Raw genomic sequence first — 57,671 nt, 5'->3', positions numbered from 1 at the left:
TATCACCAGCAGGAAACTGAGGCCCAATGGCGCTCTGGAGGTAGTGCGGCCGGCATAGGCCCCCCGCGGAAGACTTTCTGCCTACAGCGGGAGCAGGGGCGAGGCGGTCGGAGCAATGTCTGGTTGGTGCCCTCGGTGAGATTCGAACTCACACTGGACGGGTTTTGAATCCGTTTCCTCTGCCAGTTGGGATACGAGGGCTCGTAACCACGGCCTACCACCATAGAGGATGGCGATCGTCACACCGACGTCACAACCCCGCGGTCGAGGATTACGGCGGGCCACGAGAGAATGGCGTCATGACCGGCTCAACGACCGACGTCGATACCCAAGCCTCGCACCGGGTGCTGATCGCCGAGGATGAGGCTCTCATCCGGCTCGACTTGGCCGAAATGCTCCGCGAAGAGGGCTACGAAATCGTCGGCGAGGCCGGCGACGGCCAGGAAGCCGTCGAGCTGGCCGAGCAGCTCGCCCCCGACCTGGTGATCATGGACGTCAAGATGCCGCGCCGCGACGGCATCGACGCCGCGTCGGAGATCGCCCGCAAACGCATCGCACCGATTGTGGTGCTGACCGCGTTCAGTCAGCGCGACCTCGTCGAACGGGCGCGGGATGCGGGAGCGATGGCCTACCTGGTGAAACCATTCACCATCTCCGACTTGATCCCGGCGATTGAACTGGCGCTGAGTCGGTTCAGCGAGGTCAGGGCGCTGGAGCGGGAAGTCGCGACGCTGTCTGAGCGGCTGGAGACCCGCAAGCTCGTCGAACGGGCCAAAGGCCTGTTACAGGCCAACCAGGGCATGACCGAGCCGCAAGCTTTCAAGTGGATCCAGCGCGCCGCGATGGACCGGCGGACCACGATGAAGCACGTCGCCGAAGTCGTCCTGGAAACCCTCGACACTCCCGACGAGACGCAGACGTCGGGGTAGAGCTCGAATCGCTTGATACCGCATGCGATATCAAGTTGGGAACGGCACTAATCCTTCGCCCATGCGACCGAAGTGGCTGCCGAGGCTATTGGGTTTCGCCGGCGCTTACCTGGCCACGATCACCGACGAGCCGTGCCCGAACAGGCCCTGATTCGCGGTGATACCGGCCTTCGCGCCCTCGACCTGACGGCCGGTGGCCTGGCCGCGCAGCTGCCAGCTGAGCTCGCAGACCTGTGCGATCGCCTGCGCGGGAATCGCTTCGCCGAAGGAGGCCAGCCCGCCCGACGGGTTGACCGGAATCTTGCCGCCGATGGCAGTGGCACCGCTGCGCAACAGCGCCTCGGCGTCACCCTTGGGGCAGAGCCCCAAGTGCTCATACCAGTCCAGCTCTAACGCGGTGGACAGGTCGTACACCTCGGCCAGGCTCAGGTCTTCTGGCCCGATGCCGGCCTCGGTGTACGCGGCGTCGATGATCTGGTCCTTGAACACCCGATCCGGCGCGGCCACCACCGCAGTGGAATCCGTTGCAATATCCGGTAATTCGGGCAGATGCTGAGGGTAGCGCGGGGTGACTGTGCTGACACCGCGGACCGAAGGCACGCCGTTCAGCGAGCCGAGGTGTTCTCGAGCGAACTTGGCACTGGCCACGATCAGCGCCGCGGCACCGTCCGAGGTGGCGCAGATGTCCAACAGCCGCAGCGGGTCGGCCACCACCGGGCTGGCCAGCACGTCTTCGACCAACGTCTCTTTGCGGAACCGGGCGTTGGGGTTCTGCAGGCCGTGGCGCGCGTTCTTGACCTTCACCTGGGCGAAATCCTCGAGGGTGGCGCCGTAGAGGTCCATCCGCCGGCGCGCCAGCAGCGCGAAGTACACCGGATTGGTGGCGCCGATCAGATGAAACCGCTGCCAATCGGGGTCGTTCTTCCGCTCGCCGCCAACCGGAGCGAAAAACCCTTTCGGCGTGGTGTCGGCGCCGATCACCAGCGCAACGTCGCAGAAGCCGGCCAGGATTTGTGCGCGGGCGCTCTGCAGGGCCTGCGAGCCGCTGGCGCACGCCGCATAGCTGGAACTGACCGGCACTCCGTTCCAGCCCAACTTCTGCGCGAACGTCGCCCCGGCGACGAAACCCGGGTAGCCGTTGCGGATGGTCTCCGCGCCGGCCACCAACTGAACTTGCCGCCAGTCCAGGCCGGCTTCGGCCAGCGCGGAACGGGCCGCGGCCACCCCGTACTCGGTGAAGTCGTTGCCCCACTTGCCCCAGGGGTGCATCCCGGCGCCGAGGATGTAGACCGGTTCCGGCGTGGTCATGCGATCCTCCATGCGTAGACGATGCGTTCGACGCCGTCGTCGTCAACGAACAGCGGCATGGTGGTCAGCTCCATCTCCAGGCCGACTTTCAGGTCGGCGGCCAGGGTGCCGTCTACCACCTTGCCCAGCACGATCAGACCCTCGTCGGCCAACTCCACCGCGGCGACGGCGAACGGCTCGAACGGATCCGGGGAAGGGTAGGGCGGTGGCGGCGCATACCGGTTTTCGGTGTAACTCCACAGCTTGCCGCGCCGCGACAGCGGCACTTGCTCGAGCTGGTCACCGTCGCAGCCGGGGTTGGGGCAGTTGGCGGCCCGCGGCGGGAAGACATAGGTGCCGCATTGCGGACATTTTGCGCCGACCAGATGCGGCACTCCGGAGTCGTCGGCGGCGAACCAGCCGTCGATCGCCGGTTCTTGACGGATAGCTGCTGGCATCGGGCCAGCGTACCGAGAACCTCGACGAAATTGAAACGTGTTGCAGTTTTCCTGTGGCGGGCGCAGCCGCTACTCGGCGTCGGACCCAGTGCATAGAGTTAGGGCGGTGAGCCCAGCGAGGACCGCAAGCAAGAAGACGGAAGCCGGCCAGGCCGCTGACGACAAGCCGACGTTGATGCTGCTGGACGGCAATTCGCTGGCGTTTCGGGCGTTCTACGCGCTGCCCGCCGAGAATTTCAAGACCCAGGGCGGGCTGACCACCAACGCGGTGTACGGGTTCACCGCCATGCTGATCAACCTGTTGCGCGACGAGTCGCCCACCCATGTGGCCGCGGCGTTCGACGTGTCGAGGCAGACCTTTCGCTCCGAGCGCTACCCAGAGTACAAGGCCAACCGGTCGTCCACCCCGGACGAGTTCCACGGCCAGATCGACGTCACCAAGGAAGTCCTTGCGGCGCTCGGTATTACGGTGCTCGCCGAGCAGGGCTTCGAAGCCGATGACTTGATCGCGACGTTGGCGACCCAGGCGGAAAAGGAAGGCTACCGGGTACTGGTGGTCACCGGGGACCGCGACGCGTTGCAGCTCGTTTCCGACGACGTGACGGTGCTTTATCCGCGTAAGGGCGTCAGCGAACTCACCCGTTTCACCCCGGCAGCGGTGGTCGAGAAGTACGGGCTGACCCCCGAGCAATATCCCGACTTCGCCGCGCTGCGGGGCGACCCGAGCGACAACCTGCCCGGCATCCCTGGGGTGGGCGAGAAGACGGCGTCGAAATGGATCAGCGAATACGGTTCGCTGCAAACGTTGGTCGACAACGCCGACTCGGTGCGCGGCAAGGTGGGTGACGCGCTGCGCGCGCACCTGGCCAGCGTGATACTCAACCGGGAACTCACCGACCTGGTCCGGGACGTCCCGCTGGCGCAGACGCCGGACACGCTGCGGATGCAGCCCTGGGACCGCGAACAGATTCACCTGCTGTTCGACCAGCTGGAATTCCGGGTGCTACGGGACCGGCTGTTCGACACGTTGGCTGCCGTCGAACCGGAGGTCGACGAGGGATTCGACGTGCGTGGGGGAGCGCTGGAGCCCGGCACGGTCGGGCAGTGGTTGGCTGAGCACGTCGCGGACGGGCGCCGATCGGGGCTGGCTGTGGTGGGCACGCATCTGCCTTATGACGGCGACGCGACGGCGCTGGCCATCGCCGCCGCCGACGGCGATGGCGGATACATCGACACCACGACCCTCACACCCGACGACGACTCGGCGTTGGCGGCGTGGCTCGCCGACCCCGAGAGGCCGAAAGCCCTGCACGAAGCCAAGTTAGCGATCCACGACCTCGCGGGGCGCGGCTGGACGCTGGACGGGGTCAGCTCCGATACCGCGCTGGCCGCCTACCTGGTCCGACCCGGGCAACGCAGCTTCACCCTGGACGATCTGTCACTGCGCTACTTGCGTCGCGAGCTACGGGCGGAAACGTCTGAGCAGCAGCAACTTTCGCTGCTTGACGATACTGAAGGGGTCGATGACCAAGCGGTGCAAACCGCGGTCCTGCGTGCTCGCGCGGTGGTCGACCTGGCTGACGCGCTGGACGCCGAATTGGCCCGGATCGACTCCACCTCACTGCTGGCCGAGATGGAGCTACCGGTGCAACGGGTGTTGGCGGGCATGGAGGCTGCGGGCATCGCCGTCGACCTCGACCAATTGACCGCCCTGCAAAGCCAATTCGGCGACCAGATTCGGGACGCCGCGGAGGCGGCGTACGCGGTGATCGGCAAGCAGATAAACCTCGGCTCGCCAAAACAGTTGCAGGTAGTGCTGTTCGACGAGCTCGAAATGCCGAAAACCAAGCGGACGAAGACCGGATACACCACCGACGCGGATGCGCTGCAGTCGCTGTTCGACAAGACCGGGCATCCGTTCCTTCAGCATCTGCTCGCGCATCGCGACGTGACCCGGCTGAAAGTCACCGTCGACGGGTTGCTGAACTCGGTGGCCGGCGACGGCCGCATCCACACGACGTTCAACCAGACGATCGCGGCGACGGGCAGGCTGTCCTCCACTGAGCCCAATCTGCAAAACATTCCGATCCGCACCGACGCGGGCCGTCAGATCCGCGACGCGTTCGTTGTCGGTAACGCAGTCGGTGACGGCTATGCGGAGTTGATGACGGCCGACTACAGCCAGATCGAGATGCGCATCATGGCGCATCTGTCCAGCGATGAAGGCCTGATCGAGGCGTTCAACACCGGGGAGGACCTGCATTCGTTCGTCGCCTCGCGCGCGTTCGGAGTGCCGATCGACGAGGTGACTGGCGAGCTGCGGCGCCGGGTCAAGGCGATGTCGTATGGATTGGCCTACGGGTTGAGCGCTTATGGCCTCGCGCAGCAGCTGAAGATTTCCACCGAAGAGGCCAAAGTCCAGATGGATCAGTACTTCGCCCGGTTCGGCGGGGTGCGCGACTACCTGATGGACGTCGTCGAACAGGCCCGAAAGGACGGCTACACCTCAACGGTGCTGGGTCGCCGCCGCTATCTGCCCGAGCTGGACAGCAGCAATCGCCAGGTGCGCGAGGCCGCCGAGCGGGCAGCGCTCAACGCGCCGATCCAGGGCAGCGCGGCCGACATCATCAAGGTGGCCATGATCGAGGTCGACAAGGCGCTCAAGACGACCGGGCTGGCGTCGCGGATGTTGCTCCAGGTCCACGACGAACTGTTGTTCGAGGTAGCCGACGGTGAGCGCGAGCGGCTTGAGTCGTTGGTGCGCGAGAAAATGGGCGGCGCATACCCCCTTGACGTGCCGCTGGAGGTCTCGGTGGGCTATGGCCGCAGCTGGGACTCCGCCGCCCATTAGCGGCCGACAACGACTTGCGCGGACCGGTGGCAAGAATTTCAGTGATTTTTTCGGGGTGATTTGACGCTCGGCCCAGATGGGGCGAGTTTGGCCAGCGTGTGCACAGTCGAGTAGCCTCGACGGAGTAGTCCGGCGACCATGCAGAGCGCAGCGCGACGCGGAAGAGCCGGGCGATCGAACAGAACCCGCTCTATCCCTACGACCCCAACCTGTCCGGAGCAACCCAACAATATGCCGAGTCCCACCGTCACCTCGCCGCAAGTAGCCGTCAACGACATAGGCTCGAGCGAGGACTTTCTCGCCGCAATAGACAAAACGATCAAGTACTTCAACGATGGCGACATCGTCGAGGGGACGATCGTCAAAGTGGACCGGGACGAGGTACTCCTCGACATCGGCTACAAGACCGAAGGGGTCATCCCCTCCCGCGAGTTGTCCATCAAGCACGACGTCGACCCCAACGAGGTGGTGACCGTCGGCGACAAGGTTGAGGCCCTGGTCCTCACCAAGGAGGACAAAGAAGGCCGGCTGATCCTCTCCAAGAAGCGCGCTCAGTATGAGCGCGCCTGGGGGACCATCGAAGAGCTCAAAGAGAAGGACGAGGCGGTCAAGGGCACCGTCATCGAGGTCGTCAAGGGTGGCTTGATCCTCGACATCGGGTTGCGCGGCTTCCTGCCCGCCTCGCTGGTCGAGATGCGCCGCGTCCGGGATCTGCAGCCCTACATCGGCAAGGAGATCGAAGCCAAGATCATCGAGCTGGACAAGAACCGCAACAACGTGGTGCTGTCCCGTCGCGCCTGGCTCGAGCAGACCCAGTCCGAGGTCCGCAGCGAGTTTCTCAACCAGCTGCAAAAGGGCGCCATCCGCAAGGGTGTGGTGTCGTCGATCGTCAACTTTGGCGCCTTCGTCGACCTCGGCGGCGTCGACGGTCTGGTGCACGTCTCCGAGCTGTCCTGGAAGCACATCGACCACCCCTCCGAGGTGGTGCAGGTGGGCGACGAGGTCACCGTCGAGGTACTTGACGTCGACATGGATCGTGAGCGGGTTTCGCTGTCGCTCAAGGCGACTCAGGAAGACCCGTGGCGTCACTTCGCCCGCACGCATGCCATTGGCCAGATCGTGCCCGGCAAGGTCACCAAGCTGGTTCCGTTCGGCGCCTTCGTCCGCGTCGAGGAGGGCATCGAGGGCCTGGTGCACATCTCCGAGCTCGCCGAGCGTCACGTCGAGGTGCCGGACCAGGTGGTCGCGGTGGGTGATGACGCGATGGTCAAGGTCATCGACATCGACCTGGAGCGTCGGCGCATTTCGCTGTCGCTCAAGCAGGCCAACGAGGACTACACCGAGGAGTTCGACCCGGCCAAGTACGGCATGGCCGACAGCTACGACGAGCAGGGCAACTACATCTTCCCGGAGGGCTTCGACCCCGAAACCAACGAATGGCTCGAGGGTTTCGACTCGCAGCGCACCGAATGGGAAGCGCGCTACGCCGAGGCCGAGCGTCGGCACAAGATGCACACCACCCAGATGGAGAAGTTCGCCGCAGCCGAGGCTGCCGCTGCCGAGCGACCGCAGGCCAACGGCTCGTCGGGCGAAGAACAGCAGAGCGGCGGCTCGCTGGCCAGCGACGCACAACTCGCCGCCCTGCGGGAGAAGCTCGCCGGTAGCGCCTAGCCCGACGACGATCGCTACCGATGCTTCGGATCGGGCTGACAGGCGGGATCGGCGCCGGTAAGTCAGCGGTAGCAACGACGTTCGCCGACTGCGGTGGTGTCGTCGTCGACGCCGACGTCATCGCCCGGCAAGTCGTGGAACCGGGCACCGAAGGGCTGGCCGCGCTGGTCGAGGCGTTCGGCAACGACATCCTTTCCGCCGACGGGGCGCTTGATCGGCCGGCGCTGGCTGCCAAGGCATTCAAAGACGACGACGCGCGTAATGCGCTCAACGGAATCGTTCACCCGTTGGTGGGCAAGCGGCGCGAGGAGATCATCGCGGCGGTGCCTCCGGATGCGGTTGTCGTTGAGGATATTCCGCTGCTGGTGGAGTCCGGAATGGCGCCCTTGTTCCCGTTGGTTGTCGTCGTGTACGCCGACGTTGAAGTGCGGATGCGTCGACTGGTGGAACAGCGCGGCATGACCGAGGCCGACGCGCGTGCCCGAATCGCCGCGCAGGCCAGCGATGATCAGCGCCGCGCCGTGGCCGACGTCTGGCTGCAGAACTTGGGCAGCCTGCAATCGCTGGCCGAACAGGCCGGTGACGTGTGGAATCACCGCATCACCCCGTTCGCGCGGAACCTGATCGCCCACCAGGTCGTCCGTCCGGTGCCCCAGCTGACACCGGCGGATCCGACCTGGCCCGATCAGGCGCGGCGGATTGCTGCGCGCATTGCGACCGCATGCGGTGCCCGCGCGCGGCGTGTAGACCACGTCGGGTCGACCGCGATCGCCGGCCTGGATGCCAAAGAAGCCATCGATATCCAAGTCACCGTTGAATCCATCACCGCGGCAGACGAAATCAGCGACTCCCTGTTGTCAGCGGGTTACCCCCGGATCGACCGCATCACCGGCGATGTGCCCAAACCGGACGCCCGTAGCACTGTCCAGTCCTACGACCACAGCGGTGATCCGGCCTTGTGGCACAAGCGGATTCATTCCAGCGCCGATCCGGGACGGCCAACCAACGTTCATGTCCGCGTTGAGGGTTGGCCCAATCAGCAGTTCGCGCTGCTGTTCGTCGACTGGCTCATCGCTGATTCCGCAGCGCGCGCCGAGTATCTGGCCGTCAAGCAAGGTGCGGCACGGGCCGCATCGGATAGCGACGACATCTCGGTTTACGTCGAGGCCAAGGAGCCCTGGTTTTCCAGCGCCTACCGGCGGGCGTGGGAGTGGGCCGACGCCGTCGGATGGCAGCCGTGATTGTCAGGTTGCGGGCAGCGGTGCCCCGCAGGGCAGCACGCCATTCATCGGGTCGGTGCTGCCTGCGGCTGGCTGGACAAACTGGTCGACCTGCGTAGCTACATTGTTGTCAACATCGATCTCGCAGTGCACCTTGGCCGCATAGGGCCACCGAATCGACACCCGCATCCCGGCTTGATGAGGATCGGCCAGCACCGCGGAGGCCTGGAATCCGTTGCCTGGCATCGAACTCAACTGCGCGGTGTTGGTTTGGCTGGTGTTGGTCACGAAGGTGGCCTGGCTGCCGGGCGCCACGCCGTCGACACGGACAATGTAGGTGATGTTGTGCAGTTCGGCCTGTGCGGTGACGGGAGTTAGCTGCGAGCCGACCGCAGCGCCTGTCAGAGCGGCGACTGCGATCCATCTGTGCCTGCTGGAGCTCATGACTGCAGAGATTACGCGAAGCGTTTTGCGCCGGCAGTTCGTTGCCGGCAACCGTTATCCCGGTCGGCACCAACGGGTCTCCCTTACGACGTCGCCTGCATCCTTATCGGTCCGCGGACCCTGGTGGCGGGGGTGGCGCAGCTTGCCGTCGCGTGTCCACTGGGGGCCTGCGGCCGGACCGTCGCTTGCGCCGTTATTCGCTTAAAGACATCCGCGAGGGTTACCCGCTTCTGCGGAGGGAAACTCTAGGGACCGCCGCGCCAATGCTCGATGCGGTGATGGTCGGGAGTGAACCCGTGGTTCACACCCCACAGCACGGCCTGAGTGCGACTGCTCACACCGAGCTTGCGATAGATCGTCCGAATGTAGGACTTCACGGTGTTTGGGCTCAGGTACGTCAGCCGCGCGACGTCTGCGTTGCTCATGCCCTGGGTGATCAGCGCCAGAATTTCCGCCTCGCGTTCGCTGAGCCCTTCACCGCGGCCGGGCCAATCCTGCCCCGGCGCGCTGCGTGCTCGCGCCCCTACCTCGCTGACGACCACTTCACCGGCATGCACGGCCTCCAAGGCCGCGACCAGCTCGCGCGCGGGCAGGGTCTTCGACAGATACCCCTGGGCCCCGTGCCGTCGCGCGCTTTGAACGAGTTCGGGGTGAAAGTTCCAGGTGTAGACCACAACTCGGCGTGCCCGGGGATTGGCCACCAGGACACCGATCTCTTCGTGATCGGATTCGGGTTGGGCGAATGAGTCGTACAGCACGATGTCGACCGCGTCCTTGACGGACATGGTGGAGTCGAGTTCCGCGATCACGACGCGATCGCGATACGGCTGCAGCATATTGGCCACACCCTTGACGACGACGTCGTAGTCATCGACGAGCGCGACCGTGATGGGTGCGCGAGGTGGTTCTGGCATGCCGGGAAGATTACCTCCCTAGGGGTGTATTGCTACCCCCCTAACGGGTGGTCGACTGGTATCGGTCCGACCGACCCGAACATCCGTCAACCATCATCTGAGGAAGGCTCAAACATGATCATTCTGGGCATCGTTCTGCTAGTCGCGGGATTTCTATTCAAGATCTCTATCCTGTGGACCCTTGGGATCCTGTTGCTCGTCGTGGGTGCAATCCTGGCAATCCTGGGCAGCACCGGACGCGCCATCGGCGGCCGTCGGCACTACTTCTGAACTACCGGACACTCGTCCACGCGACATCCCGAAGTTGTGCCACAGATCACAAAATCACGTTTGCGCGATCGCCGGACGGGTTATTAGACCTATGTCAGAAAAAGGAGCCTGTGATGCCCACTTGGGAATGGATCTTGATCGCGGCCGTCGCCGTCGTGGTGGTTGTCGCGACGATTGTCGCAATAAGCATGGTCAGCTTTCGCATAAGAACGAAGCGGCTCAAACAGCACTACGGCGGTGAGTACGAGCGCCTGGTATCCGAGACCGGAAGCGAGAAAGGCGCCGTGCGGGAACTCACTACGCGAGAACGCAAGCGAGGCAAGCTCGACATCGTTCCGTTGACGCCATCGGCACTCTCGGATTTCACCGCCCGCTGGCAAGAGGTACAGGCCGGGTTCGTGGACAACCCAGCGACCGCCGTCGGCGTCGCCGACCGTTTGGTGACTGAGGTGATGCGCCAACGAGGTTATCCCGTCGACGATTTCGATCAGCGGGCCGCGGACATCTCGGTAGACCACCCGCAGATAGTCGAGAACTATCGAGCCGCCCACGACATCAGCACCTCGCAGCAGCACGCCAACACCGAGCAGCAGCGGGAGGCGTTCGTGCACTACCGGGCCCTGTTCGAGAAGTTGCTCGAGGCCCCGACCGAAAAGACCGACAAGACAAAGACGGACAAGACAAAGACCGACAAGACCGAAGCAAAGGAGCAGGCGCATGACCACGCATGAACAAGAAGCAATGACCGAGTCCCCTGATGAGCCCGTGATCCCTAGCTCGGAAGCGCCGCGGGTGACGGACGAGAGCACGGCCGTTTCGCCCGAGCCGGCGCCCGCTGCCGAGACAGCAGCTCGCAGTGCCGACACCGCTGCCGACGCCGACGTCGCTGCACCTGCTGCCGAGGCCCCCGAGCCGGAGCCGCCGAGCGCGAAACACGAATTGTCAACCGACGAAGAGCTTTTTGCCGGCGACGATCTCGCGGAGCTGCGTGCGCGGTGGGCCGGTGTTCAGGCGGCCTTCGTCGATGATCCCAAAGACTGCGTCCACAAGGCGGACGTCCTGGTTTCCGATCTCGTCGAGCGGCTCACGACCGGATTTGCTCAGGCGCGGTCGCATCTGGAAGAGCAATGGTCTCGTGGCGAGGAGGCATCGACCGAAGACCTACGCCTGGCTCTGATGCACTACCGCGAATTCTTTGAGCGCTTGCTTGCCGTTTAGATCAGTTGCACTGCAACAGGTCGCGGCAATCAACGCCATACGAGCCGCATGCTTTCGCCGGCCAGCCAGGTGTTGAGGTCGTAGTCGTTGCGGGCCAGGCCGTCGACGGCGTGCACCGCGCGCCGCACGGCTTGCTCGGCGACCTCCGGAGCCAGCAGGCCGTACCGAACCGCGTCGAGCAGCTCGTCGACGTCGGCTAAATCCACGCCGGCGTTGGTCCGAACCTCGAGGTCTAGGTAATGGTCCTCGGAACGCCACACGGCCGGTCCGGGGGTGTATTCGCCGACGTCGAGGTAGTAGTCGTGGTCGCGTTCGTGGCCTGGATTGAAGTGAAAGACCGTCGCCCGCAAACCCAGCGACGGCAGCAACCATGACTCGAGGTAGTGGAACTGAGTACGGCCGGGCGTCGGGCGGGCCAGGTAGAGGCCCCACGGACGCACGGTGTAGTCATCCACTGCCCGCACGATGCCTTTCGGATCGGTGTTCGTGCGGGCGTTGAGGTCGAAGGTCTCGTGCTTGGGTGGATGGATGACGTCACCTGACCGGATTCAGCGGCGGAGCCGGATCTTCCAGCGCACGAAGCCGGTATAGAACACGGCCAGCGCGGCCAACATGCCCATGTCGAACAGCCAGATTTTCCGCGTGTGCTCCCAGAACCGGTCTTGGGGGAGCAACGAAGCCGGTACCAGGTGCCGTACGTCGACCGTCGACGACGCGGCGGCGTAGCCCCAGCGCGCGGGCATCAACCAGGACAGCTGGTCGAGCCCGAGTCGGCCGGTGACCGGGACCATCCCGCCGCACAGCACAAGCTGAGCCATGACCGCCACCACGAACAGCGGCATGATCTGCTCGCTGGATCGAACCAACGACGAGATGGCCAGGCCGAGGATCGCCGAGGCAACACACGTCGCGGCGACGGCCGTGAACAGCTCGACTGTGCCGTTGCCGAGCAACACGGCTCCTCGAGTGGGCGCGCCCTTACCGATCACCACGATCGCGGTGGTGATCGCCGACTGCAGGATCGCGAATCCGCAAAACACCGCGGTCTTGGCGAGCAGATAGGCCGTCGTCGACAGACCTACCGCTTGTTCGCGTTGGAAGACGGCGCGCTCTCCGACCAGGTCGCGGATCGTCAGCGCCGTGCCCATGAACGCGGCGGCCGGCAGCAACAGGGCCAAGATCTGTGCGGATTCGTCGGGCGTGCCCGCGTGCGGCCCGGGTAGGTGGAATCCGCTCGTGCCCGGAACGGTCAGCGACAGCGCACCCAGGATGAACGGCAGCAATGCCAAAAAAACGAAGTAGGCCCGGTCGGCGACGACCAGGCGGACCTGTCGGCGCGCGATCGTCGAGATTTGGCGCCGCAGGCTGGTGTGAACTGGTTTACCAAGGTCGGCGGGCTGGTCCGGCTGTGCGGGCGGCTGCGGTTGGTCTCGCTCGAGGAAGCGCCGGTTGGCCGCCTCTGGATCGGCGCCGACCTGGCCGAAGATTTTGGCCCAGTTGGTGGTGCCCATCGCCTCACCGATCTGGTCAGGCGGGCCGGAGTAGGCGGTCTTGCCGCCCGGGGCCACCAACAGCAGCTGATCGCAGGTGTCCAGGTAGGACAGCATGTGGGTCACCACAATCACCACCCGGCCCGCGTCGGCCAGTTGCCGGAGCATCATCATGACCTGGTGGTCCAACGCCGGATCCAGCCCCGACGTCGGCTCGTCAAGGATCAACAAGGACGGCCCGGTGAGCAGCTCGAGTGCCACCGACGCCCGCTTACGCTGACCGCCGGACAGCTTGTCGACCCGCGTGTCGGCGTGCTTGGTCAGGTCGAGTTCCTCGAGCACCTGGGCGACGACCTTGGCGCGGTCGGTTTTCGTAGTGTCGGGCGGCAGCCGCAGCTCAGCGGCGTAGCCCAGCGCCTGGTTCACCGTCAGCTGGCGGTGCACGACGTCGTCTTGGGGGACCATGCCGATCCTGCTGCGCAGCGACGCGTATTCGGCGTGGACGTCGTGGCCCTCGAAGGTGACCGAGCCGGAGCTCGGCGTGGTGTAGCCGGCGATCAGCCTGGCCAGCGTGCTCTTGCCGGCACCTGACCCGCCGATCACGGCGGTCAGCGTTCCGGGACGCGCGGTCAGCGAGATGTTGTCCAGCAATTGCTTGCCGTTGTCGACGACGTACTTGACGCCGCGTACCTCCAGACCGCCGGTGCGCATCGCGGCTTCGGTTTCGCTGCGGCGAACCAACATGCCACCGCTGACGACCAGGTCGACGTTCCCGATGGTGACGACGTCGCCCTCGCTCAAGATCGCGGAACCGACCCGGGTGCCGTTGACGAACGTCCCGTTGATGCTGCGATCCTGGATCTCGGTGCCCAGCGGCGTGAGTACCAACGTCGCGTGGTGGCGTGAGGCCAGTACGTCGGGTATCACGATGTCGTTGTCGCCGGCACGACCGATCGTCACCGAACCGGCGAGTTTCGCTGGCGCCACTGATCGCTGCGAGATGAACTTCACAAACCGTGTCGCCAGATTCGAAACGTCGCCGGACCGTGCGCCGACGACGGTCATCTCGGCGGGTGCCACCACTTCCCGCGGTGGCGCCGAACCGGCGTTGACCACCGTTACCTCGGCGGCCGGCGGAGCCGGCGGTCGCCGAGGTACATGCACGTCGGTCGGATGGTCGAGCGCCGGCTGTTGTGGCGGGTTGCGCGAGTACGTGGCCCGAGGCTGTCGCGGCGCAGGCGGTGGCGCGGACCTGGGCCCGCCGCGTCGCGAGCCGCCGACGGGGCCTGGTGGCTGTGCACGCGGTTGGCCGGGCGGGGGAGGCGTCGACCACGAGACGGTCGACGGCTCAGTGTCCCGCCGCGACCCCGGCGGCCGACCTGCCCTTCCGTGCTGCTGTCCGAGTTCGAAGCTCAGCTGCGGTCCGCCGGCATTGCCGATGTTGATGCTCTGGCCGTCATGAATGTCGATTACCGGCCTGCGGTAGCCGTTGACGAAGGTGCCGTTCACCGAGCCGTTGTCGATGGCCAGCCACTTTCCTTGTTCGAAACGCAGGATCAGGTGTTCGCGGGAAATCCGCGAATCGACGATACGGATGTCGGCATCCGCGTCACGTCCGATCACCACGTCATGGCCTGCGGTGAAGGTATGTTGCGACCCGTCGTGCCAGATGGTCAGCATGGGCGGGGATGGTCGACTCACCACTTCAGTATCGGCTGTCGCGTGGGCGAGCTTCCACGCGACGCACCTGTGACTTCGCTATGTTTCGTGATGGTCGGCTCTGTGAGCCGGCTTTGAGCAGGCCAGACGGCGATACCGCTGCCCGAAGTCATGATTCATAGCCGCCTCATAAGCGGCACCAATCCGGGCAACCGCATCGGCGGGCATAGTGCGAAGGGTGAGTAAACTGCCGCCACGTGCGCCCGGACCGGCATGGGCCGCCACGCCGCCGGTGGTTGACCGCTTGAAAGCGTCTGGCGTGCAAACCTTTTTGCGGGGCCATTGACCGTATCGATGCCGCCCATGGAGCAACCGGGTCCGCGCGGTGACGCGCGCAGAGAGTTTGGAGAGACGAGGGGGTGACGGTAAATGGATGAGGAGACGAACAACAGCACGGAGCGCTGGGATGTCGCAAGGCGACCGGTGAATGCCCAACAGCGTGCTCGCAACATGCTGCGGCGCGGCTATCAATCGCTTCCGCATCTGGCTGTCACCGAACTTCTCCACCGGGTGCCGCTGATCAGATCGATACCGAATCGCGGCGAAGCCGCGGGCGGCCAACAGGGCGAAGCCAGCATCGCGTCCAGCGGCATCGGGAACCGTACCGCCTTCGCCGGCTACTCCATCTTGCGCCCGCTGGGCTCCGGCGGGATGGCCGACGTCTATCTCGCCAAGCACCCGCGCCTACCGCGTCGCGATGCGCTGAAAGTCCTTGCGAAGGAGATGACAGTCGACGGCGAATTTCGTGAGCGATTCAATCGGGAAGCGGATTTGGCGGCCACGCTATTCCACCCGCATATCGTCGCGGTGCACGACCGGGGCGAGTTCGAAGGCCAACTCTGGATCGCGATGGACTACGTCGAGGGCACCGACGCAGCCCGACTGGTGAAAGAGCGTTACCGCAACGGCATGTCAGAACGCGACGTCGGCGAGATCATCGCGGCTGTCGCGGGTGCACTCGACTACGCGCATGTGCGAGGGATGCTGCACCGCGACGTGAAACCCGCCAACATCTTGCTGACCCATCCCGAGGACGACGAACGACGGGTTCTGTTGGCGGACTTCGGAGTTGCCCGTCAACTCGCCGATATCAGCGGAATCACCGAGACGAATGTCGCGGTGGGAACGGTTGCCTACGCCGCCCCGGAACAGTTGATCGGGTCGAACATCGACGGGCGGGCCGACCAGTACGCGCTGGCCGCCAGCGCATTTCACTTGCTGACCGGTGTGCCGCCGTATCGGCATGCCAACCCGGTCGCCGTGATCGGCCAGCATCTGCACGCGGCTCCGCCCAGGCTCAGCGATCATCGCCCGGATCTGGCACGCCTCGATGACGTGTTCTTCAAAGCCCTCGCGAAGGACCCGGCCGACAGGTTCGATCGGTGCCGCGATTTCGCAGCCGCATTCAATGGGAAGGTCTCCCGCCGCGGCGCCCTCAAGCGGCGCAGCGCCGCCTCGGTGAAGCGCGGTCGCAGATTCACGCTCAAGACCGGAATCGCCGTCGCGACCGCTCTCACGCTGGTCATTGCGCTGACCATCACCTGGGCCGTTTCCTTCTTCTCCTGGGACGATCAGCCGCAGTCGAACCCTGCGTCACCAGCTCGCTTCAATGCGACGTCCTCAGCATCCGCTGTGCTGCCCGGCTCAACTCCGGCCGCCGCAAAACCGGTGCTCGACGGCGCCTATCGGTTGGACTACGACCGCGCGAAGCAGACATCCAGCGGTGTGATCAACAACAACGGTGTGCAAACCAGTTGGTGGGCCTTCCTTTCCGCCTGCACGGCAACCGGGTGCGCCGCGACCGGGACCAAGTTGGACAACGCCAACCAACAAGCGGCGAAGACCACCGGCACCGGCAACACTGGCGTCCTGCATTTCGTCGACGGACACTGGCAGAGCGCTCCCCGGCAGGTGCAGACTCAGTGCCGCCAGGTACACGGAACGCAGACAGCGACACAGTCCGAAACCGTGGTTTGGTCGTTGACGCCGCAACCGGACGGCACGCTGCGCGGCGTGCAGACTCAGACCGTGCAGAGCAACGAGTGTGGCGGGCAAGGGGCGATGCTGCGGATTCCGGTCCTGGCGACACGGGTCGGTGACGTTCCCCCTGGTGTCGTCGTGGCCGATCCCGCGCAGGCTTCGGCGAACACGGCGGTGCCCGCCACGGCATCGTCTGCGCCGGTGCTCGGTGGCGTATGCAGCGACGTCGACAAGCTTTCCTACGACTCCGCGGCCAACACGCAGATCGTGTGTGAAGCCAATACCTGGGACAAGGCGCCTGCCACGACCGGCGTGCATTCCACCGGGACGTCGTGTGACGAGCCGAACGTCCCCGTCTTCGCGATGTCCAAGTCGGACGACGGGTACCTGATCCAATGCGATCCTGGGACCCTGGTGTGGACCCGTCAGCACGGATGACACCCTCGGTTTGTCGGTGGTCCGGCCTACCCTGGTGAGCATGGCTTTCGCGACCGAGCATCCGATTGTCGCTCACTCCGAATACCGCCCTGTCGAGGACATGGTGCGCGCCGGTGGGTACTTCGAGGTGGTCAGCCCGCATGACCCGGCCGGCGATCAGCCAGCGGCCATCGCCGAGCTGGAGCGGCGAATTCTGGCGGGGGAGCACGACGTGGTGCTGTTGGGTGCTACCGGCACCGGGAAGTCGGCAACTACCGCATGGCTGATCGAGCGGTTGCAGCGCCCGACTCTGGTGATGGCGCCCAACAAGACGCTAGCCGCGCAGTTGGCCAACGAGCTCCGAGAGATGTTGCCGCACAACGCTGTCGAGTACTTCGTCTCCTATTACGACTACTACCAGCCAGAGGCGTACATCGCGCAGACGGACACTTACATCGAAAAGGACAGCTCGATCAACGACGATGTGGAGCGGTTGCGGCATTCCGCGACGTCGTCGCTGTTGTCGCGCCGCGACGTCGTTGTCGTGGCTTCGGTGTCGTGCATCTACGGCCTGGGCACGCCGCAGTCCTACCTGGACCGTTCCGTCGAGCTGCAGGTGGGCAGCGAGGTGCCCCGCGACGGGCTGCTGCGGCTGCTGGTCGACGTGCAGTACGCCCGCAACGATCTGTCGTTCACTCGCGGCTCGTTTCGGGTGCGGGGCGACACCGTCGAGATCATTCCCTCTTACGAGGAATTGGCCGTCCGCATCGAATACTTCGGCGACGAGATCGAGGCGCTGTACTACCTGCACCCGCTGACCGGTGAGGTGATCCGCAAGGTCGACTCGCTGCGCATCTTCCCGGCCACCCACTACGTGGCCGGTCCCGAGCGGATGGCACACGCGATCTCCACCATCGAGGAAGAACTTGCCGAGCGGCTTGCCGAGCTGGAAGGCCAGGGCAAGCTACTGGAGGCGCAACGGCTGCGGATGCGCACCAACTACGACATCGAGATGATGCGCCAAGTCGGGTTCTGCTCCGGTATCGAGAACTACTCACGGCACATCGACGGCCGTGGGCCCGGCACGCCGCCGGCGACGCTGCTCGACTACTTCCCGGAGGACTTCCTACTGGTCATCGACGAGTCGCATGTCACCGTGCCGCAAATCGGCGGCATGTACGAGGGCGACATGTCGCGCAAGCGCAACCTGGTCGAATATGGATTCCGGTTACCGTCGGCATGCGATAACCGACCGCTGACCTGGGAAGAGTTCGCCGGCCGGATCGGGCAGACGGTCTACCTGTCGGCAACCCCGGGCCCCTATGAGCTCAGCCAATCCGGTGGGGAGTTCGTCGAGCAGGTGATCCGGCCCACCGGCCTGGTCGACCCGCAGGTCGTCGTCAAGCCCACCAAGGGTCAGATCGACGATCTGATCTCGGAGATCCGCAAACGCACCGAAGCCGACGAGCGCGTGCTGGTGACGACGCTGACCAAGAAAATGGCCGAAGACCTCACCGACTACCTGCTGGAAATGGGCATCCGGGTCCGCTACCTGCACTCTGAGGTCGATACGTTGCGCCGGGTCGAGCTGCTGCGCCAGCTGCGGCTCGGCGACTACGACGTCCTGGTCGGCATCAACCTGCTGCGGGAGGGGCTGGACCTGCCCGAAGTGTCGCTGGTCTCGATCCTCGACGCCGACAAGGAAGGCTTTCTGCGGTCGTCGCGCAGCCTGATCCAGACCATCGGCCGCGCCGCCCGCAACGTGTCCGGCGAAGTGCACATGTACGCCGACAGGATCACCGATTCGATGAAAGAGGCCATCGACGAGACCGACCGCCGGCGCGCCAAGCAGATCGCCTACAACGAGGCCCTCGGGATCGATCCGCAACCGCTGCGCAAGAAGATCGCGGACATTCTCGACCAGGTCTACCGCGAGGCCGAGGACACCGACGCGGTCGAAATCGGCGGATCCGGGCGCAATGTGTCGCGCGGCCGTCGGGCCCAGGGTGCGCCCGGCCGGGCGGTCAGCGCGGGTGTGTTCGAGGGCCGCGACACCGCCAGCATGCCGCGCGCCGAGTTGGCCGACCTGATCAAAGATCTCACCGAGCAGATGATGGCCGCGGCGCGGGACCTGCAATTCGAGCTGGCTGCCCGGTTCCGCGACGAGATCGCCGACTTGAAGAAAGAACTGCGCGGAATGGACGCCGCCGGTCTGAAGTGAGCTCATCCAATAGCACAGCATTGACCGGCAGTTGGCGCACGCTGCTCGGTCCGCGATTTCTGGGCACCTCGATGCTGCTCGCTGGCGGGGTCGCCCTGTATGCGATCAACGAGTTCCTGACGATCAGCCTGCTGCCGAACGCCATCGCCGACATCGGCGGTGAGCGTCTGTATGCATGGGTGACAACCCTGTACCTGGTCGGATCGGTGATCGCGGCCACCACGGTCAATGCGGCCGTGCTGCGACTCGGGGCGCGCTCGTCATATCTGTTGGGATTGGCTGCCTTTGGGATCGGCAGCGTGGTGTGCGCGGCGGCTCCCAACATGGAGGTGCTGCTAGCGGGCCGCACCTTGCAGGGGGCGGCGGGCGGGCTGTTGGCCGGGCTGGGCTACGCGGTGATCAGCTCCGCGCTGCCACAAGCGCTGTGGACCCGGGCTTCGGCGCTGGTATCGGCGATGTGGGGCGTCGCCACAGTGATCGGCCCGGCAGTCGGTGGCGTTTTTGCCCAGTTCGGGCTGTGGCGCTGGGCGTTCGGCGCGATGGCGATGCTGACCGCCGCGATGGCGGTGCTGGTTCCGCTGGTGCTCCCGGCCGGCCGCGGCAATCAGAGCGACGCTGCGCCGGTGCTGAAAATACCGGTGTGGTCGCTGCTGCTCTTGGGGGCTGCCGCGCTGGCGGTCAGCGTCGCGGAGGTCCCACACAACGGCGTCGCGGCCACCGGGTTGCTGGCGGCCAGCGTGCTCTTGGTCGCCGTGTTTGTGGTGGTTGATCGGCGGGTGTCGCTGGCGGTATTGCCTCCCAGCGCATTCGGTTCGGGTCCACTGAAGTGGATCTATCTGACGGAGGCGCTGCTGATGGCCGCGGCGATGGCCGACATGTATGTGCCGTTCTTTGGGCAACGCCTGGCGCATCTGAATCCGTTGGCGGCCGGCTTTTTGGGCGCGGCGCTGGCGGTCGGCTGGACTGTCAGCGAGGTCGTCAGTGCATCGCTGAGCAGCGGGCGCGTCATTGCCGCCGTGGTCGCTGCCGCACCGTTGATCATGGCCGCGGGCCTGGCGTTGGGCGCGGCTACCCAGGTCGATCACGCGTCGGCGGGCCTTGTGGCGCTGTGGGCACTGGCGCTGATGATCAGCGGGACGGGCATCGGGGCGTCCTGGCCGCACCTGTCGGCGTGGGCGATGCAATCGGTCAACGACGCGAACGAAGCTGGAACCGCTGCCGCGGCGATCAACACCGTGCAGCTGATCTCCGGAGCGTTCGGCGCTGGACTGGCCGGCGTCGTGGTCAACAGCGTCGGGGGCGGTGGGGCCATGGCCGCCCGTTGGCTGTTAGCAGTGTTCGCGGCGCTGGGCGCGGTAGGCGCGGTGGCCTCCAACCGGGCTACTCGGGGACAGCGCTGACCCGCAGTCGGCGACGCATCCGTCAGTCCGGGTCTTCCTCGGCCGGAACCACCGCGGACACGCCGTCGACGCTGGCGAGCACCTGTGCCGCGGTGATGACCTTGGACCCCGTCAGCGTCATCGTTAACCCGACCTGATCGCGTTCGTAGTCGTGCGGGTCCGCATCGAGTTCGGTGAGCTGCCACTTTCGCTGCCCGCAGACTTGCAGCAGCTGGCGCAACACACCCCGACCGCTTTCGTAGACGATGTGCAGCCGCACGGACCCCCGCAGCCGCGCATTGAGCTGTCGCTCCACCACGTTGAAGGCGAGTGCGCTGACGAAGTGCAACGCCACGACAGCGATGGCCAGCAACAGCAGGCCGGCGCCGGCCGCCATGCCGATCGCGGCCGATTCCCACACCGCTGCCGCAGTGGTAAGCCCATGCACCGCACCGCGTCGAGTGATGATGATCCCTGCGCCCAAAAAGCCGATGCCTGAGACGATTTGGGCGGCAACCCGGGACGGGTCCAGCTCAATGGTTTGTGCGGACAGAACGTCGCCGAACCCGTATTTACTGATCAACATGATCAATGCCGACGAGGTGCCGACAATGGTCTGAGTCCGCAATCCAGCGACCTTGCCCTGGATGGTGCGTTCCAGGCCGATGAGTGCGGTGAGCCCGAACGCGGCGAAAAGCTCGATGAGGTGTCGGCTGCCCTGCGCGGTGCCGCCCAACAGCGGGCCCGCAAGCCAGATCTGCATATTCGTCAAACCTAGTCGACCCACGAGGCATCGGCGACGGCCTCAGGATGCGATGCTGCGACCGCGCGGCTTCAGCGGGTCGACTTAACAACCTGGGTGCGATGGAATTGCCAACGCTCGACGATGCGAAACGCAACCAGGCTCGGCGTCACATACGCGGGCGCGCGTCTTAGCACCCGCCCCGGCGGCAGCGAATTCCCGCTTTGGTGATCCGGCAGTGTCGTGTCATGACTGGAAATCGTCCACAGCGTGGTGCATTTGTACAGCCGACCTGTCACCAGCCATACCGCCACGTGGCCGTCCCAGAGAGTGCCGCGCTCGGATCCGCGCCGACCACGGCCGATGTCGATCAATGGCCGGAAGGCCGCCGGACGAGCCGCAAGCAGCGCTCGGATCGGCCCGGGTAGCCAATCCACCGTGTTGTCGACCAACAGGCAATCCCCGGGTGCGGCATGGGTGCCGATGAGGTCAGCGACATCGCTGTAGTCCCAGCCTTCTTTGGCATAGCGCTGCCGTTGCGACAGAACATAATTCGGAAAACCCGCCACGGCCAGCAATACCAGGACCGCGGCGATCCAGCGTGGTTGACGCGCGACAGCGACGATGCAGACGGCCAGTATGAGCGCCATCGCAGGCGTGGTGAAGAACAGATATCGCGGGTAATAGAACGGATCGGTGATCGCCGAGTAAATGAGGCTGACGGCCGTGGGCACGACAATCCATGCCGCGCAGACGATCAGCAGTCGGCGGGTATCGCCATCCAGTTCCCAGCGGCCGGTCAATCGAAATGCGAGCGCGGCCAAGAGAATCATCGCCGTCAGGACCGAGAACGGCACGCTATTGTCGAAAAACTGGTGTTGCAGAACGTCGATCACGCTGTGCCAACTGAGCCGTGAGATCCAGGCGACCTGAAATCTCTGGCCATGCGCGAACACCATGAACGGCGTCATGATCGCGACCGCCGCCGCCGAGGTGGCGGCCCACCACAGCACGAGGGATTTTCGCCGTCCGAACACCGACATGACCACGGCGTAGGCCGGCACCAGCAACACCAGGTAAATGTTGAGCAGTACGGACAACAGCAGGGCAACCGCGTAGAGCAGCCACAGCCACCACCTGTTTCGGCGTATCGAGGTGACCAGCAGCAGGGTCAACCAGATGGCGGTGGCCGCCGTAAGGCCATAGGAGCGGCCTTCGACACCGGCCCAGGTCACGCGCGGCAGGATCGCGAAAACGACACCCGCGCAGACCGCGATGCTGCGTGACGAGAACTGCCTGCCGAACACCACAACGCCGGCGGCCGCGGCTCCAATCGCCAGGCAACTGGGGACCCGCGTCCAGAACTCAGTCGCCGGGAAGACCGCGAACCAGGCGTGCATCAGCAGGTAGAACAAGCCGTGCACCGCGTCGATGTGGCTCAGCAACCGCCACAGTTCAGGCAACGAACGGCTCGCCGAAGCGGAAATGGTCGCGCTCTCGTCGAACCACAGCGACGGCCGGCTCGCCCCGGCGCCGCCGATCACTGCGGCCAGCAACGCGACCGCAAGCGGGTCAAGCAGCCTGCCGCGGCGCTGCGGAGGCGAGTAGCTCGCGGCAACAGCCGTCTTGGGCTCGTCGATTATCGGCGTGATCATGATGTGTGTCACTGTAAGGGCTCCGTGGTGAATCTGATTACCCGTCCTGCCTGGTCATTATCCGGTCCGCTGAGCGGTACCAACGCCGGCGAACTGACCTGTCGCGGTCTAATTCAGGTAAATAGCCTGCGCGTCAAAGGATTTAAGCGTATTAGCTGCTCGTCGATTGGTCTTGCTGGCGGGATTGCCGCCCGGCAGCGCCTCGCGGCCGCTCGGTACGAGGCGGATCGCCGCTGCGTCCGCGTATCTCAAATCGGGCCATTGGATCAGGCAAAGGGATACTGTCTTGGGTTGGCGTAGCAACCAACACCTGGGAGGGTAAATGAGCGCCTATCGGACCGTGGTGGTAGGAACCGACGGCTCGGACTCGTCGCTGCGCGCGGTGGACCGGGCGGGCACCATCGCCGGGGCGAACGCCAAGCTGATCGTGGCGTCGGCGTACTTGCCCCAGGCTGACGATCCTCGCGCCGCCGACGCGTTGAGGGACGAAAGCTACAAGACGCACGGCGCCGCGCCGATCTACGCGATCCTGCAGGAGGCCAGGGAGCGGGCCCGCGCCGCCGGCGCCAAGAACGTCGAAGAACGCTCAATTGTCGGCGCCCCGGTTGACGCGCTGGTCGGGCTCGCAGAGGACGTCGGCGCCGATCTCCTCGTCGTCGGCAACGTCGGCCTGAGCACGATTGCCGGCCGGCTACTGGGATCGGTGCCCGCCAACGTCTCGCGCCGGGCCAAGGTCGACGTGCTGATCGTGCACACCACGACATAAGCGCTCGTCAGCCCGGTGGTCGATACCGCGAAATACGGGCCGTGGGCGCTCATCGCCGGGGGCTCGGAGGGTGTCGGCGCCGAATTCGCGCAGCTGCTCGCCGAAGCGGGTTTGAACCTGGTGCTGGTTGCCCGCAAGGCTGACCCGCTGCAGCAGACCGCCGATCGCTGCCGCCGAAACGGTGGCGAGGTCCGTACCGTGCAGGCCGACCTGAGCGACCCCGCCGCCTGCACTCGCATCGCGGCAGCGACCTCCGGGCTCGAAGTGGGCCTGTTGATCCTGGTGGCGGGCGCAAATACGCACAGTCATGAGTTCCTCGACGGTGATCTGGTCGAGTTTCGGCACGTCATCGATCTCAACCTCTCGACACCGTTAGCGCTGGTGCACCACTACGGACAGGCGATGCGCGCCAGGCGGCGAGGCGGCATCGTGTTGCTCGGGTCGCTCGCCGGCTACCTGGGGTCGGCGCGTCAGACCGTCTACGGCGGCGTCAAGGCGTTCACCAGGATTTTCGCCGAAGGACTCTGGTTGGAGCTGCGCGACCACGGAGTCGACGTGCTGGAGCTCGTCCTCGGGGTCACCAGGACACCGGCGATGGAACGGGCCGGCTTGAACTTCGATACCCCCGGGATCGTCGTGGCCGAGCCCGCCGACGTGGCACGTGAGGGGTTGGAGTGGTTGGGCCGCGGCCCGGTGCACGTCGTCAGCGGCAACGAGACGTCTGCGGCCTCGCGCAACGACCCTGACCGGGCTGGGGCCGTTCTCGCCGCTCATCGCACCATGCAGAGGCTTTTGCGCGCGGAGAGGAAGCGAGATGACGGTAGAGGAGCGACTCGCCGTGCTGGAACAACGGCTGCGCCGGGCTGAAGACGAGCTGGCCATCGCTCGCCTGATGGCGTCCTACGGACCGCTGGCAGACGCCGGAGAGGCCGATGCGGTCGCTGGGCTGTGGACAGAAGACGGCGAATACGACGTCGACGGCTGGCACATGCGCAGCCGGGCCGATATGGCCGAGATGGTGCGATCACCGGCCCACCAAGGGCTGATCGGCGGCGGTTCCGCCCATTTCCTGGGTCCGGTGCACATCGACGTCGCCGGCGACGAGGCGGTGGCGGTGTGCGAGTCGATTCTGGTTCGGCACAACGAGGACGGCAGCGGCTACGACGTCGCCGCGTTCGCCGACGCGATGAATCCGATGGGCCGGATCGGAGATCCATACCTCGATATCGCCCCGGTTGCGCTGTTCCTGGCCGGCGAGGGCTGCCGCTACCTCACCGGCAACACGCTGTTCGTCGACGGCGGCAGCCACATCAACGGGGTGGCCTGGACGCCCGATCTCGACGCCGCGCCGTAAGCGGCGCTCGCATCACGCGGTGGCGAGGTCGTGGCGGGCCAAGCGAAATGTTCGGGTCAGCCGCTCCGGGCGCGTCGTGAGCGTCACCTCCACCGCTCCGGAGGGCGTGATGACGTAGCGTTCCTCGACGTCCGGGCCGCCGTCGCGGCGTCGCACCGGTTGGCGCTGCAGGTCCCCGTCGTCGAGATCCGGATCGAACGGGAAGAAAACGGGATCATACGGCGTCACGTCGCCATCGGGGCGGCCGTCGCGCAGCCGACTGCACTCCACGAAGCGGAAGTGTCCGATGTTGTGCGCCGCGCGGTAAGTCCGGGTGACGATGAACGGAGGCTGGCCCGCGGCGGGCAACTGGGCGCCTTTGGGCACGATCGGATCGAAGCAGACATCCTCGCCGGCGAGCGCTTCGCGAAATACCCCGAAGTATCGTGAAAGACGTTCGGACAGAGCAAATCCCGCTTCTTTGTCGAGGAAGGCCGCCAAGCCGATCGCGGTCGCCGCGAACGGGTGCAGTGAGCGCTTGACGCGTTTCTCGTCGAACGCGGTGCGCAACATCCGGGCGACGAGCGGGAAGCCCCCGCCGCCTCCGACCACATAGATGCCCGCCACCTCGGACCAGTCGATGCCGTCGCCGTCCGGGTCGTGCAGCACGCGGGAGAGAACGCCAACCGTCTTCTCGATCAGTGGTGCGCAGACCGCGTAGACGTCATCGATTCCGCAGGAAAACGGCGGCGTGCCGACCGCGGACAGGTCCACCAGGAATCGGCGGGTGTTGGGCCCGACGGCCTCCTTGCGGACCGCGCATTCCTCCAGCAGCAGATCGCGCGCGTCCGCGTCCAGCTTGCGCAGCCGGGCGCCCTTACGAACGAGCTTGAGGATCGTCTCATCGAAGTCATCGCCGCCGAGGCGCTGGATGCCCTCGCTGACGACGACCTCGTTCAATCGCCCCGTCATCTTCAGCAGCGACGCGTCGAACGTTCCGCCACCGAGGTCGTAGATCAGCACGTATTCGCGCTTGGCGGTAATCGTCGAACGGTAGCGGTGGGCGTATTCGAAGCCGGCCGCGGACGGTTCGTTGAGCAGGGCGATCACCTCGAAGCCGGCCTGTGCGAAGGCGTCCAGCGTTAGGAAGCGCTGCGCGCTGGAGGCGTTGGCCGGCACACTGACCGCGGCTTCGACACGCTCGCCCGGCGCCATTTCGGCGTTCGAACGGGTCTGCAAGTCGCTCCTCAGCTGGGCAAGAAAGCCCACCAACAGGTCGGCCAGCGGATAGCGGCGCCCAGCCAGCTCCACCGTCGTTCTCGGCCCACCTTCGCTGAGCAAGCGTTTGAACGACCGCAGCACCGACCAGCCCGGGTCGCGACGGACGGCGGCGGCGTCCAACCCGAAGCGCAATTCGCCGGCGTCGTTGGCGGCGATGATCGACGGCCAGGTGTCGACCCCGTCAAATGACACGACGGGATAGTTACCCCGGTCGACGACCGCCGCGACCGTATGCGTTGTGCCGAAGTCGATTCCCACCCTCATCGCGCTGAGTTTAGGCGCCGCTGAACGGATTTCGCGGCGCTTTCGCTCAGCAGCCGCGACCGCCGCTCAGACGCCAGGGTGCCCCGGCCCGTCAACCGGCCCGGGGCACCATCTCAGCTCGGGAATCGAGCCGTTACAGCCGCACTCGATCGGATCGAGATCCGTCAGCCGTCGCGGCACAGTCGGGTCAATCTCAGCAGGCCCTCAGCGCGTCACCAACCCCGCTCGCGCCAGTCCGCAAGGTTGGGGCGCTCGGCGCCCAAGGTGGTGTCGTCACCGTGACCGGGATAGACGACGGTGGAGTCACCATAGACGTCAAACACCCGGGTGGTGACGTCCTCGAGCAGCTGAGTGAAGTCCCCGGGCTGCCACGTCTTGCCGACGCCGCCCGGGAACAGGCAGTCACCGGTGAAGAGCTGGGTGACTCCGCCGGTGGCGGGACCATCGAGAGCCAGCGCGACCGAACCGGGCGTGTGCCCGCGCAAATGGATCACGTGGAACGTCAGCTCGCCGATTTGCACGGTGTCACCGCCCGCCAGCAGGCGGTCCGGCTTGACCGGCAGCGGGTCGGCGTCGATCTCGTGTGCGGCGGTCGGCGCGCCGGTGGCCTGAGCCAACGCTTCCAGCGCCTGCCAGTGGTCGAAATGCTGGTGGCTGGTCACGATCAGGGACACCTTCGGGGCGTGCCCGCGCACCAGATCGATGAGAACGTCGGGGTCGTTGGCGGCGTCGATCAGCAGCGTTTCCCCGGTCGCGGAACACGTCACCAGGTAGGCGTTGTTGTCCATGGGGCCGACTGACGCTTTCACGATCGATACGCCCGGAAGGGTGCGTTTTGCGGCGGTACCGGGTTCGACGTGCCCGGTGTAGTTGTCGTCCAAGACGGTCATACGAGTCACGGTACTGGCCGAGAGCGGGTTGTCGGTATGGGCACATAGCATGGGGATGACGTGTGTGATGCGCCGTCCGTCATGACCGCACAATGACCCGGAAGGGAGCCGGTGGCTGACCGCCTGATCGTCAAGGGTGCGCGTGAGCACAACCTGCGCAGCGTCGACCTCGACTTGCCGCGCGACGCGCTGATCGTCTTCACCGGGCTGTCCGGTTCAGGCAAGTCGTCGCTGGCGTTCGACACCATCTTCGCCGAGGGGCAGCGGCGCTACGTGGAATCGCTGTCGGCTTACGCGCGACAGTTTTTGGGGCAGATGGACAAGCCCGACGTCGACTTCATCGAGGGGCTGTCCCCGGCGGTGTCCATCGACCAGAAGTCGACGAACCGCAACCCGCGGTCGACGGTCGGGACGATCACCGAGGTGTACGACTACCTGCGACTGCTGTATGCGCGCGCGGGCACCCCGCACTGCCCGGTCTGTGGCGAGCGGATCGCCCGCCAGACGCCGCAGCAGATCGTCGATCAGGTGTTGGCGATGCCCGAAGGCACCCGATTCCAGGTGCTCGCCCCGGTGGTGCGGACCCGCAAGGGCGAGTTCGCCGACCTGTTCGAGAAACTCAACGCCCAGGGCTACAGCCGGGTGCGGGTCGACGGCGTGGTGCATTCGCTGACCGATCCGCCCAAGCTGAAAAAGCAGGAAAAGCACGACATCGAGGTGGTGGTGGACCGCCTGACGGTCAAACTCACCGCCAAGCAGCGGCTCACCGATTCGGTGGAAACCGCGCTGAACCTGGCCGACGGCATCGTGGTGCTGGAATTTGTCGACCATGAGCATGACGCGCACAACCGGGAGCAGCGGTTCTCCGAGAAGCTCGCCTGCCCCAACGGGCACGCGCTGGCGGTCGACGACCTTGAGCCGCGGTCGTTTTCGTTCAACTCGCCGTATGGCGCCTGCCCGGAGTGCGCCGGTCTGGGAATCCGCAAAGAGGTCGACCCTGACCTGGTGGTGCCCGACCCCGACCGCACCCTGGCGCAGGGGGCGGTGGCGCCGTGGTCGATGGGCCATACCTCGGAATACTTCACCCGGATGCTGGCCAGCCTCGGCGAGGCGATGGGCTTCGACGTCGACACGCCGTGGCGCAAGTTACCGGCCAAGGCACGCAAGGCGATTCTGGAGGGCTGCGACGAGCAGGTGCACGTCCGCTACCGCAACCGCTACGGACGCACCCGCTCTTACTACGCCGACTTCGAAGGTGTGCTGGCGTTCCTGCAACGCAAGATGGAACAGACCGAATCCGAGCTGATGAAGGAGCGCTACGAGGGCTTCATGCGCGATGTGCCGTGCCCGGTGTGCGACGGCACTCGGCTCAAGCCGGAAATCCTGGCCGTCACCCTGACCGCGGGGGAGCGTGGTGCGAAGTCCATCGCCGAGGTTTGCGAGCTGTCCATCTCGGACTGCGCGGAGTTCCTGAACGCGCTCACCCTGGGCTCACGCGAACAAGCCATCGCCGGCCAGGTGCTCAAGGAAATCCAGTCACGGCTGGGCTTTCTGCTCGACGTCGGGCTGGAGTACCTGTCGCTGTCCCGTGCGGCGGCCACGCTGTCCGGCGGTGAGGCGCAGCGTATCCGGCTGGCCACCCAGATCGGCTCCGGCTTGGTCGGCGTGCTCTACGTGCTCGACGAGCCGTCGATCGGCCTGCACCAGCGGGACAACCGCCGTCTGATCGAAACCCTCACCCGCTTAAGGGCTTTGGGGAACACGCTGATCGTCGTCGAGCACGATGAGGACACGATCGCGCACGCCGACTGGATCGTCGACATCGGCCCGGGAGCCGGCGAGCACGGTGGCCGCATCGTGCACAGCGGCACCTACAGCGAACTGTTGGCCAATAAAGACTCGATCACCGGCGCCTACCTGTCCGGCAAGGAAAGCATTGCCACCCCGGCGATTCGCCGCCCGATCGACAAGCGACGCCGGCTCACCGTCGTCGGCGCCCACGAGCACAACCTGCGCAACATCGATGTGTCTTTTCCGCTCGGTGTGCTGACGTCGGTGACCGGGGTGTCCGGCTCCGGCAAGTCGACGCTGGTCAATGACATCCTGGCCGCGGTGCTCGCGAACAGGCTCAACGGCGCCCGGCAGGTTCCGGGTCGGCATGTCCGCGTAACCGGGCTGGACCAGGTGGACAAACTGGTGCGCGTCGATCAGTCGCCGATCGGTCGCACGCCGCGATCGAATCCGGCCACCTACACCGGGGTCTTCGACAAGATCCGCACTCTTTTTGCCGCGACCACCGAAGCCAAGGTTCGCGGCTATCAACCGGGCCGGTTCTCGTTCAACGTCAAAGGCGGGCGCTGCGAGGCGTGCACGGGCGACGGCACCATCAAGATCGAGATGAACTTCCTGCCCGACGTGTACGTGCCGTGCGAGGTGTGTCACGGCGCCCGCTACAACCGGGAAACCCTTGAGGTGCACTACAAGGGCAAGACCATCTCCGAGGTGCTCGACATGTCGATCGAGGAGGCCGCGGAGTTCTTTCAGCCGATCACCGGCATCCACCGCTATCTGCAAACTCTGGTCGATGTCGGCCTGGGATATGTGCGGCTCGGTCAGCCGGCGCCCACGCTGTCGGGTGGTGAGGCGCAGCGCGTGAAGCTGGCGTCGGAGTTGCAGAAGCGCTCCACCGGACGCACCGTGTACATCCTCGACGAACCCACCACCGGTCTGCATTTCGACGACATCCGCAAGTTGTTGGACGTCATCAACGGCCTTGTCGACAAAGGCAATACGGTGATCGTCATCGAGCACAACCTGGACGTGATCAAGACGTCGGACTGGATCATCGACATGGGGCCGGAGGGCGGCGCCGAAGGGGGAACCATCGTCGCCGAGGGCACGCCGGAGGACATCGCGGCGGTACCGGAAAGCTATACCGGCAAGTTCCTCGCCGAAACACTCAGCGGCACCGGGGCATCGAGCAGCGCGCCTCGGCGCTCAAACCGGCGGCGCAAGGTCAGCGCCTAGCTCTCGTCGCGCATCGATTCGCGGATTTCGGCCAGCCGTTCGGCCGCCGCGCGCTGCCGCTCCTGGTATTGCTCCTCGACGTCACGGCCTTCGGGGCTCTCGGCATCCAATTCGGCTGCGCCGATTGATGTCTCGTAACGCGTGTCGATCTTCTCGCGGACCGAATCGAACGTCGGAACGCCCGAGCTCGTGTATCCCGGGTCGACGTCGGACTCCGCGGCGGAACTCGTCGGCTCATCGGGCATGGTTTCACGGTACCCGTGCCGGTCGGAGATACCGAACGCTCACCTGCCGACGGGCTCGGTGCGCGGCGCCGCCGCCGACATCGGCTGAGGCGACGCGGACGGCAGAGCGATCCATGGCACCTCAGGCGTGTCCAGCTGGCCGGCCAGCCAGGGCAGCGCCGTCGCGAAAGCCCTACTTGCGAAAGGCCAGTCGTGTTTGCCGGGCTGGGCGACGATCGCGCAGTCGATGCCGTTGGCGCGGCCCAGTCTGCACAGCCGCTCCGCGGCGGCGGTCTGGTCGTTCGGGTTGCCGATCGCGTCCCGACCGCCCAGGCCGATCGCGTCGGGGCCGGCCACCGCCATACTGCGATACCGCTTCGGCGCGCTGTCCGACGAAATGTCGAACCAGCCCGAGACGTCGTCGTATCGGCCGTGACTGGCGATGACCGTGGCCGGGTCGAACGCGTCCCACGCCTCGGCGCTGCCGCCGAACAGCCGGGCGATGGTTTGCGCCTTGGTACCGGCGTCCGGGCCCATGTTGCCGGCGATGTCGACGAATGCGCTGAACAGGTCTGGGTGCATGACCGTGAGATCCACCGCGCAGGTCCCACCCATCGACCAGCCGACGATGCCCCAATGCGACGGATCGGCGCTGACCCCAAAACGCGAGACCATATACGGCACGACGTCTTTGGTCAGGTGGTCGGCCGCGTGCCCACGGGTGCCGTTGACGCATTCGGTGTCGTTGTTGAAGGCTCCGCCGGAATCCACGAAGACGAACACCGGAGCGTTTCCGTCGTGTGCGGCAGCCAGCTCGTCGATCGTCGGCACCGCATTGCCGGCTCGCGCCCAATCGCCGGGCGTGTTGAACTCACCGCCGATCATCATCACCGTCGGCAGCTGTGGCGGCGGAGTGCTGGCAAACCACGCCGGCGGCAGGTAGACGAGTTCACCGCGATGCTTGAAGTGCGACCCGTCATCGGGGATCGCCACCGGCACCAGGCTGCCGTGTTGGCGCTGCGCGCCGCTGGCCGCCATCGCGTTGACGGTGGCCAGGTCCGTCTGGTCGGGCAGAGGTCCGGCGGTGAGCTGATTCAACGCGGTCTGCACGGTGGGGAAGTAGCCGACCCAGAGGTTGAGCACCAGTGCCGCGCTGAGTAGACACAGCGGCACGGCCAGCAGCGAGGCGCCGCGCCGCCACCAGGCTGCACTGCGCCAGCCCAGCATCACGATGGTTATCGCGGCGCCGCTGCAGGCGATCCACCACCACAGCAGGCGTGGTGCCGGGTCGTCGGCAAGACCGCCGGCGGTGATGTACCAGTGCGCCCAACCGGCCACCCCGGCGCCGACGGCCACCGCCGCCGGCAGCCACAGCAGCCGCCACCGGCGCGATCGCCACCCGACCGCCAGCAGCAGCACCGTCGCGGCGACGGCCTGGGCCATGCCGGGGATCCAGCCGTGCATCAATGAGGTGTGGTGCTCTGCCAACACCGGAAACGCGAGGTTCGTCGTTGAACCCATCACACGGTCCATTGTGGTCTTCGTTGCGTGCTTTTAGCACGGGATTCACCGATCGGTTGCTCAAACGGTACGCGGTCGGTTAAACGACGTGGACTATCGCGGCTTGGCCAGGGGGAAGGGCAGCGTCTCGCGGATACTGCGGCCGGTGATGAGCATGACGACGCGGTCGACGCCCATGCCCAGACCACCGGTGGGCGGCATCGCATACTCCATCGCTTGCAGGAAGTCCTCGTCGAGTTCCATGGCTTCGGGATCCCCGCCGGCGGCCAGCAGCGACTGCTCCTGCAGGCGGCGCCGCTGCTCGACCGGGTCGGTGAGCTCGCTATAGGCGGTGCCCAGCTCGACACCCCAGGCCACCAAGTCCCAGCGTTCGGCAATGCCGGCCTTGCTGCGGTGTGGCCGGGTCAGCGGCGACACCGACAGGGGAAAGTCGGTGTAGAAAGTCGGCAGTTCGGTCCGATCCTCGACCAGATGCTCGTAGAGCTCCAGCACCACCGCGCCGGCGTCCCACCGCGCCAGGTAGGGAATGTGTACGGCGTCGCACAGTTTGTGCAGTTTGGCCAAGCTGGTGTCGGCGTCAACATGCTCACCGAGCGCCTCGGAGACCGCGTCGTGCACGGTCTTCACCGACCAGACACCGGAGATGTCGACCGCATCCAGGCTGTCATCGGCGGCGCCCGGGCGGGGCCGCATCACCACCTGCGCTCCGTTTGCGGCCTGAGCGGCGTTCTGAATCAGCTCCCGACAACCATCGATCCAGTCGATGTAGTCGGCGTGCGCCTGATAGGCCTCGAGCAGGGTGAACTCCGGGTTGTGGCTGAAGTCGACCCCCTCGTTGCGGAAAGCCCGGCCCAGCTCGAACACCCGCTCCATTCCGCCGACGCACAGCCGCTTCAGATAGAGCTCAGGCGCGATCCGCAGGTACAGGTCGAGGTCGTAGCTGTTGATGTGGGTCATGAACGGACGAGCCGTTGCACCGCCGTGAATTTGTTGCAGGATCGGGGTCTCGACTTCCAGAAAGCCCTTGGCGTTCAGCGTTTCTCTGATGGCGCGCAGCACATTGCTGCGAGCCACGATCAGTTCGCGCGATTCGGCGTTGACGGCCAGGTCGACGTAGCGGCTGCGCACTCGCGCTTCCGGATCCGTCAGCCCCTTCCACTTGTTGGGCAGCGGCCGCAGGCACTTGCCGATCAGTCGCCAGCTGCGAACGATCAGTGACCGGGTCCCGGTCTTGCTGTATCCCATCTCGCCGGTCACTTCGACCAAGTCGCCGAGATCGATGGCCTTGGTGAAATCCGTGCTGCGCCCGTGTTCCAGAATTGAATTCTCCAGCAGCAGTTGCACTTCTGCTGACCAGTCACGCAGTTGGGCGAACATCACACCGCCGAAGTCCCGGATCCGCAGCACGCGTCCCGACACCGAGACGGTCGCCTGGTCGTCGCTGCCCAACGCCTGGGCGATCGTGTGGCTGGGTGGCTGTCCGACCGGGTAGGCGTCAATGCCGCTGTTCTGCAGCATCTTTAGCTTGGACAGCCGGACTCGCATCTGTTCTGGCAGCCGACGGTCGCCGTCGTCGCCGGCCCCGAGGTCGGTCTGCTGCAATGCGGCGACGTCGGGCGCCGAACCATCGTGGTTCAAGAGCCCGGTGGCCAACAGCGTTGGCGGTACGGCCGCGTGATGGCCGGTGTGCTCTTCGTTGCGCCGAGTGAACGGCAGCACAAGGAAGCCCTCCGCGATCACCGAGGCGACGCCCACCCGCGGGATCAGCCGAGCGTCCTCGTAGCAGGCGTAGCGGGGCACCCAGTCGGGTTGATACTTCATGTTCGAGCGGTACAGCGTCTCTAACTGCCACCACCGCGAGAAGAAGACCAAGAATCCACGCCACAATCGGGCCACCGGGCCGGCGCCGAGTTGGGCACCCTGTTCGAACGCGGACCGGAACATGGCGAAGTTCAGCGAAATACGGCTGATACCAATGCGGTCAGCGTGTAGAGCGAGCTCGCTGACCATGAGCTCGATGGTCCCGTTGGGGGAATCCGGCGAACGACGCATGAGGTCTAGCGAAACGCCGTTGCGGCCCCACGGCACCAACGAAAGCATCGCGACCACAGTGCCGTCGGGTTTGACGGCCTCGACCAGTAGGCACTCACCGTCGGCGGGGTCACCGAGCCGGCCCAGTGCCATCGAGAACCCGCGCTCGGAGTCGGTGTCGCGCCACGTGTCGGCACGCGCCAGCACCCGCTTCATCTCGTCAGGCTCGATGTCGTGGTGTCGGCGGATGCGCACCGACAGCTCGGCGCGGCGAGCCCGGGTCACGGCCTGGCGCACGCCCCGCATCTCTCGCCCGGAGAGCCTGAAATCGGCTGTCTGCAAAATGGCTTCGTCGCCCAGCTCGAGTGCGTTCAGGCCCGCCTCGCGGAACGCTTTAGCCCCGGCCGAACTGGCACCCATATTCCCGGGCGCCCAGCCGTAGGTCTGGCACAGCGCCAACCAGGCGTCGATGGCCTGCGGCCACGCCCGGGGGTCGCCGATCGGGTCTCCGCTGGCCAGACAGACGCCGACTTCGACGCGGTAGGTGATAGCGGCCCGGCCGCTCGGCGCGAAAACCACCGACTTGTCTCGGCGAGTGGCGAAGTAGCCTAAGGAGTCGTTCTTGCCATACAGCTCGAGCAGCCCGCGGATGGCGGATTCGTCCTCGCCGGTGAGTGCGTTTTCGGCGCGCTGTGATTGGAACAGCACGACCGCCGCGGCAATCAGCGCCATCGCGCCGAAGAGTCCCATCAGGGCGTTGAGGAAGACGTGTGGCCTGCCCTCAAACGAACCCGGGTCGGCGACGGCGAATCCAACCACCCGGTTCACCACGTAGAACAAGTGGTCGTCCTCCGCCAGCGTGTGCGGGAACGTTTCGACCAGCAGCCAGGACAGCCCAATGCCTATCGCCCAGCCGGCGATCAGGACTCCGGCCGCCTTAAAGAGCGCGCCCGACCGGACCTTGGCCCAAAACTCCCGGTAGGCCAAGACCAGCAGCAAAAGCGCAGCCAGATGGAAACCGAGTCCGAGCGTCTCGCCGAGGGTCCGCAGCGGGGTGACGTGTTCGGGTGTCAGACCGGCGATGTTCAACCCGGCCGCCAGCAGGAGGTTGAGCACCAGCAGCCACCATGCGATGCGCTTGCGCGTGGTGAGCGCGCCGGCCAATAAGGCCAGCACGAACGACCACGCGAAACTGGTGTCGGGGAAGTTGAACAGGTAGTCGTTGATGAATTCCCGTGGCACCTTGATCGCCCACCGAAGCACCGGCGACACGCTGGCGATCAGCGACAGCGTGGCGATGACGCCAACCGTCCAGCCGGCGGCCGCGGGCACCCAGCGCAGCCGGGAAGTCGACCGGGTGCGCGGGCGAGACGCAGTGAGTGTCACAGACCGCGAGGATATTCGTACTTGCTATGGAATGCCTATGTTCGGAAGGTATGGAATTGCACGTGTCGGCGGCTCGACCGGCTAGGCGCCGTCGCGCTGGCACGGCCGGAGGCGGCCACCTCGACGGCTGGATCACAATCTGGTGCGTCAGCACTGCTAGACTTACCTGCGCGACCGTCTCAGGCGAAGGCCAGAGACAGCAAGTGGAGTCCCACTCCCACCGTTGGCCACGAGATCGTTTCAAGGCTCAGCGGTCCGGTCATCGGCACACCAGTGGTGCCGGTTCTGCCTTCCGCAGGCGGCTATTGCCGTGACCGGTCGGCACCGGGCCCTGCTTAAGCAGGGCTTTTTTGCTGATGGCGTGGTATTCCGACCGCTGACTCCGGACCGGCCGGGTGTCGTTCGCAACGAGGAATACAACCCAGGGAGGCCCCATCAGCACTGAGACCCGCGTCAACGAACGCATCCGCGTACCTGAAGTCCGCTTGATCGGCCCGGGAGGGGAGCAGGTAGGCATCGTGCGTATCGAAGATGCCCTCCGCGTCGCCGCGGACGCCGATCTCGACCTTGTCGAAGTTGCGCCAAACGCCAGGCCACCGGTCTGCAAGATCATGGACTACGGCAAGTTCAAATATGAGGCGGCGCAAAAGGCGCGCGAGTCTCGCAAGAACCAGCAGCAGACCGTCGTCAAAGAACAGAAGTTGCGACCCAAGATCGACGATCACGACTACCAGACCAAAAAGGGTCACGTGATCCGATTCCTGGAGGCGGGATCGAAAGTCAAGGTGACAATCATGTTCCGCGGACGTGAGCAGTCGCGGCCCGAGCTGGGCTATCGGCTGCTGCAGCGCCTGGGCACCGACGTCGCCGACTACGGATTCGTCGAGACGTCGGCCAAGCAGGACGGACGCAACATGACGATGGTGTTGGCACCGCACCGCGGCGCGAAAACTCGTGCCCGAGCGGCGGAGCAGTCCACTGCCCCCACGCCCCAGCCCGCGAACCCCGCACCGAACAGCGACACCGAACCGTCGCCGAACTGATAGAGCAGAACTGAGGACCGAAAAAACATGCCCAAGACCAAGACCCACAGTGGGGCGTCGAAGCGATTCCGGCGCACCGGCACCGGGAAGATCGTGCGTCAGAAGGCCAATCGCAGGCACATGCTCGAGCACAAGCCGAGCACCCGAACGCGACGGCTGGACGGGCGTACCACCGTGTCTGCCAACGACACCAAGCGGGTCAACAAGTTGCTGAACGGCTGACCAACGCCCATAAAGAAGGCAGCGGCGTAACCACCATCACGTCCAGACGACGATAGGAACACCCCATGGCACGCGTAAAGCGGGCAGTCAACGCCCAGAAGAAGCGGCGCACCATTCTGAAGGCCTCGAAGGGCTATCGCGGCCAGCGGTCCCGCCTCTACCGCAAAGCCAAAGAGCAGCAACTGCATTCACTGAACTACGCCTACCGCGACCGTCGTGCGCGCAAGGGCGAGTTCCGTAAGCTGTGGATCTCGCGGATCAACGCCGCGGCCCGCGCCAACGACATCACCTACAACCGGCTTATCCAGGGCCTGAAGGCCGCCGGCGTCGAGGTCGACCGCAAGAACCTCGCCGAGATCGCAGTCAGCGATCCCGCAGCGTTCACCGCGCTCGTCGGCGTCGCCCGGTCCGCCCTGCCCGACGACGTCAACGCACCTTCCGGAGAGGCTGCCTAACCCCGTTCGGCGGTTCTGGTCGGGCGACGATGCGGGCCGGAACGGCCCGAGGAGGAGCCGGACAATCGGATCTCAACCGCACCCGGTGCTCACCGAACGATCGGCCCGGGTGGTCGCTGCAGTCAAACTTCACCGGCAGGTCACCCGGCGTCGGGCGCAACGCTTCCTGGTGGAAGGCGCGCACTTGGTCGAGGCCGCGTCCGGGCGTGGACTGGTCCGCGAGGTCTTCGTCACCGAGGCGGCTGCACATCGCTACGCCGATCTGCTCGGCAGGCAAGACGCAACGGTGAACCTGGTGACTGAGCGCGCCGCAAAAGCGTTGTCGGACACCGTGACTCCGGCCGGCTTGGTGGCGGTATGCGAGAGGCCCGAGCCGGCTCTCGACGATGTGCTGGCCAGCGAGCCACGGCTGGTCGCGGTAGGGGTGGAAATCGGTGAGCCGGGCAACGCCGGCACGTTGATCCGCATCGCCGACGCGATGGGCGCCGCAGCGGTGATCTTCGCCGGTTACAGCGTCGACCCGTACAACGGTAAATGTCTGCGCGCGTCGGCTGGCAGCGTCTTTTCCATACCGGTCGTCGTCGCGCCGGACGTCATCGCGGCTGTCACCGCGCTGCAGGCTGCCGGGCTGCGGGTACTGGCCACCACGGTGGACGGCGAGTTGTCCCTTGACGCCGCTGAGCTCGCCGGACCGACGGCGTGGCTGTTCGGCGCCGAGTCCCACGGCCTGGCGCCTCAGCTGGCTCGACAGGCCGACAACCGGGTGACGATTCCGATGTCCGGGGGTGCGCAAAGCCTCAATGTGGCTGCCGCAGCCGCGATCTGCCTCTACCAGAGCGCACGAGCGCAGCGGGCGGGCCCCAATCTTTAGGCGGCCTTGCCGCGACCCCGCGCCGGTCGGAGCCCGGCCAGCGAGAAAGTGGTGTGCACCAGCGATCCGGCCCGCTCGAAGATCGTTCTGCGGGGTGGGAAGTAATGCATCGGCAGCCCGCGGCGGTCCGGCGGCGGCGCCATGAAGCTCGGCGCCTCCACCAGCGGGGCATCGCCCGCTGCCCGGCCCTCCGCCCGCCGATAGGCGGCCAATGCCCGCGGATGCAAACGGATTTCGTCAGGGACCGCCAGAAACGCCAGCTCGACCATTTTGCCGAATAGCCGCAGCACCACTTCGTCGCTGGGTGTCCACCGCATTCCGGCCTTCTCGCGAACAGCCGGCTCGAACAGCCCCGCCGCGATCCAGCGCTGCCCCGCGACCAGCGGCTTGAACAGCTGATCCCACACCGGGGTGGGCATCAGCACGAACTTCGGTTTGGGAATGCGGATCTGAAAGATGTCCAGCGTGGCCTGATTGATCTCCAGCTCGTCGCGGCAGACCCGCTGCCAGTACTCCTGGAAGTCCTCCCAAGACTTGGGTACCGGCCGCATACTCATCCCGTACATCCGATACCACTGCACATGCTCGTCGAATAGCTGGCGCTTCTCGCCTTCGGTCAACCCGCCGCAGAAGTACTCGGCCACCTTGATCACCAGCATGAAGAACGTCGCGTGCGCCCAGTAGAAGGTCTCCGGATTCAGCGCGTGGTAGCGGCGGCCGGTCGCGTCGACTCCCTTGATGGTGTGGTGGTACTGCTTGATCTGCTCACCGGTCTTGGCCGCGCGGTTGCCGTCATAGACGACGCCCATGATCGGATACACCGAGCGCGCGACGCGCTGCAGTGGTTCGCGCAACAGGATCGAGTGCCCCTCGACGCCGGCGCCCAATTCCGGATACATGTTCTGGATGGCGCCGATCCAGACGCCCATCATTCCGGTGCGCAGGTCACCGAAATACTTCCAGGTCAGCGACTCCGGCCCCAACGGGCCGCGCTGACCCGGTTCATCGTCGCGCTGCTCGACCGGCTCGGGTTGAACCGACGTCATCGATGACATCACTGTCGTCGTCATCACGGCCTCCTGGTCCTGAGGAGCAATGAGTCTCACGATAAGGCTGACAACACACGTTGTCTACGATTTCTGGGCATGCCGCGCCGCGCCGTTACCGAGTGTCGACCCGAGCGTCGTAACGATGTGATCAGGCGGTTTGTCGCAGGTTCCGGACACCCGGGGTGGCTCCGCGCCGGTCTGCGGGGCACGCTGGCGCCGAGCGTCGTAACCGACACCACGACGACGGTCATTGCCGGTCTCTCTCGACACCACCTACCCTGGGCGCTGTGGAACTCGGGCCCCAACCGGCGTCCGGCGAGCCCGAGCAGACGGTGACCACGCCGGATTTGCCTGGTTCGCGACAGCGTTCTCCGGTGTCACTGCACAGTGCTGCCGAGTGGCTGCGCGGCACCAACCAGAGTCCGAGCGTGATCGCAATGGTCCGTCGCGCGCGCCGAGTCTTGCCCGGCGATCCCGAGTTCGGCGATCCACTGTCAACGGCTGGCGAAGGCGGGCCCCGCGCCGCCGCGCGAGCAGCGGGCCGGCTGCTGGGCGAGCGCGGCGGCGCGTCTCGCGAGGTCGGTCTCGGCGCGCTGCAGGTGTGGCAGGCAATGACCGAGGCGGTATCTCGGCGCCCGGCCAACCCAGAGGTCACGTTGGTCTTCACCGATCTGGTGGGTTTCTCGACGTGGTCGTTGCAAGCCGGTGACGACGCGACCCTCAAACTGCTGCGGCGAGTGGCGCGGGCGGTTGAACCGCCGCTGCTGGATGCCGGCGGTCACATCGTCAAAAGGATGGGCGACGGCATCATGGCGGTGTTCGCCGACCCGCTCGTGGCCGTGACTGCGGTCCTCGCCGCCAGGAAAGCGTTGAAATCCGTCGACGTCGACGGCTACACACCGCGGATGCGGGTGGGCATCCACACCGGGCGCCCGCAACGGCTGGCCTCGGACTGGCTCGGGGTCGACGTCAACGTCGCCGCCCGGGTGATGGAGCGCGCCACCAGGGGAGGAGTCATGGTGTCCGGCGTCACACTGGACCAGCTCGCCCAGGCGGATTTGGACGCGTTGGGCGTCACTGCCAGGCGGGTACACCGCTCGGTATTCGCAGGTAAAACCCCCGGGCTGCCGACCGACTTGGCCATCTACCGGCTCAAGGCTGGCGCGCAAACTGTCAGGGACTTGCCAGGTTTGGATGATGCAGATGAAGACAATCCGCAGGCATAGTAGATGGCGATGATATTCCGGGTATTGTCGCGGCTTTGGCGCGTCCGCATCACGCTGTGCTACGCGGCCGTTTTGGTCGGTGTCAGCGTCGCTCTCGTGGATCTCGGTCCGCGGGTGCGCGCCCAGGTCGTTGCGCAGGCCAGCACCAACCTGCACAACCTCGCACGTGGTCACCTGGCAACCCTGTTCGGTAGCGCGTTCGTCACCGACGCCGGTCCGATTTACTTCTGGCTGCCCTGCTTGGTGTGCCTACTCGCCCTTGCCGAGCTGATCTGGCGCAGTGGTCGGCTGGCCTTGGTGTTTGTCACCGGCCACGTCGGCGCCACGCTGCTGGTCGCTGCCGGGCTCACCGCGGCGATCGAATTACACTGGTTGCCCCTGTCGATCTCGCGTGCCAGTGATGTCGGCGTGAGCTATGGCGCCATGGCGGTGCTGGGCGCACTGACCGCCGCCGTCGCTCCCCGGTGGCGGCCGGCGTGGATAGGTTGGTGGCTCTCGGTCGGCATCACATCGGCGGTGCTAAGCGCCGACTTCACCGACGTTGGACACGTCATCGGATTGGTGCTGGGCATGCTGGTCTCCATCAGGTTGCCCGGCCCGGCCCGGTGGACGCCGGTGCGGTACGCGTTGCTGGCGGTCGCCACCAGCTTTGGATTCCTGATGTTGGCGCACGGCGAGTGGACGTCGCTGATCGGGGCCGCCGCCGGCGTTCTGGGCGCGCTGGCGGTGGTGGCGATCACCCGCTCGCGCATGCTGCGCCGTCGAGTGCCGGTGGCTGCGTTGACGCCTCCGGAGCCGGTGTTCAACGGCTGACGGCTTCACCTCCGCAGTGCCTCGCTAAGGCACTTGCGTCGAGTACAGCCAGACATCCCACAATTGCCGCAGCGATTCGTCGCAGTAGGTGGCGGCCAGGCCGGTGAAGTCGTCGGTGATCACGCTGCCATGGCGATATCGAGTCGTCCAATCTATAAGAAGCGCAAAGAATTTCTCGTCGCCCAATCGTCGGCGCAGCGCGTGCAGGGTCAACGCGCCGCGTTTGTACACGCGGTCGTCGAACATATCGCGCGGCCCGGGATCGGCCAGCAGCAGATCCTGAGGCGCCTCGCGCAGCCGTTCCTGGTAGTAGCGGGCAAGTTCGTCGGCGCCGGGGCCGCCGCTGTGTTCCGACCACAGCCACTCCGCGTAACTCGCAAATCCCTCGTGCAGCCAGATGTCACGCCAGCGCCGAGCGGTCACCGAGTTGCCGAACCACTGGTGTGCGAGCTCGTGAGCGATGAGCCGTTCGCTGGCCCGCGAGCCGTCGCAGTGATTGGCGCCGAATATGGAAATCCCTTGGGCCTCAAGAGGTATCTCCAGTACATCGTCGGTGACGACGATGGTGTAACCGTTCGCCAGCGGGTATGGACCGAACAGTCCGACGAAGAGCTCCATCATCTCTGGTTGACGAGCGAAGTCGTGGCCGAAGTTGCGCCGCAGCCGCTCGGGCAACGCGGCCTGCATCGGGACCGGCGTCTTCGCCAGCCGCGATAACTCGTACATCCCGATCTGCAGGGTGATGAGGTAGGTCGAGGTCGGTTCGGGCTGTTCGTAAGTCCACGTTGTGCGGGCGGCCCGCGCCTGCCGCGACACCAGCTTTCCGTTGGCCACCACCCGGTAGGGGTTTTCGGTGCTGATCTGGATGCGATAGGCGGCTTTGGCACTGGGGTGGTCATCGCACGGGAACCACGAGGCGGCGCCGTTGGGTTGCCCGGCGACGAGCGCGCCATTGGTCAGTTCCTCGAAACCGACATCACCCCACAATGACCGCAGTGGTCGCGGTGAACCGCCGTAGCGCACGAGGATCGACATCGCTGCTCCGGTCGCGAGCTTCGATTGCAGCCGAATACGCAACTTGCGGTCGCGGCAGGCGAAGTGGGCGGCGCGCTTGCCGTTGACCGACACCTTCGACACCGTCAGCGCATCGGACAGATCGAGCGTGAGCTCCTGCAACTCGGTAAGCGTCACCGCGGTGATCGTCGCCGATCCGGAGAGCCGGTTGATCGCGACCTTGTACTCCAGATCTAATTCGTAGCGCGACACCCGGTAGCCGGCGTTGCCGTTTTTCGGCAGGTATGAGTCGATCACCGTCGACTCAGCGCGATCAGAAGCCTTGTTCGGGGCCGCCTTCTTAGCAGAGGGTTTCACGCCGCGCTGTCCTCGACGCCGCGCCCGGATGGCTTCTTGCCGGTTGTCTTACGGACGAGGTTCCACGGCCTGATCGGATTTCCTTGCCAGCGTGTCGACGGCGGCACCACGTCGCCGCGCACCACCAGCGACGCGGGACCGATGGTCACGCCCTCGCCGAGCTGGGCCGCCGGCAGCGCGACGCCGTGCGGGCCAAGAGTGGCGCCGGGTTCCAGCACGACAGTGTCCATCCGCATGACCCGGTCGTGGAACAGATGTGTCTGGACCACGCAGCCACGGTTGACCGTGCTGCCTTTGCCCAGCGTGACCAGGTCTGCCTCAGGCAGCCAATAGGTTTCACACCAGGTGCCGCGGCCAACATGGGCGCCCAGCGCGCGCAGCCACAGGTTCATCACCGGCGTCCCGCTGGCCGCGCGAGCGAACCACGGGGCCGCCACGGTCTCCACAAACGTATCGGCGACCTCGTTGCGCCACACGAACGACGACCACAGTGGAAACTCGCTCGCCCGAATCCGGCCGACCAGAAGCCATTTCGCGGCGACCGTGACGCCACCGGCAAGCCCACCCGCGGCCAGTAACACCAGCCCGCCGCCCAGTGCCGCACACCAGATGCCGAAGAACCGCGCCAGCAGTTGCAGTGTGCCCAGCACCGCCAGCCCGATCGCGACGGTCACCATCACCGGCAGCAGCCGGCATATCTCCACGGCCGCCCGCATCGCCTTCAACCGCCACGGCGGGTCGTACGTCCGAGCCGCGTCGGCCTCCGCGGGACGCCTGCGCAGCCGCATCGGCGGGCTGCCCAGCCAGGACGAACCGCGCTTGGCTTTCGGCGGCGCCGCCGAAAGCACCGCGACCAGTCCGTCGTCGGGCACGCGGCGGCCCGGCTGGGTAATGCCCGAGTTGCCGAGAAACGCGCGTCTTCCGACGGTTGTCGTGGCCGCGTAGATCCAGCCGCCGCCGAGTTCGTAAGACGCGACCATCGTGTCGTCGGCGAGGAACGCGCCGTCCTCGATCACGGTGAACTTGGGTATCAGCAACACCGTCGAGATCTCGCTGCCGTGGCCGACCTTGGCCCCGAGCAGCCGCAGCCAGGCGGGTGTCAGCAGGCTTGCATACAGCGGGAACAGGTAATTGCGTGCGCCGTCCATCAACCGCTCGGTCGCCCACAGCTGCCACCCGTTGCGGCTGCGCACCGGGTGGTAGCCCTCCCGCAGCCCGATCGAGAGCAGCCGCACCGCCGCAATCGTCAGTAGCGCGTACACCACGAGAGCGTCCGCCGTCGCGACCGGCGTCCACAGCAGCGCGGGCAGTATTGCCTGCGACAGGCGGCGGGTGTGGTGGACGCCGAATCCGACCAGCGCAAGGCCAGTCGCCAGGGCGATCAGCGGCAAACCAGCCAGCAGCACCGACGTCAGCCCGTACACCGCGACCCAGTGGGCTCTGCGCGCTGGCCGTTCGTCTGGCCATGGGTGGTTCACCCGACCAGATTTGACCGCGGGGGAGCCTTTCCAGTATTGGCGGCTTTTGACTTTCCCGACTACGGCGGAGCCGGGGGCAACGTCCGCGTTCTTGCCAACGACCGCGCCGGGCAGCAGCGTGGTGCGCGCACCGATTGTCGCGTCGTTGCCGACGGTGATGGCTCCGATGTGAAAAGCGTCTCCGTCGATCCAGTGCCCAGACAGGTCCACCTCCGGTTCGACGGCGCTGCGGTGCCCGAGTGCGAGCATGCCGGTGACGGGCGGCATCGAGTGCAGGTCGACGCCCTTGCCGACATCTGCGCCTAGTGCGCGCGCGTAGTACACGAGCCACGGCGCGCCGGCCAGGTTCTCGGCGCCACTGGCCTCGGCCAGCCGCTCGGCAAACCAGACCCGTAGATGCACCGACCCGCCGCGGCGATAGGTGCCCGGCTGTACTTTCGCCAGCAGCACGCGCGCGAACAGCACCGCGATAGCCATCCGGCCCACCGGCGTCACGAACAGGACGAACGCCACCGCAACCAACCACCAGTTCACAGCGACGGTCCACGGCACCAGATGCAGGGCCCGGACGACGTTATTGCCCAGCGCCAGCCAGGTCACCCACTCCCACGCCGCCAGCGTCGCCAATGGCACCGCCAGCACGATCTGAGCGGCCTGCGCCAGCCGCGGAGTCGGTCGCACCACACGCTCGGCGATCTGCGGCGGCGGCTCGAGCTCGTCGAGGAACCCCGCGAGCGAGCCGAGTCGTGGGTGGTCGTACAGGTCGGCGACGGTGACCTGCGGATACCGGTCGCGCAGCGCGGCGACGAGCTGCGCCGCGGCCAGCGAGCCGCCGCCGAGCGCGAAGAAATCGGCCTCCGGACCCTCCAGGGCGGCCCCGAGCAGCTCCCGCCACAACCCGGCCAACCAGCCCGTGGTCCCGCTGAGTTGGGGCGTTTCCTCCGGGTCAGCGCCGCCCGGCGGCGGCCAGGGCAGCGCGTCCCGGTCGACTTTGCCTGAGGTGCGGGTGGGCAGATCGTCGACCCGGACCAGGCGTGGCACCATCGCCGCAGGCAGACGCTCGGACAGCCGGGTCCGCGCCGCCGCGATGTCGAATTCGGGGTCGGCGCTGACGACGTAGCCCACCAGCACCGGAGTGCCGGTGGCCGTCCGGCGTACCGCGGCCGCGCCGCCGCTGACTCCCGGCAGGTGCACGAGCGCAGCGTCGACCTCGCCCAACTCGATGCGACGGCCCCCGACCTTGACTTGGTCATCGGCGCGGCCGCAGAACACCAGGCCCTCGGTTTCCAGCCGCACCAGGTCGCCGCTGCGGTAGGCGCGCCGCCAGCCCAGCGTCGGCAGCGGCGCGTACTTTTCGGCGTCTTTGCCCTCGTCGAGGTAACGGGCCAGGCCGACGCCGCCGATGACCAGCTCACCCACTTCACCGTGGCCCACCGGCTGGCCGTCGGCATCGACGACGGCCAGGTCCCAGCCCGGCAGCGGCAGACCGATACGCACCGGGCCGGCGCCGTCGAGCCGGGCCGCACACGCGACCACGGTGGCCTCGGTGGGGCCGTAGGTATTCCACACCTCGCGGCCGTCGACGGCCAGCCGTGCGGCCAGCTCGGGAGGGCAGGACTCCCCGCCGAAGATCAACAGCCGCACCGCTTCAAGCGCCTCGGCCGGCCACAGCGCGGCCAGTGTCGGCACCGTCGACACCACGGTCACGTCGCGGGTGACCAGCCACGGACCGAGGTCCATTCCGCTGCGTACCAGCGATCGCGGGGCCGGGACCAGACACGCGCCGTGTCGCCATGCCAGCCACATCTCCTCGCACGACGCGTCGAACGCCACCGACAACCCGGCCAACACCCGGTCGCCGGGCCCAAGTGGGTTGTCCCGCAGAAACATTTGTGCCTCAGCGTCGACGAACGCGGCGGCATTGCGGTGCGTAACGGCGACGCCCTTGGGCGTACCGGTCGATCCGGACGTGAAGATGATCCACGCGTCGTCCGTGGGCAGTGGCGCGCCTGCCCGCCTGCCGCTTGATGAGCCGCGACCTCGCACCATGCCTGATTCGGTGAGGACCGCGACGACGTTGGCCTCGCCGAACACCAATTCGGCGCGTTCGTCGGGGTCGTCGGCGTCGACCGGCACGTATGCTGCGCCGACGGCCAGCGTCGACAGGATCGCCTCATACAGCGCAAAGCTGCCAGACGGCATCCGGATGCCGATTCGGTCGCCACGGCCGATGCCGTGGGCGGCCAGCCAGGCCACGCTCGCCTCGATATCGTTGATCAGCTCGCCATAGGTGAGCTGGACTGTGCCGTCGTCGATCGCCGCCGCGTCCGGATAGCGGGCGGCCGTGTCATAGAGGACGTCGACGAGGGTGCGCGGGCTCGGTGCGCGCGGCGACAGCAGATACTGCGCCGGCAGTTGAGCTGGAACCTGGGGCGTCGCCACCACACGAAAATACTCAAGCCGGAGCACTGTCACGGTGAGCGCGCCCACGGCGTGTGGGAAAACAGGCTGACGGCTTCCGATCGTCAGCGATGTGACCACATATGATCGGCACTTGCGCGTCACGCTGTGCCGCGAGCCCGCCAGAAATTCCCTCGCCGATAAGGAGAGTGTCGCCGCGTGGGTGACCAACCCGTGGACCTGTCGCCCGAGGCGTTGACCGCAGCGGTCAACGCAGCCCGGCAGGCTTTCGCAGGCGCGGCCGATCTCGACGCACTGGCACGCGCCAAGACCCTGCACCTTGGTGATCGCTCGCCGGTGGCGCTGGCCCGCCAGGCGTTGGCCACCGTCCCTAAGGCCGACCGCGCCGACGCCGGCCGGCGTGTGAACAGTTCGCGCGGCGAGGTCCAACGCAGTTACGACGAACGACTGGCGGCGTTGCGCGCCGAGCGGGATGCGGCCGTGTTGATCGCCGAGCGCATCGACGTGACGTTGCCGTCGACCCGCCAGCCGACCGGGGCGCGGCATCCGATCACGATTCTGGCCGAGCATATCGCCGACACCTTCATCGCGATGGGCTGGGAGCTTGCCGACGGGCCGGAGGTGGAAACCGAGCAGTTCAACTTCGATGCCCTGAACTTCCCCGCCGATCACCCGGCGCGCAGTGAACAAGACACCTTCTATATCGCTCCGGAAGGCTCCCGTCAGTTGCTGCGCACCCACACGTCGCCGGTGCAGGTGCGCACACTTCTCGAGCGCGACCTACCGGTCTATGTCCTCTCGATCGGTCGCACGTTCCGCACCGACGAGCTCGACGCCACCCACACGCCGGTCTTCCATCAGGTGGAGGGGCTTGCGGTGGATCGCGGTCTGTCGATGGCGCATCTGCGCGGAACGCTCGACGCGTTCGCCCGGGCCGAGTTCGGGCCGCAGGCTCGCACCAGGATTCGTCCGCATTTCTTCCCCTTTACCGAGCCGTCCGCGGAAGTCGACGTGTGGTTCGAGAACAAGAGGGACGGCGCCGGCTGGGTCGAGTGGGGCGGCTGCGGAATGGTGAACCCGAACGTGTTGCGCGCCAGCGGTATTGATGCACAGGTGTATTCGGGCTTTGCGTTCGGGATGGGGCTGGAACGCACCCTGCAGTTCCGCAACGGTATCCCCGACATGCGCGACATGGTCGAGGGTGACGTCCGGTTCTCGTTGCCGTTCGGGGTGGGTGCCTGATGCGCGTCCCGTACAGCTGGCTGCGCGAGGTGGTCAACGTAGGCGCACCCGGCTGGGACGTGGCGCCCGACGAACTCGAACAGGCGCTCGTGCGTATCGGGCACGAAATCGAAGAGGTGATCACGCTCGGCCCCGTCGACGGACCGCTGACCATCGGACGGGTAACCGATATCGAAGAACTCACCGAATTCAAAAAGCCAATCCGCGCCTGCAAAGTCGACGTCGGCGAAGATAAACCACGCGAGATTGTCTGCGGTGCAACCAACTTCGCCGCTGGCGATCTCGTGGTGGTAGCGCTGCCCGGGACCACCCTGCCCGGCGGCTTCACGATCACGGAGCGCAAGACCTACGGTCGCACCTCCGACGGGATGATTTGCTCGGCGGCCGAATTGGGTTTGGCCGCAGACCATTCCGGCATCCTGGTGCTGCCGCCCGAAACAGCTGAACCCGGCGCCGACGGCGTCCAGGTGCTAGGCCTCGACGACGTGGTCTTCCACCTGGCCATCACCCCGGACCGGGGTTACTGCATGTCGCTTCGCGGTTTGGCCCGAGAGATCGCCTGCGCCTACGACCTCGACTTCGTCGACCCCGCCTCCAGCGATGTAGTCCCCCCGCTGCCTCGCGAGGCGGGCGCCTGGCCCTTGACGGTGCAGCCGGAGACCGGTGTGCAACGGTTCGCACTGCGTCCGGTCACCGGAATCGACCCGACCGCGGTGTCGCCCTGGTGGCTGCAGCGGCGGCTGTTGCTCTCGGGTATCCGGGCGATCTCGCCGGCCGTCGACGCAACGAATTACGTGATGCTGGAACTCGGTCACCCGATGCACGCGCACGATCTCAAGCGGATCACCGGCGGCTTCGCGGTACGGTTCGCTCGGCCCGGCGAAACCGTAGTAACCCTCGATGACATCGAGCGCCGGCTCAACCCGGCCGACGTCCTGATCGTCGACGACGTCGCGACTGCGGCGATCGGCGGAGTGATGGGCTCGGGCAGCACCGAGATGCGCGACGACTCCACCGACGTGCTGCTGGAGGCCGCGGTATGGGACCCGGCCGCGGTATCTCGCACGTCACGGCGACTGCGCCTGCCCAGCGAGGCGGCCCGTCGCTACGAGCGCGAGGTCGACCCGGCCATCTCGGTGGCGGCGTTGGACCGCTGCGCCACGTTGCTCGCCGAGATCGCCGGTGGCGAAGTGTCTGAAAAGCTGACCGACTGGCGCGGCGACCCGCCAGTCGGCGACTCGGCCGCCGATTGGGCTGGGTCGCCGATCCGGATCGCGGCCGACCTGCCGGACCGCACGGCCGGGGTTGACTATCGGCCGGGCACCACGGCCAGGCGGCTGACCCAAATCGGCGCCGCCGTGAGCGGCGACGGGGGCACCCTGACCGTGACGCCGCCGAGCTGGCGGCCCGACCTGCGCCAGCCCGCCGACCTGGTTGAGGAGGTACTGCGGCTGGAGGGACTGGAACTCATCCCGTCGGTGCTGCCGTCGGCGCCGGCCGGGCGCGGACTGTCGGCCGATCAACGGCGCCGCCGCGCGATCGGCAAGTCGCTGGCGCTGTCGGGTTACGTGGAGGTCCTGCCGACGCCGTTTCTGCCCGCCGGAGTTTTCGACGCCTGGGGTCTGCCCGCCGACGACGCGCGGCGTCACACTACCCAGGTGCTCAATCCGCTGGAGGCCGATCGGCCGCACTTGGCCACAACGCTGCTGCCCGGCCTGTTGGAAGCGCTGGGCCGCAACGTGTCTCGCGGCATCGTCGATGTCGCACTGTTCGCGATCGCGCAGGTGGTGCAGCCGACCGGGCAGACGAAGAGCGTCGGGCTAATCCCCGTGGACCGGCGTCCCACCGACGAGGAGATCGCCCTGCTCGACGCCTCGCTGCCGCGCCAACCCCAGCACGTTGCCGCGGTGCTGACCGGGCTGAGGGAACTGCGCGGCCCCTGGGGCGACGGCCGGCGCGCCGAAGCGGCCGATGCGTTCGAGGCGGTCCGGATCATCGCGCGTGCCAGCGGAATTGAGTTGGCGTTGCGGTCTGCCCAGCATCTGCCGTGGCATCCGGGCCGGTGCGCCGAAGTGCTCGTCGGCGACACCGTCATCGGCCACGCCGGTCAACTACACCCTGCGGTGATCGAAAGATCGGGTTTGCCGAAGGGCGCCTGCGCGGTCGAACTGAACCTCGACGCGATGCCGATCATCGAGTCGTTGCCGGCGCCGCGGGTTTCGCCGTTTCCCGCCGTGTTTCAAGACGTCAGCCTCGTGGTCGACGCGGATATCCCCGCGCAAACCGTGGAACAGGCGGTCCGCGACGGCGCCGGCGAACTGTTGGAGGATGTGCGGTTATTCGACGTTTACACCGGCCCTCAGCTCGGGGAAAGTCGCAAGTCGCTGACGTTCGCGCTGCGGTTCCGCGCGGCGGATCGCACGCTCACCGAAGACGAGGCCAGCGCGGCCCGAGACGCGGCGGTGCGCTGCGCCGCCGAGCGGGTCGGCGCCGAGCTGCGGGGTTGATGGCGAGTAGACGTAAAAGTCCCTGCTCCGGCCTGTCGCGGCGCCTTTGCTGCGGGTACGCCCCCTCGCCGCGGTGCGGCTGGGGGTACCCCCACCCGCTTGCGGGGGACTGCTCGGCGGGAAGAATGAATTTGCAAGAGAATGCATAGTCATGCAACGATTGGCCGTATGACCCAAGGGATACGGGTGGCGGTGGCGGGCGCCAGCGGCTACGCGGGCGGTGAGATCCTGCGGCTACTGCTCGGGCACCCGGCTTACCACGACGGGCGGCTGACAATCGGCGCGCTGACCGCTGCCGCCAGCGTGGGCAGCACTGTCGCTGACCACCACCCGCACCTGCTACCGCTGGCCCAGCGAGTACTCGAGCCCACCGAGGTCGAGGTACTGGATGGCCATGACGTGGTTTTTCTCGGACTCCCGCACGGACACTCGGCGGCGCTGGCGCAACAACTGAGCCCCCAGACACTGGTGGTGGACTGCGGTGCGGATTTCCGGCTGATCGACGCGGACGCATGGCAGCGTTTCTATGGCTCGGCGCACGCGGGCAACTGGCCCTACGGGCTACCGGAGCTGCCCGGCGGACGGGAGGCGCTGCGCGGTGCCCGGCGCGTCGCGGTACCGGGCTGCTATCCGACCGCCGCGTTGTTGGCACTTTTCCCGGCGTTGGCCGCCGACCTCATCGATCCTGCCGTCACCGTCGTCGCAGTCAGCGGCACCTCGGGTGCCGGCCGGGCCGCGAAGACAGACCTGCTTGGGTCGGAGGTCATCGGTTCGGCGCGGGCTTACAACATCGCCGGCGCGCACCGGCATACACCCGAAATCGTCCAAGGGCTGCAACAGGTTACCGACCAGGATGTCACGGTGTCATTTACACCCGTGCTCATCCCGACCTCCCGCGGCATCCTCGCGACCTGCACCGCCCGCACCCGGTCACCGCTGTCGCAGCTGCGCGCTGCGTACGAAAAGGCTTACCACGCCGAGCCTTTCGTTCATCTGCTACCCGAAGGACAACTGCCGCGTACCGGGGCGGTGATCGGCAGTAACGCCGCACACATCGCGGTCGCGGTCGACGAGGACGCCGCCACGTTCATCGCTATTTCGGCGATCGACAATCTGGTCAAGGGCACCGGCGGCGCCGCCGTGCAGTCGATGAACCTGGCGCTGGGCTGGCCGGAAACCGAGGGCCTTTCGGTGGTCGGGGTGGCGCCGTGACCCGCGCCGACGAGGCGCGTCTGGTGCGCACCCAAGGGGTGACGGCCGCGGCCGGCTTCCGTGCCGCCGGTATCGCCGCGGGGATCAAAGCGTCGGGCGCATTGGATCTGGCGCTGGTGTTCAACGAGGGCCCGGACTACCCGGCCGCCGCGGTATTCACCCGCAATCGGGTCAAGGCGGCCCCTGTGCGGTGGACGCAACAGGTGCTGACTACCCGCCGGTTGCGGGCGGTGATCCTGAACTCCGGTGGTGCGAACGCCTGCACCGGCCCGGGCGGCTTCCAGGACACCCATGCCACCGCCGAAGCAGTGGCCGCCGCGTTGTCCGACTGGGGCACCGAGACCGGCGCGATCGAAGTCGCGGTGTGCTCCACTGGATTGATCGGTGACCGGCTGCCGATGGACAAGGTTCTCGCCGGGGTCGGTCACGTCGTGCACGAGATGGCCGGCGGGCTGGCCGGCGGAGACGAGGCCGCGCGGGCCATCATGACCACCGACACCGTGCCCAAACAAGCTGCGCTGCACCATCCGGACAAGTGGACGATCGGTGGGATGGCCAAGGGCGCCGGGATGCTGGCGCCGTCGCTGGCGACCATGCTGTGCGTGCTCACCACCGATGCGGTCGCGGAGGCCGGCGCGCTCGAGGAAGCACTGCGCCGGGCCGCCGCGCGGACCTTCGACCGACTCGACGTCGACGGCAGCTGCTCGACCAATGACACCGTGCTGCTGTTGGCATCGGGCGCAAGCGAGATCGCGCCGTCCCAAACCGATCTCGACGACGCGGTGCTGCGCGTCTGTGATGACCTGTGCGCACAGCTGCAGGCCGACGCCGAGGGCGTCACCAAACGGGTCACCGTGACCGTGACGGGCGCCGCCACCGAGGACGACGCGCTCACCGCCGCCCGGATGGTCGCCCGCGACAACCTGGTCAAGACCGCGTTGTTCGGCTCCGACCCTAACTGGGGCCGGGTGCTGGCGGCGGTCGGGATGGCGCCGATCGGCCTCGACCCTGATCGGATCACTGTGTCGTTCAACGGTTCTCCGGTGTGCGTCAACGGCGTCGGGGCCGCGGGCGCACGCCAGGTGGATCTGTCAGGTGGGGACATCGACGTCCTCGTCGACCTCAAGATGGGCGAGGGCCAGGCAGCCATCCGCACCACCGACCTGTCGCACGGCTACGTCGAAGAGAATTCGGCGTATAGCTCATGACCGCGAGCGTGTCCACTCAGGTGAAAGCTCAGGTATTGGCGGAGGCCCTGCCCTGGCTCACCCAACTGCACGGCAAAATCGTCGTCGTCAAATACGGTGGCAATGCCATGACCAACGACACCCTGCGGCGTGAGTTCGCCGCCGACATGGCGTTTCTGCGCAACTGCGGCATACACCCCGTGGTGGTGCACGGCGGTGGGCCCCAGATCAGCGCAATGTTGAAGCGGCTCGGCATCGCCGGCGACTTCAAGGGCGGATTCCGGGTCACCACGCCGGAAGTGCTCGACGTGGCGCGGATGGTGTTGTTCGGGCAAGTCGGGCGTGAGTTGGTCAACCTCATCAACGTCCACGGTCCGTACGCGGTCGGGATCACCGGCGAAGACGCCAACCTGTTCACCGCGGTGCGGCGCAGCGTCACCGTCGACGGTGTCGACACCGATGTCGGCCTGGTAGGCAACGTAGCTTGTGTGAACGCGGCGGTGGTACTGGATCTGATTGCAGCCAACCGGATCCCGGTCGTGTCGACGCTGGCGCCCGACGTCGACGGCGTGGTCCACAACATCAACGCCGACACCGCGGCGGCGGCGCTGGCCGAAGCGCTGGGCGCCGAAAAGCTGCTGATGCTTACCGATATCGAAGGCCTTTACACCCGGTGGCCCGACCGCGATTCACTGGTCAGCGAAATCGATACCGCCGCACTGGCGCAGCTGCTGCCGACGTTGGAGACCGGGATGATCCCTAAGATCGAGGCATGTCTGCGCGCCGTCGACAGCGGCGTGCCCAGCGCGCACATCATCGATGGCCGCGTCGAGCATTGCGTGCTGGTCGAATTGCTCACTGACGAGGGCACCGGCACGAAGGTGGTGAGCACGTGACGCACACACCGACCGAGACCCAAACGATGCAGCAGCGGTGGTCCGCGGTGATGATGGACAACTACGGCGTCCCGCCGGTGGCATTGGCCAGCGGCGACGGTGCCGTGGTTACCGATGTGGACGGAAAGTCCTACCTCGACCTGCTCGGCGGCATCGCTGTCAATATCCTGGGGCATCGTCACCCCGCCGTGATCGACGCCGTCACAAAACAGATGTCGACGCTGGGACACACCTCCAACCTGTATGCGGCCGAACCCGGCGTAGCGCTGGCCGAAGCGCTGGTCGGCTTGCTCGGCGCCGAGGGCGAGACCCGGGTTTTCTTCTGTAACTCCGGCACCGAGGCCAACGAGTTGGCGTTCAAATTGTCCCGGCTGACCGGGCGGACGAAACTGGTTGCGGCCCAAGAAGCTTTCCATGGCCGAACGATGGGGTCACTGGCGCTGACCGGTCAACCGGCCAAGCAGGCGCCGTTCGCGCCGCTGCCCGGTGACGTCACCCACGTGCCCTACGGCGACACCAACGCCCTGGTGGCTGCGGTCGGCGACGACACCGCGGCGGTCTTCCTCGAGCCGATCATGGGGGAGAGCGGTGTTGTCGTGCCGCCCGACGGATACCTGGCGGCCGCCCGCGACGTCACCGCCCGACACGGCGCCCTGCTTGTTCTCGACGAGGTGCAGACCGGGATGGGACGCACCGGTACGTTTTTCGCCCACCAGCACGACGGCATCGCCCCCGACGTCGTGACCCTGGCCAAAGGTCTCGGAGGTGGATTGCCCATCGGGGCATGCCTGGCGGTCGGCCCGGCAGCGCGACTGCTGACACCCGGTCTGCATGGCAGCACTTTCGGCGGCAACCCGATCTGCGCGGCGGCGGCGCTGGCCGTGCTGCGCGTACTGGCCGGCGAAGACCTGGTGAGACGCGCCGAAGTTCTTGGAAAAACGTTGCGGCAGGGCATCGAGTCGCTTGGTCACCCGTTGATCGACCAGGTTCGCGGCCGTGGTTTGCTGTGCGGCGTGGTGCTCAATGCCCCGGCTGCCAAGGATGCCGAGATCGCCTCTCGCGCCGCCGGTTTCCTGGTCAACGCTGCCGCATCCAACGTCATTCGATTGGCGCCGCCGCTGATCATCACCGAACACCAGATCGACACCTTCGTGACGGCGCTGCCGGGCATCCTGGACCTAGCCGCCGCAGGCGGGGAGGAAAACAAGTGATGACACGACACTTCCTGCGCGACGACGACCTATCGCCCGATGAACAGGCCGAGGTGCTTGCGCTGGCCGCCGAACTGAAAAAGGATCCGTTCAGCCGGCGCCCGCTGAACGGCCCGCGTGGCGTTGCCGTGATCTTCGACAAGAACTCCACCCGTACCCGATTTTCGTTCGAGGTAGGCATCGCCCAGCTCGGCGGGCATGCCGTGGTGGTCGACGGCCGCAGCACCCAGCTGGGCCGCGAAGAGACGCTGCAGGACACCGCGAAAGTGTTGTCCCGCTACGTCGACGCCATCGTGTGGCGGACCTACGGGCAGGCCCGTCTGATTGCGATGGCCGAAACCGCGACGGTGCCGATCGTCAACGCGCTGTCCGACCAATTCCACCCCTGCCAGGTGCTTGCCGATCTGCAGACCGTCGCCGAACGCATCGGATCGCTGCGCGGGTTGCGGATGTCGTACTTCGGTGATGGCGCCAACAACATGGCGCACTCGCTGCTGCTCGGCGGTGTCACCGCCGGCATCGACGTGACGATCGCCGCTCCCAACGGGTTTGGTCCCGATCGATCGGTGCTCGCGGCCGCCCAGCGGCGTGCCGCGGATACCGGCGCGTCGGTGACGGTCACCGCAGACCCCACCGCAGCCGCCTCGGGTGCCGACGTGCTGGTCACCGATACCTGGACGTCGATGGGTCAGGAGGACGACGGGCTGGACCGGGTTCGGCCGTTCCGTCCTTTCCAGCTGAACGCCGAACTGCTTTCTCTGGCTAACTCGGAAGCCATTGTGCTGCATTGTCTTCCGGCGCACCGAGGTCACGAGATCACCGATGACGTGATCGACGGGCCGCACAGCGCGGTGTGGGACGAGGCCGAGAATCGGCTGCATGCGCAAAAGGCGCTGCTGGTGTGGTTACTGGAGCGCTCCTCATGACACGCAGCAGCTCCAAGACCACGTCCGAAGTCACCCGTGCCGTCCGGCAGGCCCGCATCGTGGCGACCCTGTCGTCGGCCGAGGTGCGCAGCCAAAGCGAGCTGGCCGCGCTGCTCGCCGCCGACGGTATCGAGGTCACGCAGGCCACGCTGTCGCGGGACCTGGAGGAGCTCGGCGCGGTGAAGCTGCGCGGCGCCGACGGCGGGGTTGGCGTCTACATGGTGCCCGAGGACGGCAGCCCGCTGCGCGCGGTATCCGGCGGCACCGCGCGCCTGTCACGGCTGCTGAGCGAATTGCTGGTCTCCACCGACGCCAGCGCAAACCTCGCCGTGCTGCGCACCCCGCCCGGTGCGGCCGACTACTTGGCCAGCGCCATCGACCGGGCAGCCCTGCCCTATGTCGTCGGAACCATCGCCGGGGATGACACCATCTTCGTGGCGGCCCGCGAGCCGATGACCGGCGCAGAGCTCGCAATCGTGATCCAAGACCTCACATAACCGGCGAAACAAGGAGATCGATTCATGTCCGAGCGCGTCATCTTGGCGTATTCCGGCGGTTTGGACACCTCGGTGGCGATCAGCTGGATCGGCAAGGAGACCGGCCAGGAGGTCGTCGCGGTCGCGATCGATCTGGGCCAGGGCGGTGAGGACATGGAGGTGGTGCGCCAGCGAGCGCTGGACTGCGGCGCGGTCGAAGCGGTCGTCGTCGACGCCCGCGATGAGTTCGCAGACGAATACTGCCTGCCGACCATCTTGTCCAACGGTCTATACATGGATCGCTACCCGCTGGTGTCGGCGATCAGCCGGCCGCTCATCGTCAAGCATCTGGTGGCGGCGGCTCGCGAGCACGGCGGAAGCATCGTCGCGCACGGCTGTACCGGTAAAGGCAACGACCAAGTCCGATTCGAGGTCGGATTCGCTTCGCTGGCACCGGATTTGGAGGTGCTCGCGCCAGTCCGTGACTACGCGTGGACCCGGGAAAAGGCCATCGCTTTCGCCGAAGAGAACGCGATACCGATCAATGTCACCAAACGCTCGCCGTTCTCGATCGACCAGAATGTATGGGGGCGGGCGGTGGAAACCGGTTTCCTGGAACACCTGTGGAATGCGCCGACCAAGGACGTCTACGCCTACACCGAAGACCCCACCGTCAACTGGAACACCCCCGACGAGGTGATCGTGGGGTTCGAGCGCGGTGTTCCGCTGTCCATTGACGGCAGGCCGGTGTCGGTGCTGCAGGCCATCGAGGAACTCAATCAGCGGGCCGGCGCACAGGGGGTTGGACGCCTCGATGTCGTCGAGGATCGCCTGGTGGGGATCAAGAGCCGTGAGATCTACGAAGCCCCGGGGGCGATGGTGCTCATCACTGCGCACACCGAGCTTGAACACGTCACGTTGGAGCGTGACCTCGGGCGGTTCAAACGCCAGACCGACCAGCGCTGGGCTGAGCTGGTGTACGACGGGCTGTGGTATTCGCCGCTGAAGAGCGCCTTGGAAACCTTCGTCGACAAGACCCAGCAGTACGTGTCCGGCGAGGTTCGGATGGTGCTGCACGGCGGTCACATTGCGGTCAACGGCCGGCGCAGCGCGCAGTCGCTCTACGACTTCAACCTCGCCACCTACGACGAGGGTGACACCTTCGATCAGTCCGCTGCGCGCGGTTTCGTGCAGATCCACGGCCTGTCGTCGAAGCTGGCCGCGCGACGAGATCGCGCCGCCGACTAAACATGACGACCAACGAAGGATCGCTGTGGGGCGGGAGGTTCGCCGACGGCCCGTCCGATGCGCTGGCCGCGTTGAGCAGATCCACCCACTTCGACTGGGTGCTCGCACCCTACGACGTCACCGCATCCAGGGCACACACCGTAGTGCTGTTCGCGGCCGGGTTGCTCACCGAAGAGCAGCGTGACGGGCTGCTGGCCGGGCTGGACAGCCTCGCCGAGGACGTCGCTGA

Annotated in this window: 45 protein-coding genes, 1 tRNA gene and 1 pseudogene; 30 read left to right on the top strand and 17 right to left on the bottom strand. The window is 66.3% G+C overall.

From position 1 onward, the window contains the following. Positions 1–124: 124 nt before the first annotated feature. Positions 125–201: transfer RNA gene (locus tag VNW74_RS16860), tRNA-Leu, on the bottom strand. A 98-nt stretch (positions 202–299) separates the two neighbouring features. On the opposite strand from VNW74_RS16860, the gene VNW74_RS16855 reads away from it, so the two are divergent. Then, entirely contained in the window at positions 300–929 is a 630-nt protein-coding gene (locus tag VNW74_RS16855; protein WP_325678778.1) for an ANTAR domain-containing response regulator, read from the top strand. A 105-nt stretch (positions 930–1,034) separates the two neighbouring features. Here VNW74_RS16855 and VNW74_RS16850 read toward each other — a convergent pair whose 3' ends face one another. Further along, positions 1,035–2,249, bottom strand: coding sequence for a lipid-transfer protein (locus VNW74_RS16850; protein WP_325678776.1), 1,215 nt, complete (start codon positions 2,247–2,249; stop codon positions 1,035–1,037). Continuing rightward, the gene (locus VNW74_RS16845) at positions 2,234–2,674 is read right to left on the bottom strand and encodes a Zn-ribbon domain-containing OB-fold protein (protein ID WP_325678774.1); all 441 of its coding nucleotides are present in this window, start codon (positions 2,672–2,674) and stop codon (positions 2,234–2,236) included. The genes VNW74_RS16850 and VNW74_RS16845 overlap by 16 nt, the downstream gene beginning before the upstream one ends. Before the next feature lie 175 nt (positions 2,675–2,849). On the opposite strand from VNW74_RS16845, the gene polA reads away from it, so the two are divergent. The 3 genes from polA (at position 2,850) to coaE (ending at position 8,437) form a co-directional block, all read left to right on the top strand. After that, positions 2,850–5,525 (top strand): DNA polymerase I, encoded by a 2,676-nt coding sequence (gene polA, locus VNW74_RS16840; RefSeq protein ID WP_325678809.1) that lies wholly within the window; start codon positions 2,850–2,852, stop codon positions 5,523–5,525. A 231-nt stretch (positions 5,526–5,756) separates the two neighbouring features. Beyond that, positions 5,757–7,196 (top strand): 30S ribosomal protein S1, encoded by a 1,440-nt coding sequence (gene rpsA / locus VNW74_RS16835; RefSeq protein WP_325678773.1) that lies wholly within the window; start codon positions 5,757–5,759, stop codon positions 7,194–7,196. A gap of 20 nt (positions 7,197–7,216) precedes the next feature. Continuing rightward, the gene (gene coaE, locus VNW74_RS16830; RefSeq protein WP_325678771.1) at positions 7,217–8,437 is read left to right on the top strand and encodes a dephospho-CoA kinase; all 1,221 of its coding nucleotides are present in this window, start codon (positions 7,217–7,219) and stop codon (positions 8,435–8,437) included. 3 nt (positions 8,438–8,440) lie between these two features. Here coaE and VNW74_RS16825 read toward each other — a convergent pair whose 3' ends face one another. Next, the gene (locus VNW74_RS16825) at positions 8,441–8,860 is read right to left on the bottom strand and encodes a hypothetical protein (RefSeq protein WP_325678769.1); all 420 of its coding nucleotides are present in this window, start codon (positions 8,858–8,860) and stop codon (positions 8,441–8,443) included. 245 nt (positions 8,861–9,105) lie between these two features. After that, positions 9,106–9,774 (bottom strand): response regulator transcription factor, encoded by a 669-nt coding sequence (locus VNW74_RS16820; RefSeq protein WP_325678767.1) that lies wholly within the window; start codon positions 9,772–9,774, stop codon positions 9,106–9,108. Between the two features lie 114 nt (positions 9,775–9,888). Here VNW74_RS16820 and VNW74_RS16815 point away from each other — a divergent pair, with 114 nt between their 5' ends. The 3 genes from VNW74_RS16815 (at position 9,889) to VNW74_RS16805 (ending at position 11,262) form a co-directional block, all read left to right on the top strand. Further along, positions 9,889–10,044 carry a DUF6131 family protein gene (locus VNW74_RS16815; protein WP_325678765.1) on the top strand — a complete coding sequence of 52 codons (156 nt, stop codon included), beginning with the start codon at positions 9,889–9,891 and terminating at the stop codon, positions 10,042–10,044. Between the two features lie 113 nt (positions 10,045–10,157). Then, a complete protein-coding gene (locus VNW74_RS16810; protein ID WP_325678763.1) occupies positions 10,158–10,775 on the top strand; it encodes a hypothetical protein in 618 nt (205 codons plus the stop codon). Beyond that, positions 10,762–11,262 carry a hypothetical protein gene (locus VNW74_RS16805; protein ID WP_325678761.1) on the top strand — a complete coding sequence of 167 codons (501 nt, stop codon included), beginning with the start codon at positions 10,762–10,764 and terminating at the stop codon, positions 11,260–11,262. The genes VNW74_RS16810 and VNW74_RS16805 overlap by 14 nt, the downstream gene beginning before the upstream one ends. Before the next feature lie 29 nt (positions 11,263–11,291). Here VNW74_RS16805 and VNW74_RS16800 read toward each other — a convergent pair whose 3' ends face one another. Together VNW74_RS16800 and VNW74_RS16795 are read right to left on the bottom strand one after the other, a co-directional pair. Further along, the gene (locus VNW74_RS16800) at positions 11,292–11,726 is read right to left on the bottom strand and encodes a DUF402 domain-containing protein (protein WP_325678759.1); all 435 of its coding nucleotides are present in this window, start codon (positions 11,724–11,726) and stop codon (positions 11,292–11,294) included. An 84-nt stretch (positions 11,727–11,810) separates the two neighbouring features. Next, complete coding sequence (locus VNW74_RS16795; RefSeq protein WP_325678757.1) at positions 11,811–14,453, bottom strand: ATP-binding cassette domain-containing protein; 2,643 nt, start codon at positions 14,451–14,453, stop codon at positions 11,811–11,813. A 387-nt stretch (positions 14,454–14,840) separates the two neighbouring features. Between VNW74_RS16795 and VNW74_RS16790 the strand changes: the two genes are divergently transcribed. Genes VNW74_RS16790 through VNW74_RS16780 form a run of 3 tightly spaced genes read left to right on the top strand, consistent with a single transcriptional unit; the run spans position 14,841 to position 20,489 of the window. After that, positions 14,841–16,889: a serine/threonine-protein kinase gene (locus tag VNW74_RS16790; RefSeq protein WP_325678755.1), complete on the top strand. Its 2,049-nt coding sequence runs from the start codon at positions 14,841–14,843 to the stop codon at positions 16,887–16,889. A gap of 40 nt (positions 16,890–16,929) precedes the next feature. Next, positions 16,930–19,089: an excinuclease ABC subunit UvrB gene (uvrB, locus tag VNW74_RS16785; protein WP_325678753.1), complete on the top strand. Its 2,160-nt coding sequence runs from the start codon at positions 16,930–16,932 to the stop codon at positions 19,087–19,089. Further along, positions 19,086–20,489 carry an MFS transporter gene (locus VNW74_RS16780; RefSeq protein WP_325678751.1) on the top strand — a complete coding sequence of 468 codons (1,404 nt, stop codon included), beginning with the start codon at positions 19,086–19,088 and terminating at the stop codon, positions 20,487–20,489. The genes uvrB and VNW74_RS16780 overlap by 4 nt, the downstream gene beginning before the upstream one ends. Before the next feature lie 22 nt (positions 20,490–20,511). On the opposite strand, the gene VNW74_RS16775 is transcribed toward VNW74_RS16780, so the two are convergent. After that, positions 20,512–21,231 carry an MgtC/SapB family protein gene (locus tag VNW74_RS16775; RefSeq protein ID WP_325678749.1) on the bottom strand — a complete coding sequence of 240 codons (720 nt, stop codon included), beginning with the start codon at positions 21,229–21,231 and terminating at the stop codon, positions 20,512–20,514. A 71-nt stretch (positions 21,232–21,302) separates the two neighbouring features. Then, complete coding sequence (locus VNW74_RS16770) at positions 21,303–22,865, bottom strand: hypothetical protein (RefSeq protein ID WP_325678747.1); 1,563 nt, start codon at positions 22,863–22,865, stop codon at positions 21,303–21,305. A gap of 322 nt (positions 22,866–23,187) precedes the next feature. Between VNW74_RS16770 and VNW74_RS16765 the strand changes: the two genes are divergently transcribed. From VNW74_RS16765 to VNW74_RS16755, 3 genes are read left to right on the top strand one after another with little or no spacing between them, the layout of a single operon-like run. Beyond that, positions 23,188–23,631: a universal stress protein gene (locus VNW74_RS16765; RefSeq protein ID WP_325678745.1), complete on the top strand. Its 444-nt coding sequence runs from the start codon at positions 23,188–23,190 to the stop codon at positions 23,629–23,631. Positions 23,632–23,646: 15 nt separating this feature from the next. Beyond that, the gene (locus VNW74_RS16760; protein ID WP_325678743.1) at positions 23,647–24,498 is read left to right on the top strand and encodes an SDR family NAD(P)-dependent oxidoreductase; all 852 of its coding nucleotides are present in this window, start codon (positions 23,647–23,649) and stop codon (positions 24,496–24,498) included. Continuing rightward, a complete protein-coding gene (locus VNW74_RS16755; RefSeq protein ID WP_325678741.1) occupies positions 24,446–24,985 on the top strand; it encodes an SDR family oxidoreductase in 540 nt (179 codons plus the stop codon). Before VNW74_RS16760 ends, VNW74_RS16755 begins: the two co-directional genes overlap by 53 nt. 12 nt (positions 24,986–24,997) lie before the next feature. On the opposite strand, the gene VNW74_RS16750 is transcribed toward VNW74_RS16755, so the two are convergent. Continuing rightward, a complete protein-coding gene (locus tag VNW74_RS16750) occupies positions 24,998–26,509 on the bottom strand; it encodes an Hsp70 family protein (protein ID WP_325678739.1) in 1,512 nt (503 codons plus the stop codon). Positions 26,510–26,721: 212 nt separating this feature from the next. Continuing rightward, complete coding sequence (locus VNW74_RS16745; protein ID WP_325678737.1) at positions 26,722–27,399, bottom strand: MBL fold metallo-hydrolase; 678 nt, start codon at positions 27,397–27,399, stop codon at positions 26,722–26,724. A gap of 111 nt (positions 27,400–27,510) precedes the next feature. Between VNW74_RS16745 and uvrA the strand changes: the two genes are divergently transcribed. Further along, entirely contained in the window at positions 27,511–30,426 is a 2,916-nt protein-coding gene (gene uvrA / locus VNW74_RS16740; RefSeq protein ID WP_325678735.1) for an excinuclease ABC subunit UvrA, read from the top strand. Here the strand turns inward: uvrA and VNW74_RS16735 are convergent. From VNW74_RS16735 to lysX, 3 genes are all read right to left on the bottom strand, one after another. After that, on the bottom strand, positions 30,423–30,671 hold the full coding sequence (locus VNW74_RS16735; protein ID WP_325678733.1) for a hypothetical protein: 249 nt from the start codon (positions 30,669–30,671) through the stop codon (positions 30,423–30,425). The genes uvrA and VNW74_RS16735 overlap by 4 nt on opposite strands. 39 nt (positions 30,672–30,710) lie before the next feature. Then, positions 30,711–32,183, bottom strand: a complete 1,473-nt coding sequence (locus VNW74_RS16730) for an alpha/beta hydrolase (protein WP_414686703.1) — start codon at positions 32,181–32,183, stop codon at positions 30,711–30,713. Positions 32,184–32,264: 81 nt separating this feature from the next. Continuing rightward, a complete protein-coding gene (lysX, locus tag VNW74_RS16725) occupies positions 32,265–35,588 on the bottom strand; it encodes a bifunctional lysylphosphatidylglycerol synthetase/lysine--tRNA ligase LysX (protein WP_325678729.1) in 3,324 nt (1,107 codons plus the stop codon). Positions 35,589–36,022: 434 nt separating this feature from the next. On the opposite strand from lysX, the gene infC reads away from it, so the two are divergent. The 4 genes from infC to VNW74_RS16705 all read left to right on the top strand — a co-directional run bounded on the left by infC (position 36,023) and on the right by VNW74_RS16705 (position 38,179). Beyond that, positions 36,023–36,631, top strand: a complete 609-nt coding sequence (gene infC / locus VNW74_RS16720; protein ID WP_325678807.1) for a translation initiation factor IF-3 — start codon at positions 36,023–36,025, stop codon at positions 36,629–36,631. Between the two features lie 27 nt (positions 36,632–36,658). Then, positions 36,659–36,853: a 50S ribosomal protein L35 gene (gene rpmI, locus VNW74_RS16715; RefSeq protein ID WP_325678727.1), complete on the top strand. Its 195-nt coding sequence runs from the start codon at positions 36,659–36,661 to the stop codon at positions 36,851–36,853. Between the two features lie 65 nt (positions 36,854–36,918). Then, a complete protein-coding gene (gene rplT, locus VNW74_RS16710) occupies positions 36,919–37,308 on the top strand; it encodes a 50S ribosomal protein L20 (RefSeq protein ID WP_325678725.1) in 390 nt (129 codons plus the stop codon). Between the two features lie 85 nt (positions 37,309–37,393). Beyond that, complete coding sequence (locus VNW74_RS16705) at positions 37,394–38,179, top strand: RNA methyltransferase (protein ID WP_325678723.1); 786 nt, start codon at positions 37,394–37,396, stop codon at positions 38,177–38,179. Here VNW74_RS16705 and VNW74_RS16700 read toward each other — a convergent pair. Next, on the bottom strand, positions 38,176–39,225 hold the full coding sequence (locus VNW74_RS16700; RefSeq protein ID WP_325678805.1) for an oxygenase MpaB family protein: 1,050 nt from the start codon (positions 39,223–39,225) through the stop codon (positions 38,176–38,178). The genes VNW74_RS16705 and VNW74_RS16700 overlap by 4 nt on opposite strands. 290 nt (positions 39,226–39,515) lie before the next feature. On the opposite strand from VNW74_RS16700, the gene VNW74_RS16695 reads away from it, so the two are divergent. Together VNW74_RS16695 and VNW74_RS16690 are read left to right on the top strand one after the other, a co-directional pair. Further along, entirely contained in the window at positions 39,516–40,454 is a 939-nt protein-coding gene (locus VNW74_RS16695; protein WP_414686702.1) for an adenylate/guanylate cyclase domain-containing protein, read from the top strand. 9 nt (positions 40,455–40,463) lie between these two features. Further along, complete coding sequence (locus tag VNW74_RS16690) at positions 40,464–41,267, top strand: rhomboid-like protein (RefSeq protein ID WP_325678802.1); 804 nt, start codon at positions 40,464–40,466, stop codon at positions 41,265–41,267. 24 nt (positions 41,268–41,291) lie between these two features. Here the strand turns inward: VNW74_RS16690 and VNW74_RS16685 are convergent, their stop codons facing one another. Further along, positions 41,292–42,638 (bottom strand): M1 family metallopeptidase, encoded by a 1,347-nt coding sequence (locus VNW74_RS16685; protein ID WP_325678721.1) that lies wholly within the window; start codon positions 42,636–42,638, stop codon positions 41,292–41,294. Next, positions 42,635–46,558: a Pls/PosA family non-ribosomal peptide synthetase gene (locus tag VNW74_RS16680; RefSeq protein WP_414686701.1), complete on the bottom strand. Its 3,924-nt coding sequence runs from the start codon at positions 46,556–46,558 to the stop codon at positions 42,635–42,637. The genes VNW74_RS16685 and VNW74_RS16680 overlap by 4 nt, the downstream gene beginning before the upstream one ends. Positions 46,559–46,735: 177 nt before the next feature. On the opposite strand from VNW74_RS16680, the gene pheS reads away from it, so the two are divergent. The 10 genes and pseudogenes from pheS to VNW74_RS16630 form a co-directional block, all read left to right on the top strand. Continuing rightward, positions 46,736–47,779: a phenylalanine--tRNA ligase subunit alpha gene (gene pheS, locus VNW74_RS16675; RefSeq protein ID WP_325678717.1), complete on the top strand. Its 1,044-nt coding sequence runs from the start codon at positions 46,736–46,738 to the stop codon at positions 47,777–47,779. Continuing rightward, complete coding sequence (gene pheT / locus VNW74_RS16670) at positions 47,779–50,286, top strand: phenylalanine--tRNA ligase subunit beta (protein ID WP_325678715.1); 2,508 nt, start codon at positions 47,779–47,781, stop codon at positions 50,284–50,286. The genes pheS and pheT overlap by 1 nt, the downstream gene beginning before the upstream one ends. A gap of 168 nt (positions 50,287–50,454) precedes the next feature. Further along, positions 50,455–51,498, top strand: a complete 1,044-nt coding sequence (gene argC, locus VNW74_RS16665; RefSeq protein WP_325678713.1) for an N-acetyl-gamma-glutamyl-phosphate reductase — start codon at positions 50,455–50,457, stop codon at positions 51,496–51,498. Further along, entirely contained in the window at positions 51,495–52,706 is a 1,212-nt protein-coding gene (gene argJ, locus VNW74_RS16660) for a bifunctional glutamate N-acetyltransferase/amino-acid acetyltransferase ArgJ (RefSeq protein ID WP_325678711.1), read from the top strand. The genes argC and argJ overlap by 4 nt, the downstream gene beginning before the upstream one ends. Next, a complete protein-coding gene (argB, locus tag VNW74_RS16655; RefSeq protein ID WP_325678709.1) occupies positions 52,703–53,581 on the top strand; it encodes an acetylglutamate kinase in 879 nt (292 codons plus the stop codon). Before argJ ends, argB begins: the two co-directional genes overlap by 4 nt. Beyond that, positions 53,578–54,792: an acetylornithine transaminase gene (locus VNW74_RS16650; RefSeq protein ID WP_325678707.1), complete on the top strand. Its 1,215-nt coding sequence runs from the start codon at positions 53,578–53,580 to the stop codon at positions 54,790–54,792. The genes argB and VNW74_RS16650 overlap by 4 nt, the downstream gene beginning before the upstream one ends. Continuing rightward, a complete protein-coding gene (argF, locus tag VNW74_RS16645) occupies positions 54,792–55,718 on the top strand; it encodes an ornithine carbamoyltransferase (RefSeq protein WP_325678705.1) in 927 nt (308 codons plus the stop codon). Before VNW74_RS16650 ends, argF begins: the two co-directional genes overlap by 1 nt. Then, positions 55,715–56,215: an arginine repressor gene (locus VNW74_RS16640; RefSeq protein WP_325678703.1), complete on the top strand. Its 501-nt coding sequence runs from the start codon at positions 55,715–55,717 to the stop codon at positions 56,213–56,215. The genes argF and VNW74_RS16640 overlap by 4 nt, the downstream gene beginning before the upstream one ends. Positions 56,216–56,239: 24 nt before the next feature. After that, on the top strand, positions 56,240–57,442 hold the full coding sequence (locus tag VNW74_RS16635) for an argininosuccinate synthase (protein ID WP_325678701.1): 1,203 nt from the start codon (positions 56,240–56,242) through the stop codon (positions 57,440–57,442). A gap of 2 nt (positions 57,443–57,444) precedes the next feature. Beyond that, positions 57,445–57,671: pseudogene (locus VNW74_RS16630) on the top strand (argininosuccinate lyase); the annotation flags it as partial.

It is taken from the genome of Mycobacterium sp., assembly GCF_035570115.1.
Taxonomy (GTDB): Bacteria; Actinomycetota; Actinomycetes; order Mycobacteriales; family Mycobacteriaceae; genus Mycobacterium.
This window is presented reverse-complemented; position numbering and strand designations above follow the sequence as displayed.

What these genes read in the sequence shown, in the direction of transcription:
- VNW74_RS16855 (WP_325678778.1), top strand. Translation starts at nt 300, where the DNA reads ATGACCGGCTCAACGACCGACGTCGATACCCAAGCCTCGCACCGGGTG.
- rpsA (WP_325678773.1), top strand. Translation starts at nt 5,757, where the DNA reads ATGCCGAGTCCCACCGTCACCTCGCCGCAAGTAGCCGTCAACGACATA.
- VNW74_RS16845 (WP_325678774.1), bottom strand. Translation starts at nt 2,674, where the DNA reads ATGCCAGCAGCTATCCGTCAAGAACCGGCGATCGACGGCTGGTTCGCC.
- argB (WP_325678709.1), top strand. Translation starts at nt 52,703, where the DNA reads ATGACCGCGAGCGTGTCCACTCAGGTGAAAGCTCAGGTATTGGCGGAG.
- VNW74_RS16810 (WP_325678763.1), top strand. Translation starts at nt 10,158, where the DNA reads ATGCCCACTTGGGAATGGATCTTGATCGCGGCCGTCGCCGTCGTGGTG.
- VNW74_RS16735 (WP_325678733.1), bottom strand. Translation starts at nt 30,671, where the DNA reads ATGCCCGATGAGCCGACGAGTTCCGCCGCGGAGTCCGACGTCGACCCG.
- coaE (WP_325678771.1), top strand. Translation starts at nt 7,217, where the DNA reads ATGCTTCGGATCGGGCTGACAGGCGGGATCGGCGCCGGTAAGTCAGCG.
- VNW74_RS16815 (WP_325678765.1), top strand. Translation starts at nt 9,889, where the DNA reads ATGATCATTCTGGGCATCGTTCTGCTAGTCGCGGGATTTCTATTCAAG.
- VNW74_RS16775 (WP_325678749.1), bottom strand. Translation starts at nt 21,231, where the DNA reads ATGCAGATCTGGCTTGCGGGCCCGCTGTTGGGCGGCACCGCGCAGGGC.
- VNW74_RS16790 (WP_325678755.1), top strand. Translation starts at nt 14,841, where the DNA reads ATGGATGAGGAGACGAACAACAGCACGGAGCGCTGGGATGTCGCAAGG.
- VNW74_RS16805 (WP_325678761.1), top strand. Translation starts at nt 10,762, where the DNA reads ATGACCACGCATGAACAAGAAGCAATGACCGAGTCCCCTGATGAGCCC.
- VNW74_RS16690 (WP_325678802.1), top strand. Translation starts at nt 40,464, where the DNA reads ATGATATTCCGGGTATTGTCGCGGCTTTGGCGCGTCCGCATCACGCTG.
- VNW74_RS16820 (WP_325678767.1), bottom strand. Translation starts at nt 9,774, where the DNA reads ATGCCAGAACCACCTCGCGCACCCATCACGGTCGCGCTCGTCGATGAC.
- polA (WP_325678809.1), top strand. Translation starts at nt 2,850, where the DNA reads ATGCTGCTGGACGGCAATTCGCTGGCGTTTCGGGCGTTCTACGCGCTG.
- VNW74_RS16850 (WP_325678776.1), bottom strand. Translation starts at nt 2,249, where the DNA reads ATGGAGGATCGCATGACCACGCCGGAACCGGTCTACATCCTCGGCGCC.
- VNW74_RS16755 (WP_325678741.1), top strand. Translation starts at nt 24,446, where the DNA reads ATGACGGTAGAGGAGCGACTCGCCGTGCTGGAACAACGGCTGCGCCGG.
- VNW74_RS16750 (WP_325678739.1), bottom strand. Translation starts at nt 26,509, where the DNA reads ATGAGGGTGGGAATCGACTTCGGCACAACGCATACGGTCGCGGCGGTC.
- VNW74_RS16825 (WP_325678769.1), bottom strand. Translation starts at nt 8,860, where the DNA reads ATGAGCTCCAGCAGGCACAGATGGATCGCAGTCGCCGCTCTGACAGGC.
- argC (WP_325678713.1), top strand. Translation starts at nt 50,455, where the DNA reads ATGACCCAAGGGATACGGGTGGCGGTGGCGGGCGCCAGCGGCTACGCG.
- VNW74_RS16770 (WP_325678747.1), bottom strand. Translation starts at nt 22,865, where the DNA reads ATGATCACGCCGATAATCGACGAGCCCAAGACGGCTGTTGCCGCGAGC.
- VNW74_RS16700 (WP_325678805.1), bottom strand. Translation starts at nt 39,225, where the DNA reads ATGACGTCGGTTCAACCCGAGCCGGTCGAGCAGCGCGACGATGAACCG.
- VNW74_RS16765 (WP_325678745.1), top strand. Translation starts at nt 23,188, where the DNA reads ATGAGCGCCTATCGGACCGTGGTGGTAGGAACCGACGGCTCGGACTCG.
- VNW74_RS16640 (WP_325678703.1), top strand. Translation starts at nt 55,715, where the DNA reads ATGACACGCAGCAGCTCCAAGACCACGTCCGAAGTCACCCGTGCCGTC.
- rpmI (WP_325678727.1), top strand. Translation starts at nt 36,659, where the DNA reads ATGCCCAAGACCAAGACCCACAGTGGGGCGTCGAAGCGATTCCGGCGC.
- VNW74_RS16635 (WP_325678701.1), top strand. Translation starts at nt 56,240, where the DNA reads ATGTCCGAGCGCGTCATCTTGGCGTATTCCGGCGGTTTGGACACCTCG.
- argF (WP_325678705.1), top strand. Translation starts at nt 54,792, where the DNA reads ATGACACGACACTTCCTGCGCGACGACGACCTATCGCCCGATGAACAG.
- VNW74_RS16745 (WP_325678737.1), bottom strand. Translation starts at nt 27,399, where the DNA reads ATGACCGTCTTGGACGACAACTACACCGGGCACGTCGAACCCGGTACC.
- VNW74_RS16730 (WP_414686703.1), bottom strand. Translation starts at nt 32,183, where the DNA reads ATGGACCGTGTGATGGGTTCAACGACGAACCTCGCGTTTCCGGTGTTG.
- rplT (WP_325678725.1), top strand. Translation starts at nt 36,919, where the DNA reads ATGGCACGCGTAAAGCGGGCAGTCAACGCCCAGAAGAAGCGGCGCACC.
- pheT (WP_325678715.1), top strand. Translation starts at nt 47,779, where the DNA reads ATGCGCGTCCCGTACAGCTGGCTGCGCGAGGTGGTCAACGTAGGCGCA.
- uvrB (WP_325678753.1), top strand. Translation starts at nt 16,930, where the DNA reads ATGGCTTTCGCGACCGAGCATCCGATTGTCGCTCACTCCGAATACCGC.